Here is a 56,928-nt window from a genome sequence, read left to right as displayed (position 1 = left end):
GTGATGACGATCCGGCGCACCTGCCGGGCCTGGTCCCGGAGATTGGAGGCGCGCGCCATGCGGGTCAGGGCCTCCACGGCAGCCGCGGCGGCTTCCGCCACCAGGGTTTCGGAACCGGGCGAGATTTCCTCGGCCTCGAAGATCACCAGATGCCCGACAGCCCGGCTGGCCACCTCGCTCTGGCGCACCATGAAATTGACCAGCTGGATGGGCGACAGGGGCGGTCGGCGCAAACTGGTCCCGGGCCCGGCCTGGGACGCAGGCTCGCCCATAGGCGCGCGGGGGGTATATAGCGTCAGCCCGCCCGAGGACGTGGACCGGAGGACCACGTCGCCCTGGTCATTGCGATAGAGGATGTCGCCCCGGGGCGCTGGCGTGGCGCGCAACACCCAGACTTCGGCGGCGTCGTCGAAGCGCAGCAGGGGCCGTGCGCTGGAGTGGTCGAGGATGAACGCCTCGCCGCTCTCGGTGACATACCGGCCCGGCGCGACCAGGGCGTGAGCCGGCCGGTCGCGCAGGCCCTGGCTCTGCTCGGCCTGGACGTTGCTGCGGGGCTGGGCGCGCGCGTCGGACGCAGCCCCCCCCCACACGCCCATGCTGACCGCGACGCACGCCAGGGCGAGCATCGTCTGCGGCAGCACAGCGCTGATCCGGGTTTCCGCGAACATTCTCAATCAGATGACTCGCCGCGAAGGCGGATTTTGGGCGCGGCCGTGTCAGCCCACCAGATACTGACCACCGTTCAGGGAAAGGGTGCAGCCTGTGACATATCCGGCACGTTCCCCTGCCAGCCACGCCACCATGTCGGCAATTTCCTCACCTTTTCCGAGCCTTCCGACCGGAATCTGGGCCACGATGCTCTCCAGCACCTTGGGATCCATGGCGCCCACCATCTCGGTGTCGATATAGCCCGGCGCGATGCAGTTCACGGTCACGCCCTTGCGCGCATTCTCCAGCGCCAGGGCCTTGGTGAAGCCGATCATGCCCGCCTTGGCGGCGGAATAGTTGGTCTGACCGACCTGGCCCTTCTGGCCGTTGATCGAGGAAATATTGACGATCCGGCCGAAACCACGGTCGCGCATGCCGCCGATCACCTGGCGGGTCATGTTGAACACGCTGTCCATGTTGACCCGGATCACGTCGGACCACTGCTCGGGGCTCATCTTGTGGAAGAAGCCGTCGCGGGTGATGCCGGCGTTGTTGATCAGCACGTCGATGGGGCCCAGTTCGGCCTCCACCTCCTGCACCGCCCGCGCACAGTCGTCGTACGAGCCGACGTTGCCCTTGACCACCATGACGCCCAGCTCGGACGCCGTGGCTTCGGCCGCGGCCATGTTGCCGGAATAGCCGGCCGCGACCTTGAAGCCGTCCTCGTTCAGGCGCTGAACGATCGCCCTGCCAATGCCCCGGGTGCCCCCGGTGACCATCGCCACTCGCGTCATATGCGTTTCCCTATGTCCCTCGGCGGCCCTGTATCCGGGCCGTTCATAACCGTTCTACCGCAGCCGGCCCCGCGGGTGAAGGCGATCAGTCCGCCCGGCGCAGGCGAACCAGACGACCGTTCGCATCATCGGTGACCACATAGACCGCGCCGTCCGCCCCGACCGCCACGTCGCGGATACGGGCGTTCAGCCCGGTCAGCAGCCGCTCCTCGCCCACAACCCGCTCGCCATCCAGCACCAGTCGCGCCAGATGTTGACCGGCCAGACCCGACACCAGCAGGTTGCCGTTCCAGTCGGGGAACATGTCGCCGCGATAGAAAACCGCGCCGCCCGGCGCGATCACCGGATCCCAGTAATAGATGGGCTGGACCGTATCCGGGGCGGTGGTGCTGCCCTCGCCGATGGCGCCGCCGCGATACTCGATGCCATAGGCCGCGATGGGCCAGCCATAGTTCTCCCCGGCTCGCGCGATGTTGATCTCGTCCCCACCCCGCGCGCCATGCTCGATGCCCCACAGCTCGCCGGTCTCAGGGTGCAGGGCCGCGCCCTGGACGTTGCGGTGTCCCCACGACCAGATCTCCGGCAGGGCGCCGTCCTGGTTCACGAAGGGGTTGTCCGAAGGGATCGAGCCGTCGGCGTTGATGCGCACGATCTTGCCGAAGTGCGAGCCCAGATCCTGCGCCTGGGCCCGGGTTTCGATGTCCGACCGCTCGCCCAGCGTCACATAGATCCGCCCCTGACGATCGAACACGATGCGCGAGCCGTAGTGCATGAAGTTGTCGTAGGTGGGCATGGCGCTGAAGATCGTCTGAACATTCTCCAGTCGGGTCCCGTCCTCGCTCAGGCGGCCCCGCGCCACGGCCGTGCCGTTGCCGCCCTGCCGGGGCTCGGAAAAACTCAGATAGACCAGCCGGTCACTGGCGAAGCCGGGGCTCAGTTCCACGTCCAGCAGCCCCGCCTGACGATCCGACACCACCGCGGGCACGCCGGTGATCGGGGCGCCGATCTCGCCCCCGGCGCTGATCAGGCGCAGACGACCCGGCTTCTCGGTGACCAGAAATCCGCCGTCCGGCAAGGCGACCACGCCCCATGGGCTCTGCAGCCCCTCGGCGACCGTCTCGCTGGTCATCTGAACCGCGGTCTGCACACCCGGCGCCCGGGTCTGGCCCTCGAAAGCCGCTCGCTGGTCCGGGGCGTTGGCGTCGTTCGTCTCGACCGGAGCGCCGCCCGCCTGCGTCGTGGCGGCCGTCTCTCCACTGCCGCCGCACGCGGCGATCAGGGCGAAGACGGATACGGCGGCGGTCAGGGTGGACAAGCGCATGGTGAACTCCAGAATTTGGTGTCTTCAGGCAACGCAGGGAAAGCGCCACCGTTCCGGTGACAGAACCGCGCATGGCGGGTCGATGCAAGGGCCGGGGGCCTCAGCCGGCCGGATATCGCGCCCGCATGGTCGCCACGGACCATTCGCACAGTGCGCGCAGCGCGCCCATGTCCACGTCTTCCAGCCGGTTGATGTAGAGACACGCCGCGCTGGTCTTCACCTTGCCCAGCCGAGCCAGCAGATCGGGTCGCTCACTGGCCCCCGCCATGGCGTAGACTACCAGATTGGCCTTGCGCGGCGAGAAGGCGATGAGTGGCCAGTCGGCGGATTTCTTCGCGGCGTTCACCTGGGTGTAGCGGCCAAAACCGACGATGGACGCCCCCCACATAACCGGCGCCTCTCCCATGATCTCAGCCAGCATGTCGCAGACGGCGCGGGCGTCCTCGCGGCGGCGCGCGGGCTCCACGGCGTCGATGAAGTCCGCCACCGACGCGTCGGTAGGCTGTGTCTTTGGCTCAGACATGACCGCAGGATGCTGCAGGACAAGCCTTTCGGCAATGGTCGCGCGCTCGCCCCCTCAGGCGCCTCGGCGGGCGATCACAGCCCCTTCACGATCCCTTCGACCATCTTCTTGGCATCGGCGAACAGCATCATGGTGTTGTCGCGGAAGAACAGTTCGTTCTCGACCCCGGCGTAGCCCGCCGCCATGCCGCGCTTGACGAACAGCACCGTGCCCGCCTTCTCCACGTCCAGGATGGGCATGCCGAAGATGGGCGACTGGGGATCGGTCTTGGCGGCCGGGTTGGTGACGTCATTGGCGCCGATGACGAAGGCCACGTCGGCGCTGGAGAACTCCGAGTTGATGTCCTCCAGTTCGAACACCTCGTCATAGGGCACGTTCGCTTCCGCCAGCAGCACGTTCATGTGCCCCGGCATGCGGCCGGCCACGGGGTGGATGGCGTATTTCACCTCCACGCCCTCCTCCTTCAGCTTGTCGGCCATCTCGCGCAGCGCGTGCTGGGCCTGGGCCACCGCCATTCCGTAGCCCGGCACGATGATGACCTTGGAGGCGTTCTTCATGATGAAGGCCGCGTCGTCGGCCGAACCCTGCTTGACCGGGCGTGTCTCTACGTGGCCGGCGCCCGCCGCCGCCGCGTCGCCGCCGAAGCCGCCCAGGATGACGCTGATGAAGCTGCGGTTCATGCCCTTGCACATGATGTAGCTGAGGATCGCGCCGGACGAGCCCACCAGGGCGCCGGTGATGATCAGGGCGATATTCTCCAGCGTGAAGCCCAGCGCCGCCGCCGCCCAGCCGGAGTAGCTGTTCAGCATGGACACCACGACGGGCATGTCCGCCCCGCCGATGGGGATGATCAGGGTCGCGCCCAGGATCAGGGCGATGACGAATACGCCCCAGAAGGCCCACACCGCCGTCCCGCCCGTAGCGATCAGAATGCCGATCAGAACCACCAGCCCCGCCGCCAGACCGATGTTGATCAGGTGCCGCGCCGGCAGCAGGATCGGCGTGCCGCTCATGTTGCCGTTCAGCTTGGCGAAGGCGATCACTGATCCGGTGAAGGTGATCGCGCCGATGGCCAGACCCAGACCCAGCTCGATGATCGACAGGGTCTTGATGCCCCCCGCCCCGTCGTCGATGCCGAAGGCCACGGGCGCATAGACCGCCCCCACCGCCACCAGACACGCCGCCATGCCCACCAGACTGTGGAATGCAGCCACCAGCTGCGGCATGGACGTCATGGGCACGCGCCGCGCGATCACCGCGCCGACGCCGCCGCCCACCACAACCCCGCCCGCGATCAACGCCAGCGTCAGCCCGTCCAGCGCCTGTGTCCCCCACAGGGTCAGCAGGGTCACGCCGATGGCCAGCCCCATGCCCACCATGCCGAAGGTGTTGCCCCGGCGGCTGGTCTCCGGGCTCGACAGCCCGCGCAGGGACAGGATGAACAGGACGCCGGCCGCCAGATAGGCCAGGGCTGCGATGGATGCGTTCACGACGGCGTCCCCCTCATTCGTCTCAGTAGATTTCGACCCGCGCCGGTTCGGCGGGATCGTTGGTGCCGGCGGCGGTCGGCGTTCCGTCCTTGACCAGGGCGAAGCCTACCGGCCCCTCCCCGCCCGTCTTGGTCAGGGTGCACCAGGCGCGGTACGTGGGCAGGCGCCCGGCCGCGCGGCCCTGACCGTCCAGATCGAAGCGGTTGACCGTGCCGGACCCTGCCATCTGGTGCGGCGGGAACCCGCAGTTCAGCGTCCAGCTGGCGCCCCCCGGGGCCGCCACCGCGAAGTGGGCGCCCTGATAGCCATCGCCGGTCTGGCGCGTGGCCTGGGCCTGGGCGCCGCCCGCAAAGGCCAGCACCGCAATCATCAACGCAACTCTCATCGGTCCTCCGAACCTGTCAGGCCGCTGGTCCGCTTCAGCCGCCACAGGGCGGCGGCGATGAACAGCGGCGCAATCACCACCAGGATCCAGTCGAACCAGGTCATCACCCGGTCCTGGATCAGCACCCGCACGATGATGGACGAGAACACCAGCACCATGCCCGCATCGTGAAACCGCATCTTGGCGATGGGGTTCTTCTCGCCCAGCCAGCCATAGACCCACAGGCCCATGCCCAGGCCCGTGGCCACCCACGAGCCTGTCGCGGCCATCTGGGCCGCATCGACGGTCAAGCCTTCTTTTCCTTCTTGCGGTACATGGCCAGCATGCGCCGGGTGACCATGAAGCCGCCGAAGATGTTGACGCTGGCCAGGGTCACGGCCGCCACGCCGGCGCCCTTGGCGATCCAGCCGTTGACGCCGGAGGCCTCAGACACGGCCGCCGCCGCGATCAACCCGCCGACGATGATGACCGAGGAAATGGCGTTGGTGACCGCCATCAGCGGCGTATGCAGCGCCGGCGTCACGCTCCAGACCACATAGTAGCCGACGAAGATCGCCAGCACGAAGATGGCCAGGCGGAAAACGGTGGGGTCGACATGTTCCATCAGGAGGCTCCCTTTATGCCCTCATGCACCACGGTCCCGCCGTGGGTGACGACGGCGGCCTTGAGGATCTCGTCCTCCAGATCGAGGGTCAGCGCCTCGTCCTTCACCAGCAGGCCCACGAACGCCAGCAGGTTCCTGGCGTACAGGGCCGAGGCGTCCGCCGCGATGCGGCCGGGCAGGTTGGACCAGCCGACGATGCTGGCGCCGTTGGCCGTCCTGACCACCTCGCCCGGCTTCGAGCCCTCCACATTACCGCCCGCCTCGACCGCCAGATCCACCAGCACCGAACCGGGCTTCATGGAGGCCACATGGGCGGCCGAGATCAGCCGGGGCGCCGGGCGGCCCGGGATCAGGGCGGTGGTGATCACCACATCCTGTTTGGTGATGTGGGTGGCGGTCAGTTCGGCCTGCTTGGCCTGATACTCGGCGGACATCTGCTTGGCGTAGCCGCCGGCGGTCTCGGCGGCCTTGAACTCCTCGTCCTCCACCGCGACGAATTTGGCGCCCAGGCTCTCCACCTGCTCCTTGGCGGCGGGGCGCACGTCGGTGGCGCTGACCACCGCACCCAGACGCCGCGCCGTGGCGATGGCCTGCAGCCCCGCCACGCCCGCGCCCATGACAAACACCTTGGCCGGGGCGACGGTGCCCGCCGCCGTCATCATCATGGGAAACGCGCGACCATAGGCGTGGGCCGCCTCGATCACCGCCCTGTAGCCGGCCAGATTGGCCTGGGACGACAGGGCGTCCATCACCTGGGCCCGGCTGATGCGGGGCACGAACTCCATGGCGAAGGCGGTGACGTTGGCCTTGGCCATCGCCTGCACCGTGTCCCTCTCGCGGTAGGCGTCCAGCAGGGCCACCACAATGGCCCCCGGCTTCAGGGCGCTGATCTCCTGCGCCGTGGGGCCGCGCACCTTCAGAAGGATATCGGCCTTGGACAGCACCGCGCTGGAGTCCTTGGCCACCCTGGCGCCCGCAGCCTCATAGTCGGCGTCGGGAATGGACGAGCCCAGCCCGGCGCCGGCCTCGACCAGCACCGAGGCGCCGAGCGCAGTCAGCTTCTTCACCGTATCGGGTGTTGCGGCGGTGCGCGGTTCGCCTTCTCGGCGTTCGCGCGTCACGGCTATGGCGACGGCCAAGCGAATCCCCCTGCCTGTTGTTTCAGAGCAGTGGAACGTTAGGACGTTTCAGAAAGGCCCGTAAAGGCCGGGCCCGCCAGAATAACTGTTAGTGATCAGCAGGCTTGCTGCGCAGGAACCACCAGCCGGCGACCGCCACCACCACCGCGGAAATCAGCGCGGGGAAGAACCCGCCGTTCGGCATGAACATCACGGTGAACAGCAGCACCGCCACCACGACGGACAGCGAGCCCCACTTGGTCAGGAAGTTGAACAGATGCCAGGTGGAGACCTGTTCCGTGATTTCCTGGGAGCCGCGCAGATAGGCTTCGGCGTCGTGATCGGCTTCGTGGGTGTCGGCGGCCATGCGATGATCTTTCGAAGGCAAACGAGAATCTGACCGCCCTTATACCGAGGCGGGCGCGCGGCTCAAGCCGACTTGCGCTGCGCGGTCATATAGTCGCGGAGAATGCGGTTCACGGCGGTCTGGTATTTCGGCTCGCGATCCTTGAGCCAGGCCACCACATCGGCGTCCAGCCGAATGGTTACCGTCTGCTTGGTCGGCCGATAGAACTTGCCGCGCACCGCGCCGGTCCAGTCGGTGATTTCCGGGGCGTCGCTGGTGTCGATCTCTTCGTCAGTCATCGCGTCGATGACCGCGAGTTCAGCGGAGATATCCCTCGTCGCCGGTTTCATATCCTTGCACTTCATGTGGGGTTGCCTTTCGCGCACTGATCACCCTGACGAAAACCTCGCCACTCTCGTCCAGCCAAGTGTGGGCGACGAACAGGATCGTCGTCAGACCCACACGCCCAACGGTCCGCCATCGCTCTTCACCATCGACGACCCGATCCAGAACGCTGACCGCCGAGACGTCCTCGAACACCTTGATGGCCACATCGAAAGCGACCTTGTGCCTGGCCAGATTCCGCCGCGCTTTCTCTTCATCCCATTCAAACCGCAAACTCGCCCCCGTATTTACGATTTTGTATTTACAATGGCAAGATCACGCCACCGCCTCGAACTCATCGATCAACCGCTCCAGCCGCTGGCAGCCGGTGGCCCAGAAGGCCGGGTCGCGCGGGTTCAGGCCGAAGGGCTTCAGCGCCTCCACATAGGTCCGCGTCCCGCCGCCGGCCAGCAGCTCGCGGTACAGGGGCGCGAAACCTTCCGGGTTCTCCCGCCGCTTCTCCATCAGGGCGGCGACCAGCAGGTCCCCGAAGGCATAGGCGTAGACATAGAAGGGCGAGTGCACGAAGTGGCCGACATAGGCCCACCAGTGTTCGTATCCATCGTTGAGCTTGACCGCAGGCCCGAGGCTCGCGCCCATCTCCTCCATCCAGATCTCGCCGATGCGGGCGACCGACACCTCGCCCTGCGCCCGCTCGTCGTGGAAGCGCGTCTCGAACCGGTGGAAGGCGATCTGGCGCACCACGGTGTTCAGCCCGTCCTCGATGCGCCCGGCCAGCAGGCCGCGCTTTTCCTGTTCCGGGGCGGTCGCCAGCAGCCGGTCAAAGGTCAGCCCCTCGGCGAAGATGGACGCCGTCTCGGCCAGGGTCAGGGGCGTGTCGGCCAGCAGGGTGCCCTGATCCGCCGCCAGGGTCTGGTGCACCCCGTGGCCCAGTTCGTGGGCCAGGGTCAGCACGTCGCGCCGCTCGCCCATCCAGTTCATGAATACATAGGGGTGGCGGTCCGCCGTCACCGGGTGCGCATAGGCGCCGGACTGCTTGCCCGCCCGCGCCCGCCCGTCGATCCACGGGTTGTCGAAGAAGGCCCGCGCCCGGTCGCCGAACTCGGCCCCCAGATCATTGAAGCTGTCCAGCACCATCGCCCGCCCCTGACCCCAGTCGAAGCCGCGCGGCGCGGTGGTCTCGATGGGCGCGTTGCGATCCCACTGGTTCAGTTGCTTCAAGCCCATGGCCCTGGCCTTGAGCGCATAATAGCGGTGGGTCAGGCGCGGATAGGCCTCGGCCACCGCCGCCGCCATGGCGTCCACCGCCTGGCCGTCCACCTCGTTCATCAGGTGCTTGGACTGGGCCGGATAGGTAAATTTGCGCCAGCGGTCTTCCAGCGCCTTTTCCTGGGCCACGGTGTTCAGCACCAGCGCCATGGTGGTGGCCCGCGACGCCAGCGCTGCGTCCAGTCCCTCGGCCGCCGCCTTGCGCCGGTCCGCCCTGGGGTCCGACAGACGGTTCAGCGCCTCGGCCAGGGTCAGTTCATCCCTGCCCGCCTTCACCCGCAGGGCGGCCAGGGTCTCGTCGAACAGGCGCGGCCACTGCATGGCGGCGGGCATGCGCTCGGCGATGAACCGCTCCAGCTCGGGCGACAGCTCGTGGGGCTTGCTGGCCCGCACCCGGCGCAGCCAGGGCCGCCAGCGCGCGGCGGGTTCATGGGCGGTCAGCGCCGCCTCGATCTCGGTCTCCTCCAGCCGGTTGATCTCCAGCGTCAGCCACAGGGTCTCGGCGGCGATGGTGGTGACCTTCTGGCGAATGTCCGCCTCGAAGCCCTGCGCGGCGCCGTCCTCGCGATTGGTGGACGCCGCCAGGAAGGCATAGGCCCCCAGCGCCCCCAGATGGTTGGACGCCTGCTCATACAGGGTGATCGCCCGGTCCAGCCGCTGACCCAGCGTCGCCGCATCGCCCCGCGCCGCCTCCAGCTGGCCTTCCAGCCCGTTCAGTTCGGCCGTCGCCTTGCGCCCCGACTCCAGATCCGCCGCCACCCGGTCGTCCGTCGGCGAGGCGTAGAGGTCGGACAGGTCCCAGAGGGGTGCTTCGGTCGGGGCCGCATCGGGCTTGAAAGGGGCGTTCATGGCTCAGGTGTGGGGTCGCGGACGGCGCGGCGCAACCGCGCCGGCACAAATCCCCTTCCGCCCGTCCCGCATTTGGGTCCAGATGGGCGCCAGGGAGACAACGCCATGACCATCTTCGGCGCCAACGAGATCGCGGACCGGGAGCCGGACGGCCGGCGTCTGGGCTGGACCCGGCTGATCATCGGCCTGATCCAGGGGCTGGCGCTCTATCTGCTCTATCTCAGCGCCGAGGCGAAGACCTGGCCTGCGACGGTGGAGATGCTGTTCGTCCCGGTTGTGCTGGTCATGCTGCTGCTGCCGGTCACGGCGCTGGGCGGGGTCGGGCGCTTTCGCCCCCGCACCCTGGCGATATGGCTGGCGGTCGCCACGGCGATCATCGCCCTCATGGGGTGGTGGGCGGCCCGGGGCGAACTGGCCGACGGCGCAGCCATGTCCACCTGGTTCGGCGCGCTGATCTTCCCGGCGGGCGTCGCCATCCTGTTCATCCTGCACCATCTGTTGCTGCCCGCCGATCTGACCCGGCGGCGCATCGCGCCCTATCCCGTCTATTTCGACACTGCCTGGAAGGCCGGGGTGCAGCTGGCCCTGTCGGTCGCCTTCACCGGCGCCTTCTGGCTGCTGCTTCTGCTGGGCGCCGGGCTGTTCAACATGATCGGGCTGGATTTCCTGCGCCGGCTGATCGAGCAGCCTTGGTTCTCCATCCCCGTCACCACCCTGGCCTTCGCCGCCGCCATCCACCTGACGGACGTCAAGGATGGTCTGATCCGGGGCGTGCGCACCGTGGTGCTGATGCTGCTGTCGTGGCTGCTGCCGGTCATGGCCGTGCTGACCGCCGGGTTCATTCTCGCCCTGCCCTTCGCGGGCGTGGGGCGTCTGTGGGATGAAGGCTATGGGACCAGCCTGATGCTGGCCGCGGCCGCTGCCCTCATCATCCTGATCAACGCCGCCTATCAGGACGGCGAGCCGGACGGACGGCCCCACGTGGCCCTGCAGTGGACGGCGCGGCTGGGCGGCGTGCTGCTCGCGCCGCTCATGGGGCTGGCCTTGTGGGGCATGGGCCTGCGCATCGGCCAGCACGGCCTGACGCCCGAACGGATCATCGCCCTGACCTGCGTGCTGCTGGGCGTCGTGTATGCGGCGGGCTACGCCTTCGCCGCCGTGCGGCCGGGGCCATGGATGCGCCCGCTGGAACGCACCAACGTCATCGCCGCCGTCGCCACTGTCTTCGCCATCCTGGCCCTGTTCACCCCCATCGCCGACCCGACCCGCCTGTCCGTCGCCGACCAGATGCGCCGGCTCGAGACCGGCCGGGTGTCGGCCGAGGATTTCGACTACGCCTTCCTGCGCTTCGACGCGGGCCGTTCCGGCTTGCAGGCGCTGGACCGCCTCGCCGCCGCCGATGACCCCGAGATCGCCCGCAGGGCCGGAGAGGCGCGCGACGTCGCGGACCGCTACACCCTCGATCAGATCGCGCCTCGCGTCGACATCGAGGTGCTGCCGGGCTCGCCCGCCTTGCCCGAGGACTTCTTCGACGATCAGGCGCCGGGCGACCAACGCGCGAACTGCCGGAGCGAAGGCGACTGTCTCGCCGCCGCCCGCGATCTGGACGGCGACGGGGCGACGGAATGGCTCGTGGCCAACGCCTACCGTCTGGCCGTTTATCAGCAGATCGAAGACAGCTGGCGCGAGATCGGGGCCTATGAGGTCAACGCCTGCAGGCCACGACAACAGGACGCCCGCGACCTGCTGCGCGGCGGCCTGGCCCTCGCCCCGTCGCCTCTGCCCGACCTGACGGTGGACGGCGTCAACATTCCTCTGACCCGTCGGGCCGACTGCGGCGCTTAAACCCGATCTTCACCCCCTTGGGCCTAAAACCGTCCCGAAACGAGCCAGTCCCGATCAACGAGGACCGGCCGTACGGTTGATGATGAAGGGTGGCTCCCATGGCCAAGACGGTGCTGGTCGTCGATGACGACCCGACCCAGCGCAGGCTGGTTCAGGCGGTTCTCGACCGCGAAGGCTACAACGTCGTCCACGCCGAAAACGGCGGCGAGGCCATCGACCGCATGACGCGCGGCGGCGGCGCCGACGTGGTCCTGCTGGACATGGTCATGCCCGGCCTGTCGGGCATGGAGACCCTCGCCGAGATGCGCACCGCGGGCGTGCGCGCCCCGGTCATCATCCTGACCGCGTCCGGCGGCATCGACACCGTGGTCAAGGCCATGCAGGCCGGGGCCCAGGACTTCTTCATCAAGCCCGCCAGCCCCGAGCGCATCCTCATCTCGATCCGCAACGCCCTGCAGATGGGCGAGCTGGTGGCCGAGGTGGGCCGCGTCCGCCGTCAGGTCTCGGGCCGCACCTCCTTCGACGATCTGGTGGGCGACAGCGCCCCCATGCGCATGGTCAAGGCGCTGGGCGCCCGCGCGGCCAGTTCCAACATTCCCGTCCTGATCACGGGCGAGAGCGGCGTCGGCAAGGAAGTCATCGCCCGCGCCCTGCACGGCGCCTCGTCGCGCGCCGGCAAGCCCTTCGTGGCGGTCAACTGCGGCGCCCTGCCCGCGAACCTGATTGAATCCATCCTGTTCGGCCACGAGAAGGGCGCCTTCACGGGCGCGGTCGACAAGACCCTGGGCAAGTTCCGCGAGGCCGATGGCGGCACCCTGTTCCTGGACGAGATCGGCGAGCTGCCGCTGGACATGCAGGTCAAGCTGCTGCGCGCCCTGCAGGAAAACGAGATCGACCCGGTCGGCGCCAAGCGCCCGGTCAAGGTGGACGTGCGCATCGTCTCGGCCACCAACCGCGACCCCGAGGCCCAGGTGAAGGCCGGGGCCTTCCGCGAGGACCTGTTCTACCGCCTCAACGTCTTCCCCATCGAGGCCCCCGCCCTGCGCGCGCGGCGCGAGGACATCCCGGCCCTGATCGACCACTTCATCGCCCGCTTCAACGCCGAGGAAGGCAAGCGGGTGTCCGGCGCCGCGCCGGACACCCTGGCCCTGCTGACCGCCTTCGAATGGCCCGGCAATGTGCGCCAGCTGGAGAACGCGGTCTATCGCGCCATCGTCCTGGCCGACGGCCCCTGGCTGCAGCCCCACGACTTCCCCGCCATCTCCGGCGTGGCCGCGCCCATGCCTGAGGCGGAGGCCCGGCCCGAAGCGCGCCGCGCCGACCACGCCTTGTCCGATCTGGCCCTGCCCGACGCCCCGGTGCGCATCCTCGACGACAAGGGCCATGTCCGCACGCTCGAGGACATCGAGCGCGACCTGATCCAGCATGCCATCGAGGTCTATGCGGGCCACATGTCCGAGATCGCGCGGCGCCTCGGCATCGGCCGCTCCACCCTGTATCGCAAGGTGCGCGAACAGGGTCTGGAAGGCGTTCTCCGGGAAGCGGGCTGAGGCGTCGTCCGCCAAATTAGGCCGTTGCAATCCTGCAGCGACGGAATCGCCGCAATTGACGCGTTAGACGGTCATTGAACCGGGGGGTCGGCAAGGTTCGCGGCCCAGACGAACCCCCCCGGCCCCTCCCCAGACCGGATACGCACCTATGCTTCTCTCGACCACGGCCCTGACCGGGCTGGCCGCGCTGCTCGTTCAAACCGGGATTTCCCAGGACGCCGGCCAGGACCCGATTCTTGATGACGACGGCGTCACCTCCGTCTCCGAGCTCATCATCGTCGCCCCCCGCCGTCGCGGCGACGTGCAGACCGACATCGCGCCCGAGCTGGAACTGAACGCCGCCGACATCCAGGCCTACGGCGCCTCGGACATCGCCCAGTTGCTGGAGTTCCTGTCCCCGGTCACCACCAGCTCGCGCGGCGGCTCACCCGTGTTCCTGGTCAACGGACGGCGCATATCCGGCTTCCGGGAAATCCGCGGCCTGCCGTCCGAGGCCATCGAGCGGGTCCAGATCCTGCCTGAGGAAGTGGCGCTGCAGTTCGGCTACCGCGCCGACCAGCGGGTGGTGAACTTCATCCTCAAGGACCCCTTCCGCTCCACCACGACGGAACTCGAGTTGCGCGCCCCGACCGCCGGCGGCCGCTCGGGCTATGAGGTCGACGCCAACATCCTGCGCATCGACGGCGACAACCGCTGGTCCATCGACATCGAACACGAGCGCGACACCGCCCTGTTCGAGACCGAGCGCAACATCGTCCGCGACCCCGGGTCCACCCCCTACGACCTGATCGGCAACATCTCCGCGCCCAGGTTCGGCGACGAGATCGACCCGGCTTTCTCCGGCCTCGTCGGCCAGACCGCCGTCGTCGCGCCTGTGCCCCTGGGCGGAACCAGTCTCGCGGACTTCGCCGGCGCCTATGGCCCGCCGGGCCGGGGCAACCTCAGCGACTGGCGCACCCTGCAGCCCGAAACCGAGCAGAATTCCATCTCCGCCACGCTCAAGCGCGGCCTGCCGGGCGACATCCAGGCCACGGTCAGCGCCAGCCTTGAGGATCAGACCACCGAGCGGTTCAACGGCCTCCCGGGTCTGACCCTGTCCGTGCCCACGGGCGTGGGCGGCTCGCCCTTCAGCCAGAACGTGACCCTTTACCGCTTCCTCGACACGCCCGAGGCCCTCAGCACCCGCACCGACAGCCTGCAGGCCGAACTGGGCGTGCTGCTGGACGGCTTTATCGGCGACGACTGGCGCTGGAGCTTCAACGGCGAATATACCCGCAACGAAAGGGACACCGTCACGGGCCAGGGCTTTGACGTCGCCACCTATCAGGACCGGCTGGACGCGGGCGATCCGACTGTCAGCCCGTTCGGCCCCTTGACCGCGGCCCAGTTCACCCGCCGGCCCGACGATCTGGCGAATTCGGTGACCAGCCGGTACAGCGCCGAGGGGGTGTTCACCGGCCCGCTGATGGAGCTGCCCGCCGGCGACCTGCGCTCCACCTTCACCCTTGGCGCCGACCGGCAGACCCTGGAGTCCTGGTCCCTGCGCGGCGATGACGAGACCGAGCGTGAGCTGTCCCGCGACCGCTTGAACGCCCAGACCAGCTTCGACATCCCCCTCTTCGAGCGTGACGACGAGAACCCCTCCCTGCTGGGTGCGCTCTCCCTCAATCTGAACGCGGGATATGAGGACGTGTCGGACTTCGGGGGGCTGAACACCCTCGGGGTGAACCTGAACTGGAGCCCGGCGAACCGCCTGTCGTTCCTGACCGGCTATACGCGCCAGGATCAGGCCCCCGGCATCGCCCAACTGAACGATCCGGTCATCGCCACGCCCAACACCGCCGTGTTCGACTTCTCCACCGGCGACACGGTGCTGGTCACCCGCACCACCGGCGGCAACGCCGATCTGGACGCCGCGACCCGCTCGGTCTGGCGCGCCGGGGTCAACTGGCAACCGCTGGCGGATGAACAGCTTCGCATCACCTCGACCTGGACCCGGACCTCCATCGAGAACGAGGTCAACGGTTTCCCGGCCGTCACTGCCGCCCTGGAAGCCGCCCTGCCGGACCGGTTCACCCGCGACGACGACGGGACCCTGCTGGCCGTGGACGCCCGACCCGTCAATTTCGCGCAAGTGGATCGCCAGGACCTGCGCACCGGCTTCACCTTCTCGCGCACCTTCGGCCAGCCGACCCAGGCCGCGACCCCGGCCGCCGGCGCTCGCGGACAGGGCGAACGCGGCCCGGGCCAACGGGGCCAGGGCGAACGAGGACCGGGTGAACGAGGGCCGGGTGAGCGGGGCCAGGGACGCCCCGTGCCGCCCCAGGACGGGGCGGCTCCCGCTGAGGGACCAGGCGGCGCCCCGGGCGTCGTCCGTGAGGGAGTCGAAGGTCCGCCCCCCGGCGGCGGCATGCGCATGGGTGGCGGCGGTCAGGGCGGCCCCGGCGGGATGGGCGGCGGCGGACGTATGGGAGGCGGCGGCGGCGGCATGCAGCCGGGTCAGGGCCGGTACAACATCTCCGTGTTCCACACCTGGCGCATCCAGGACGAGATCCTGATCGCCCCGGGTCTGCCCATTCTGGACCTGCTGGACGGCGACGCCACCGACGCGGGCGGCGGTAGCCCGCGCCACCAGATCCAGGCCCAGGGCGGCGTCTTCAAGAACGGCATGGGCCTGTTCGCCAACGCCACCTGGAGCCAGGGAACCCGCGTCGACGGCGGGACCGGGCCGGACCTGTTCTTCAACGACCGCACCACGGTGGGGATCAACGCCTTCGTGGACCTGGGCGCCCAGGAACGCCTGGTGGCTCGCTGGTCCTGGCTGGAAGGCTCGCGGATCAATCTGCGGGTCCAGAACCTGTTCGATTCCAGACCCGACGTCGTCTCCAGCGACGGAACCACGCCGGTCAACTACCAGCCCGACTTCCTCGATCCCGAAGGCCGCACGGTCAGCCTCACCTTCAGGAAGATCCTGTTCTGATCGCCTTCCTTCTCCCCTTGCGGGAGAAGGTGTCATGCGGAGCCTGACGGATGAGGGGTGAGACTCGATTTCTCGGGTCTGTGCTGAGTGGGTTGGTCTGTTGCGCGGAAACCGGATGAGGCGGTGTTTCACCCCTCATCCGACCGCCCCCGGCGGCCACCTTTTCCCTCAGGGGGAGAAGGATTTCGGCTCTCCCCCTTCGCCTTCTTCGCGATCTCTTTCAGCTTGCGGGCCTGCATCGCCGACAGCGACTGGCCCGGCGCGCCCTTTTCGGGATCGGCGAAGGCGCGGCCGTAGGTCTTCACCCGGTCCGACACCGAGCCGAGAAACTCGTCCTCCCAGTCAGACAGTTGCACCCCCGCCTTGTCGGCGGCGCGGCGTGCGCGCTTCAGGGCGTTCAGCGCCGAGCGCTGGGCAGCCTTCTTCGCAGCCTCATAGGGGGAGTCCTTTGGCGCCCTGTCGTCCTTCGGGCTGCTTGAGCCGCTCTTTAGCGCGCTACCGCCCTTCGGGCTGCTTGAGCGCAGGCCGCCGTCCTTGCGTCCGAAACCGGACCGCTTCAGCTCAGATCTCGCCGAGGGCGGCCAGATAGAGGTCCAGGATCGCCTCTTCTTCCTGGCGCTTGGCCTTGTCCAGCTTGCGGATGCGGATGACCTTGCGCAGGGTCTTCACGTCATAGCCCTCGCCCTTGGCCTCGGCGAAGACCTCCTTCATGTCGGCCATGATCGCCTGCTTGTCCTCTTCCAGACGCTCCAGGCGCTCGATGATGGTGCGCAGGCGGCCCTGGGCCGAGGCGTTCAGGACGTCGGGATTGGCGAAGGTGGCGTCGTCGGCCATGGGAAGTCCTTACTAGTGCGCTATCGCTCGGGACGCGGTCCCTCGCTGCTTGAGCGCGGCATGAATGGTTGGATTTTGGTTAGCGCCGTCTCCGCCAGGGCTCAACGCCACACGCGAAAAAGGCCACGGACAACCGTCCATGGCCTGTGGATCATTCCGCCGCTCTGCGGACCCACGCCGCGCCCTCAAGCAGAGAGCGCGCGCGTCCCAAGCGATAGGGCGCGAAAAAGTCTTAGCCTTGTTTGGCCTTGAAGCGCGGGTCGGTCTTGTTGATCACATAGACCACGCCCTTGCGGCGCACGATCTTGCAGTCACGGTGGCGCGACTTCAGCGACTTCAGAGAACTACGGACCTTCATGGCCTCATTCCTTCGTGGCCCCTGAGGCGTGAACCTGTCGGGCGCGATACAAAATGAAACGCCGCAAGCGGACCTGCGGCGGGGAGACGGGCCTATAGGTCAGCCGCGCCTGCCCTGTCAACGGGAAACGGCGCCGAACCCGACCGCGTTCCGCCCTGTTTGGCCCCCCTCACCTCACCCGCCCCTATAATGCCCGTCATCAACGATGCCCGAGGAGGGCGATTCCAACAATTCGGACAATTCAGACACTGTTTTTTCGAGCGCCAGCGTCCGAAATCCATCTTCACAAGCTGAGCAGTAGGGAGCGCCCCTCCCCCTCAGGCAGCGCGCGCCCGCCGCGCGAGCGGTAGGGCTGCCTCCATGCCCTCAAGCAGCGAGGCCCCGCGGGCCGAGCGTTAGGGCAAAAAAAGATGGAGGCCTGGCCTCCGAGTCGAACGGAGGGTCTGCGGATTTGCGATCCGCCGCGTCGCCCCTCCGCCACCAGGCCGCGTCAAGGAGAGGGATCGCTACCACGGCCCGGTTAACGGACGGCGAGCATTCACGGTTAGCGCCTGGTGACAGGCATGGCTTCGCCGTGGCCAAAAGGCGGCGAAACCACGCTCTCCTTTCGCGCGCTTGTGATTGTGGTGGCCGCACGCAACGCGGTAGGCTCACACGATGAAAATTCGCCTTGTTCTCATCGGCCTGACCGCAGCCTGCGCGCCCATGATCCCCGAACCGCCGGCGGGGACGGCACAGTCGGCGCAGCCTGCGGCTGCTGCTGCGACCGCCACGGCGGCGGTCCAGCCGGTCCCCTATGAGGATCAGTCCTTCGAAGGCTGGAAACAGGGCTTCCTGGATCGCCACAGCGGGGCCAACCGCGCCGCCTTTGAGCGCGAGCTTGCAGGGCTGTCTCCTGATCCCAGCGTCATTCGTCTGGACGGCAACCAGCCCGAGTTCAGTCGCCCGGTCGGGGCCTATGTCCAGAACGCCGTCAGCGCCCAGCGCATCGCCCAGGGTCGGGACCGCCTGATGTCCGCCCCCCTGGCCGCCGAGCAACGCTACGGCGTGCCGCGCGAGATCCTCGTCGCCATCTGGGCCCAGGAAAGCGCCTTCGGCCAGGTCCAGGGCGACCACGACGTGATCCGCTCCCTGGCCACCTTGGCCCACGACGGCCGCCGTCGCGACTGGGCCGAGGGCCAGCTCAAGGAAGCCCTGACCATCATCGTCGAGGGCCGCGCCCCCCGCTCGCGCCTCAAGGGCTCGTGGGCCGGCGCCATGGGCCAGAGCCAGTTCATGCCCGACAACTACCGCCGCCTGGCCGTGGACGGCGACGGCGACGGCGTCGTGGACATCTGGAACTCCCCCGCCGACGCGCTGACGTCCGCCGCCAACCTGCTGGACAACGCGGGCTGGAAGCGTGGCCAGGGCTGGCACTATGAAGTCACCCTGCCCCCGGGGTTCGATTACGCCCTCGCCGAGGGGGAGCCCCAACCGTGGTCGTACTGGGCCCAGCGCGGCGTGGTTCTGTCGCGCGGCGGCGCGCCCACCACGGCGGAACAGGCCGAGGGCGCGACTATCCTGCTGCCCCAGGGCGCTGCCGGCCCGGCCTTCCTGGCCCTGCCCAACCACTACATCATCCGCCGCTACAACAACTCTGTGGCCTACGCCCTGGCCATCGGCATGACCGCCGACGGCATCGCGGGCCGCCCGGGTCTGGTGGCCGCCTGGCCCGACGAGGCGCCCCTGTCGCGCGACCAGCGTCTGGGCGCCCAGCGCGCCCTTGCCGCCGCCGGATTCGACCCGGGCGGCATCGACGGCGTCGTCGGCTCCGGCACCCGCCGCGCCCTGCGCGGATGGCAGCAGGCCAACGGCCTGACCCCCGACGGCCACCTCACCGCCGCCATCGCCGACCGCCTGATCGCCGAACAGCGATAAGTCGGCTTGCCGGACCGGTCGAATACCGGCACGACCAGCGGCCATGAGCGACCGTTCGATCCGAAATCTGGCCAACCTGCAGGCGTTTGGCTCCACCTCGCGGGTGCTGAACCTGCTCGCGGTCTGGCGCCGTCACGGGGGGACGGACGAATGGCGTGACAAGCCCATGTTCCAGACCCCGGCCCTGAACCGGGGCCTGATCATCAAGCACCGTCTGCGCCGCGACGAGGTGGACCTGTTCCACGGCTATCGGCAGTCGGCCACCAAGATCATCCTGCCCATCGACCTGGACGACCTGCGTCTGGGCGGCCGCTTCATCTTCATCGGCCAGCGAAAGTTCGACCAGGCCCTGCGCGAGTACTTCGGCCTGTCCGTTGACGAACGCGACCTTGAGACCCTGCGCCTGATCGATCAGCTGCCGTCGCTGGACCCGTTCCTTTTGCGCGAACAGATCAAGCGCGGCGGCCTTGATGTGGCGCGCTGCTACTTCGAGCTGACCGAGGGCGACATGAAACGCATGTTCGGCTTCGTGGAAGCCCAGATCGCCCCGCTGGTGGCCATGAGCATGGCGACGGAAACCTCCCCCGGCCAGGCCCGCGCCACCGCCAATCTGGTGTCGAAGATCCTGTCCAACACCGACGGCGCGGCCATGCAGCCCCTGGGCGACACGCTCCAGCTGGCGCCCGAGCAGTACGCCGAGGGCGTGTTCTGCTGGAAAGGTTTCCTCTATTACAAATGGTCCGCCGCCACGGTCCTGAAAGAGGCCCGCGCGGTGGCCGACGCCATAGCCGCAATGCAGCCCGTCGGCCCTCTCGACGCCGAGTCCCGCCTCTACGTCGAACGCGGCCGTCAGGTTCTCCGGCGCAAAATTCTCAAAACCTGCGAGACGGCGATCGAGACCCTGAAGGTCTACGATCGCGCCTACGCCAGCCTGACCCATGACGGCCGCCCCACGGCCTTTCGCGAATTCCTTCTGGACGCGCCCCGCATGTTCACACGCCTGGGCGAACAGGTCGGGGCTGTGCGGCACATCGTCAGCTTCTGGAACTTCCGCTTCGCCCCCGGCGCCCCGCGCGTCTCGGTGGAGGAGTTGATCGACATCTTCATGGATTTCGAGACCAGCCTGGCCACCCGCGAAAGCGCCCCCTGACCCGCTCAAACAGCGAGGCGTTGCGAACAGCGCGTCAGAACTGGGCGTTACGCCCTCAAGCAGCGCGGCGCCGCGCGCCGCGCGTTAGGGCAAGAATAACGAAGCCCCCGCCGGTGGCTCAGGGAACCGGCGAGGGCTTCACCTCACGCATCGGCATTGGGGGCGTCGATGCGCAAGGTTTCCGCGTTCCCGTGGGGCGGGGCGCGAAACCCGAATGGGATCAGGCCCAGTGCATCTGGACCCGGTGGGCGGCGGCCCAGTGGATGGCGCGGATGGCGTCGCAGATGGCTGCGCCCGCAGCGCGGCAGCCCAGCTCCCCGCCCAGATCCGCCGTGACGGCGCCTGCGGCCAGCACCGCCGCCACCGCCGCCTCGATGGCGTCGGCCTCGTCCTCCAGCTTCAGCGAGTGGCGCAACATCAGGGCGGCGGACAGGACCATGCCCACCGGATTGGCCAGATCCTGCCCGGCGATGTCCGGCGCCGAGCCGTGGATGGGCTCGAACAGCCCCGGCCCCTCGGTCCCCAGCGACGCCGACGGCAGCAGGCCGATGGACCCGCCCAGCACCGAGATCTCGTCGGACAGGATGTCGCCGAACATGTTGTCGGTCAGGATCACGTCATACTCGCGCGGCTTCCTGATCAGGTGCATGGCCATGGAGTCCACCAGGGCGTGCTCGAGGGTGATCTCGGGGTACTCCTCGGCGTGGATGCGGGTGACCACCTCGCGCCACAGGCGGCTGGTCTCCATCACGTTGGCCTTGTCCACCGAGGTGACCTTGCCGCGCCGCTGGCGGGCGGTCTGGAAGGCGGCGCGGGCCACCCGTTCGATCTCCTCCACCGAATAGACGCACAGGTCCGAGGCCGAGGTCTCGGTCCGGGTCTTTTCGCCGAAATAGATGCCGCCGGTCAGTTCTCGGAAGACGATCAGATCCACGCCCTCCACGATCTCCTTCTTCAGCGGCGAGCGGTGGGCCATCACCGGCGAGACCTGCAGCGGGCGCAGGTTGGCGTACAGGCCCATGGCCTTGCGGATGGCCAGCAGGCCCTCCTCCGGTCGCCGCTTGCCGCCATCCCATTTGGGGCCGCCCACGGCCCCCAGCAGGACCGCATCGGCGGCGATGCAGGCGTCGCGGGTCGCGTCCGGCAGCGGCTCGCCCGTGGCGTCGATGGCCGCGCCGCCGATCAGGTGCTCCTGATAGTTGAACCGGTGTCCGTAGAAGTCGCCGACGCAGTCGAGCACATCGCGGGCGACGGCGGCGACCTCGGGGCCGACCCCGTCTCCGGGCAGAACGACGATGGTATGGTCCTGAAAGGGGGGCATCACGCGGTTTCCTGTTGTCGGCGTTCAAAGGCTTCGATGTCGGGCAGTCGGGCGGCCAGCCAGCCCATGGCGTCCACCCCGTCCAGAAGGCACTGGCGCGCGAAGGCCTCCACCCGGAAGTGCGTCGGCTCGGCATTGCCCCGGCGGATGGTTTCAGCCTCGAGGTCGATGGTCACCGGCTGGTCCGGATGGGCGGCCAGATCGTCCCACACCGCCTGGCTGACCACGACGGGCAGCAGCCCGTTCTTCAGGGCGTTGGAGGTGAAGATGTCCGCGATCGAGGTCGAGACCACCGCCCGGAAGCCATAGTCCAGCAGGGCCCACGGCGCATGCTCGCGCGACGAGCCGCAGGCGAAATTGTCCCCCGCGATCAGGATGCGGTGTTGTGCCGGATCAATGCGGTTCAGCACCGCCTCCGGCTTGACCGATCCGTCGGATTCATAGCGCCAGTCGTGGAAGGCGTGCGCCCCCAACCCCTCACGCGTCGTGGTGGTCAGGAAGCGGCCGGGAATGATCTGGTCCGTGTCGATGTTGGACTGGCTGAACACGACCGTGCCCGAGGTCAGGGTCTTGAGAGGTTCAGGCATCATGCTTCCCCTACCGGCTCGCGCGCGGCGCTCGTCTGCTTGAGGGGCTCCTCCCCCATGAACACCCGCGGATCGGTCAGCACGCCCATCACAGCGCTGGCAGCGGCCGTCGCCGGACTGGCCAGGATGGTGCGCGCGCCCGGTCCCTGACGGCCCTCGAAATTGCGGTTGGAGGTGGACACCGCCAGCTGGCCCGGCCCCACCATGTCGCCGTTCATGGCCAGACACATGGAGCAGCCCGGGATGCGCCATTCGGCGCCCGCCTCGGTGAACACCGTGTGCAGACCCTCCGCCTCGGCGTCGCGCCGCACCGCCTCGGAGCCCGGCACCACCAGCACCCGCAGCCCCGGCTTGACCCGGCGGCCCTTCAGGACGGCGGCGGCGGCGCGCAGGTCGGGCAGGCGCCCATTGGTGCAGCTGCCGATGAAGACCACGTCCACCGGATATTCGGTGGTCGCCCGCCCGGCCTCGAAGCCCATGTAGGCCAGGGCCTTGCGGTCATTGTCCGATCTCGGCTCCGGCGGGGCCGCCCCGATGGCGACGCCCGCGTCGGGCGTGGTGCCCCAGGTGGCCATGGGCCGGATGGCGTTCCCGTCCAGCCGGACCTCCTTGTCGAACACCGCGCCGGGGTCCGACGCCAGGCCCAGCCAGTCCGTCGCCGCCTGCTCGAACGCCTCGCCCTGCGGGGCATGACGGCGGCCGCGCAGCCAGTCCACCGCCACCTGATCCGGGGCGATCATGCCCGCCCGGGCGCCCGCCTCGATGGACATGTTGCACAGGGTCATGCGCCCTTCCATGTCCAGCGTACGGATCACCTCGCCCGCATATTCGATGACGTAGCCGGTGCCCCCGCCGAACCCCAGGGCGGCGATCACCGCCAAGGCCACGTCCTTGCCCGACACGCCCGGCGTCAGGGTCCCGTCCACGGTCACGCGCAGGGTCTTCGCCTTGCGCTGCAGCAGGCACTGGGTCGCCAGCACATGGCCCACCTCGGAGGTGCCGATGCCGAAGGCCAGCGCCCCGAAGGCGCCGTGGGTGGCGGTGTGGCTGTCGCCGCAGACCACGGTCATGCCCGGCTGTGTCAGGCCCAGCTCGGGCCCCATGACATGCACCACGCCACGCTGGTCAGAATCCCATCCGGCCAGCGACACGCCATGCCGGGCGCAGTTGCGCTCCAGCGTCTCCACCTGCGCCTTGCTGGCGGGGGTGTAGTAGGGCCGCTCTCCGTCCGGCCCCGCCGGCAGGGTCGGGGTCGAGTGGTCAAGGGTGGCGAAGGTGCGGTCGGGGCGACGCACCGTCAGGCCGCGCCGCTCGATCTCGGCGAAGGCCTGCGGGCTGGTCACCTCGTGCACCAGATGCAGGTCCACATACAGCACCGCGGGCGTCTCCGCCGTTTCCGGCGAGACCACGTGCCGGTCCCAGACCTTTTCGTACAGAGTGCGGGGAGCGCTCATGTCTCCTCCCCTGCGCAAGCGGGGGAGGGGGACCACGCGCAGCGTGGTGGAGGGGGCAAGTCCCAAGTGCGGTGGATGCGGGGGGGCCCCCTCCACCGCCGCGGTCCCCCCCCCCATTCCGCTGCGCTTCATGGGGGAGGAGACAGGTTTCAGGTCACGCATACGCCGCCTCCCGCGCTGACGCGGGCGCGCCCTCATAGATGGGCTCCAGCCAGCCGTGGCGGTCCGGCGTGTCGCCGGTGAACAGGCCCCGGAAGGCCGCGTTCAGCGCCCTGGTCACCGGCCCTGGTCCGTTCGAGCGGGTGGCGATCCCGTCCACCGAGCGCACCGGAGTGATCTCGGCCGCCGTGCCGGTCATGAAGATCTCGTCGGCCAGGTACAGCATCTCGCGCGGCAGGCTCTGCTCCACCACCTCCACCCCCTGGTCCCGGGCCAGTTCCAGGACCGTGTCGCGGGTGATGCCCATCAGGATCGAGGACGCCGCCGAGGGCGTCAGGATGCGCCCCTCCCGCACGATGAACAGGTTCTCGCCGGCGCCCTCGGACAGCCGTCCGTCCACGCCCAGCCCGATGCCTTCGCCGAAACCGCCGACCCGCGCCTCGCGCCCGATCAGATAGGACGACAGATAGTTGCCCCCCGCCTTGGCCCCGGTCGGGATGGTGTTGGGCGCCGCCCGCTGCCAGGACGAGACGCAGGCGTCCACGCCCTTCTCCAGCGCCTCGTCGCCCAGATAGGCGCCCCACGGAAAGGCGGCGATGGTCACGTCCACCTGCGGCTTGGCCGGGGTCACCCCCATGCCGCACTCGCCCAGAAAGGCGATGGGCCGCAGATAGGCGCCCTTCAGCCCGTTGGCGCGCACGATGGCCTTGCAGGCGTCGAGCAACTCGTCCTCGGTGTACGGCAGGGCGAAGTGATAGATGCGCGCGCTGTCGAACAGCCGGCGCACATGGTCGGTCAGGCGGAACCCGCGCGGCCCGTCCGGCGTGTCATAGACGCGGATGCCCTCGAACACCGAGGTGCCGTAGTGCAGGGCGTGGCTCATGACATGGACCTTCGCGTCGGCCCAGGGCGTCATCTCGCCGTTCATCCAGATGTAGTCAGCCAGCGGCGGCATAGGCGGGTCTTTCCTGTCGTTCGGCGGCGGCGGCGATGATGGCCGTCAGCTCCGTGTCGTTGATCTCGCCGATCTCGTCGGCGCGGCGCTTGAAGCCGGCGAACACCTCGGCCAGCACGTCCCCGGCCAGGGCGTGGCCCAGCACCTCGGCGCGCTTGGCCACCGCGTGGCGGCCCGAATGCTTGCCCAGCACGAAGGACGAAGCGTCGAAGCCCACGTCCTGGGGCCGCATGATCTCGTAGGTGCGGCTGTCCGCCAGCATGCCGTGCTGGTGGATGCCCGCCTCGTGGGCGAAGGCGTTGACGCCCACCACCGCCTTGTTGCGGGCGATGGCCGTCTCGGTGATCTCGCACAGGATCTTGGAGGCCCGGACCAGATGCGGCGTGTTCGCCCCGGTGGTGACGCCATAACGATCGCCGCGCACCTTCAGGGCCATCACCACCTCCTCGATGGAGGCGTTGCCCGCGCGCTCGCCGATGCCGTTGATCGCACCCTCCACCTGCCGGGCGCCGCCCTCCACCGCCGCCAGCGAGTTGGCCACCGCCATGCCCAGATCGTCGTGGCAGTGGGCCGAAAAGATCACGTCCGGATGGTGCGGCCGGATGCGCGCGTTCAGAAAGCGGTAGCGCTCGCGCACCTCTTCCGGCGTGGCGTAGCCGACGGTGTCGGGCACGTTCAGGGTCTGGGCCCCGGCCCCGGCGGCGGCCTCCATGATCTCGGCCAGGAAAGCCGGCTCGGTGCGGAAGGCGTCCTCGGCCGAGAACTCCACATCGTCGAACAGGCTGGCCGCATAGGCCACCGAACGCACCGCGGCGGCCATCACCTGATCCGTGGTCATCCGCAGCTTGGCGGAGCGGTGGATCGGGCTGGTGCCGATGAACACGTGGCATCGCCGGTGCGCCCTGGGCGCCGTGGACAGGGCGCGGTGGGCCGCATCGATGTCGTTCTCGCTGGCCCGCGCCAGGGAGCAGAACACCGGCCCCTCGATCTCGCCGGCCACGCGGCGCACGGCCTCCTCGTCGCCCGGCGAGGCGGCGGCGAACCCGGCCTCGATCACGTCGACGCCCAGATCGCGCAGCACCCCCGCCATCTTCAGCTTGGCGGCCGACGACATGGAGAAGCCCGGCGCCTGTTCCCCGTCGCGCATGGTAGTGTCGAAGATCAGGACGCGGTTCGGGTCCGTCGCCGCGATCTGGGCCGTGCGCGATACTCGGGAGGGCGTGGGTACAGCCATCACGCGGCCTCCGACTGGATGACGGCAGGCTCGATGCGGCTGACGCCGATCAGGCGGTCGATCTGGCGGCCCAGGATCTGGGTGCAGCGGCCCGCGTCACGGCCCCGCACGGTGATGGCCGCGCGGCGCATGTCGCCCTCGTCGGTCAGGCTGAAGCCGTCGATATGAAAGCCCCGGCGCTCCACCAGGCCGATGAGCCGCTGAAGCGAGCCGTCGGCCCGGTCGATATGGATGTGAATGGTGTCGCTCATTGCGCGCCCTCCATCATTTCAGCGTTTGACTTGCCCGGCGGCACCAGCGGCCAGACGTTTTCCTGGGGATCGATCACCACGTGCATCAGGCACGGTCCGGGCGCGGCCAGCAGGCGCGCGATGCCGTCCGAGACCTCGTCGCGGCGCTCGACCCGGAACGCCTCGACGCCGAAGGCCTGGGACACCGCGACGAAGTCCGGATTGTCGGACAGGTCGATCTCGGAATAGTTCTCGTTGAAGAACAGCGACTGCCACTGGCGCACCAGCCCCAGCGAGGCGTTGTCCAGCAGGACGATCTTCAGATTGATCCCGTAGCGACGCAGGGTCGCCAGTTCCTGGATGTTCATCATGAAGCCGCCGTCCCCGGCGATGGTCACCACCTGGGCGTCCGGGCGCGCCAGCTTGGCGCCCAGCCCGGCGGGCAGGCCGAAGCCCATGGCCCCCAGACCGCCCGAGGTCAGGTGCGCCTCCGGTCGCGAGAAGCGGCAGTGCTGGGCCGCCCACATCTGGTGCTGGCCCACGTCACAGGCGGCGACGAAATCGTCTCCGGCGCGCTCGGACAGCTCCTTCAGCAGGGCCGGCGCATAGACCCCTTCGCCGGGTGCATCATAGCGGGCGGCGTGGCGCTGGGCCCGGGCCATGCAGCGCATGATCCACGGATCGATGGCCAGCGGCCCCGGATCGGTGGCCGCCACCGTCGTCTTCAGGTCGCCGACCACCGCCACGGTCGCCTCGCGCAGCTTGGAGATTTCCGCCGGATCGATGTCGTAGTGGACGATGCGGGCGTGGGGGGCGAACTCGGCCAGCTTGCCTGTGGCGCGGTCGTCGAAGCGGGCGCCCAGAACCACCAGCAGATCGGATTCCTGCACCGCCTCGTTGGCGGCCCGCGTGCCGTGCATGCCGATCATGCCCAGGAAGCCGTGGGCGCCCGTGGGGATCGTGCCCAGGGCGTTCAGGGTGGCCACTGCGGGAATGCCCGTGCGCTCGAAGAAGGCGCGCAGTTCGTCGACCGCCCCGGCGATCTTGACGCCGCCGCCCACGTACAGGACGGGGCGTTCGGCGGCGCGGATGGCGGCCTCGGCTTCGCGGATGGCGGCGTGGTCCGCCGCCTCCACCGGGTCGTTGAAGATCGGCGCGGCAAAGGGCTGGGCGACCTCGGCGAACTGGATGTCCTTGGGCAGGTCGATCAGGACCGGACCCGGCCGGCCCTCCTTCGCCACCCGGAACGCCTCGGCCACCACCGACGGAATGTCGGCGGCGTCGCGCACGATCCAGCTGTGCTTCACGATGGGCAGGGTGCAGCCCAGGATGTCGATCTCCTGGAACGAGTCCGTGCCCATCAGGCCGGTGGCCACATTGCCCGTGATGCAGACCATCGGCACCGAATCCATCATGGCGTTGGCGATGCCGGTGATCAGATTGGTGGCGCCGGGGCCCGAGGTGGCCATGCACACCCCGACCTTGCCCGAAGAGCGGGCATAGGCGTCGGCGGCGAAGGCCGCGCCCTGCTCGTGGCGCACCAGGATGTGGCGCAGGGACGAGCCGGTCAGGGCGTCATAGACCGGCATGATCGCCCCGCCCGGATAGCCGAACAGCACATCCACGCCCATCGCCTCCAGGCTGGAGACGAGCAGGCGCGCGCCCGTCTGCCCAGTGGTCTGGGTCGCGGCGGCGGCGTCGGGCTGTTTCAGGGCGGCGGCGGTCATGGCGATGCTTTCAGCGATCCTCTGGCTTCAGGCCGCTTCGGACTTGGCGGCGTGCAGCCAGGCCATGCGTTCGCGCAGACGGGCGCCGGTCTGTTCGATGGGATGATCGTAGTCGGCCTTCAGCCAGGCCTCGTACTGGCCCTTGCCGGCCTCGTTCTCGGCGATCCACTGGCGGGCGAACTGGCCAGACTGGATGTCCTCCAGGATCTCCTTCATGCGCGCGCGGGTCTCGTCGTTGATCACCCGCGGACCCGAGGCGACCGCGCCGTATTTGGCGGTCTCGGAGATGAACTCGTGCATCTTGGTGACGCCGCCCTCGTAGAACAGGTCCACGATCAGCTTCAGCTCGTGCAGGCATTCGAAATAGGCGATCTCGGGCTGGTAGCCGGCCTCCACCAGGGTGTTGAACCCGGACATGACCAGCTCCTTGGCGCCGCCGCACAGCACGGCCTGTTCGCCGAACAGGTCGGTCTCGGTCTCCTCGCGGAAGCTGGTCTCCAGCAGGCCGCCGGTGGCGCCGCCGATGCCCTTGGCGTAGCCCATGGCCCGGTCCCGCGCCTTGCCCGTGGCGTCCCGCTCGATGGCGAACAGGCTGGGCACGCCGCGGCCGCGCGCATATTCACGCCGGACCAGATCGCCGGGCCCCTTGGGCGCCACCAGGATGACGTCCATGTCCTCGCGCGGCGTGACCCGGTCGTAGATGATCGAGAAGCCGTGGGCGAACAGGATGGCGGCGCCGGGCTTGGCGTTCGGTTCGATGATGTCGCGATAGACCTCGCCCTGGATCATGTCCGGGGTCAGGATGGCGATGATGTCGGCGCCCTTGACCGCCTCGGCAGGCTCGGCGGTCGGCACGCCGTCCGTGGTCGCGTTCTTCCAGCCCTTGCCGCCTTCACGGACGCCGACGATCACGTCGTGGCCGGAGTCCTTCAGGTTCTGGGCATGGGCGCGGCCCTGGCTGCCATAGCCGATGATGGCGATGCGCTGGCCGGCGATGGCGCCGGGCCGGATGTCGTCGTTGGTGTAGATGGTGATAGGCATCAGGCGTCCTCGTGAGCGGTCTGGGTGCTGGCGGCGCGAGGCCGGCCCTGGAAGGAATCGGCGGTGCGCGCCGGCGGCGGATTGGGAATGGTGACCGCGCCCTGCGAGGCGGAGGCCGCCAGCACGGCGTATTTGGCGAACACGCCCACCGGCGCCTCGCGCTCGGGCGTCGAGGGCGGGCGAGCGCTCAGGTCCGCGTCCACGTCGATGCGGCGGTTGGCGACGTCGATGGTGATGCGGTCGCCGTCCCGGACCCGCGCGATGGGTCCGCCCACGGCGGCTTCCGGCGACACATGCCCGGCCACGAAGCCGTAGGACGCGCCCGAGAACCGGCCGTCGGTGATCAGGGCCACGTTCTCGATCTTGCGGCCCTTCAGGGCGGCGGTGACCTGCAGCATCTCGCGCATGCCCGGCCCGCCGCGCGGCCCCTCGTGGCGGATGATGATGACGTCGCCCTCGCCCGCCGCGCCGGACTGGACCGCCTCGAAGGCGTCCTCCTCGCGGTCGAACACCCTGGCGGGTCCCTCGAAGCGATCGACCTTGTGGCCGGTCAGCTTGATGACCGCGCCCTCGGGGGCCAGGTCGCCGTAGATGACCGCATAGCTGCCGCGCGCCATGACCGGACGGTCAAAATCGGTGATGACCTTCTGGCCCGGCGCTTCCTCGGCCTCGGCGGCCTCCTCGAACAGCGAGCGGCCCGAGACGGTCGGCGCGTCGGCGATCTTGCCCGCCCATGCCAGCCGCTGGGCCACCAGCCGCGTGCCGCCGGCCACGAACAGGTGGTGGGCCAGGAACTGCCCACCCGGCTTCAGGTCGCAGATGACCGGGGTGGTCTCACAGGCGAAGTGGCAGTCCTCGACCCCGAACGGCACGCCCGCCTCCGCCGCGATGGCGGTCAGATGCAGCACCGCATTGGTGGATCCGCCCGAGGCCGAGACCGCCACCGCCGCGTTCATCAGCGACCGGGGCGTAATGAACTCCCGCGCGCTGATCCCCTTGACGGTCAGCTCCACCGCCAGACGGCCGCAGCGTTCACCTTGCTCGCCCTTGTCGGGATGGACCGCCGGGACGTCGTTGGCGCCCATGGGCGACAGGCCCATGACGCTCAGGGCCATGGCCATGGTGTTGGCGGTGAACTGGCCGCCACAGGCCCCGGCGCCGGGGCAGGCCGCGACCTCGACCGCCTTCAGCCCGGCGTCGTCCAGCGCACCGGCGCCGTGGGCGCCGATGGCCTCGAAGATTTCCTGGACCGAGATTTCCTTCTCCCCGATCCGGCCCGGCATGATGGTGCCGCCGTAGTAGACCAGGCCGGGAATATCCATGCGCGCCAGGGCCATGGCCGCAGCCGGGATGGTCTTGTCGCAGCCGACGATGCAGACGACCCCGTCCAGCTGATGCCCCTGCACCGCCAGTTCGATGGAGTCGGCCACAACCTCGCGGCTGATCAGCGACGCCTTCATGCCCGGCGTGCCCATGCTGATGCCGTCGGTGACGACGATGGTGTTGAAATCCACCGGCCAGCCGCCCGCCTCGCGGATGCCGCGACGCACGTCGTCGGCCAGCCGGTCCAGATGCATGTTGCACGGCGTCACCGACGACCAGGTGTTGACCACCGCGATCATCGGCCGCTCGAAATCGGCGTCGTCCATGCCGGCGGCCCGCAGATAGCTGCGCGCCGCCGCCCGGTTCGGGCCGCGCGTCACCGCCGCGCTACGGCGGTTGGGCGGGGACGAAGGTGGGGAAGAATTTTGCGTCATCGGTTCCGGTTGATCCGGACCGCCCAAACACGAAAAACCCCGCTTCCGGTGGGAAGCGGGGCTGTGCGAGCGGTCCTGAGGTTTGAGTTCAGGTCGCGTGCAGCCCCGCGCTTCCAAGAAGCACAAGCACCAGTACGGTAATCAGGATAAGGGTTTGCAGGCCGTCAACGGGCGCAGGCGGACGCACGGCGGCGATGGCCGTCTTGGTCTGTCCAGCGATGGGCGCGCGGTTATTCACGTCGTCAGCCTTGGTCTGCGATGACGGCAAGAGACATCAATTCCCTGTGCGGCGCAACAGGCCACAGGCACAATTTTCCAATTAACGCGACGCGATCGCCTTCTGTGGCATTTTTTCACCGCCCCCGACCGGTCAAGCCTCACGCCGGGATCAGCGCCACCCGCGTCAGGCGATCATCGGCCGTCATGAACAGGCTCGCCCCGTCGGGCCCGAAGGCGCAATTGGCTGTCGCCCGCCCCGTCTCGATGACCCCCAGCAGGTCACCCTCGGGCGTCAGCACCAGCACCCCGCCCGGCCCGGTGGTGAAGATGCGTCCCCGGGCGTCCACCTTCAGTCCATCCGGCAGGCCCGGCGCATCCGGTCCCATCAGCGGCGCGGCGTCGAACAGCACGCGCGACGCATGCGCCCCGCCGGCCTCGTCCAGATCGTACGCCATCACCACGGGTCCCTCGGGATCGGACACGGCCACATAGAGCGTGCGGTGGTCCGGGGACAGCGCGACCCCGTTGGGAAAGGTCAGGGCGTCCTCGATCAGGGTCACCGCGCCGCCGGGGGCCAGACGATAGACGCCGTTATGGGCCAGTTCCTTGACAGGGGACTCGTTCATCCCCTCCAGCCCATAGGGCGGATCGGTGAAATAGACCGCGCCGGACCGGTGGATCACCAGATCGTTGGGGCTGTTGAAGCGCCGCCCCTCGAACCGGTCCACGACGATGGTCTTCCGACGCGTGGCCAGATCGACCCGCGACAGAGACCGGTTGCCGTGATCGCACATCAGCAGCGCGCCCGAAGGCTCGATGACCAGGCCGTTGGCGCCGGGTTCGCGCAGGTGCGAACTGTCCTCTCCGTCGAACCCGGAGGGCCGCATGAATTCCGACAGCCCGTCTGTCTCCGACCAGCGCCAGATCACGTTCTGCGGCACGTCGGTGAACAGCAGATAGCCGCCCGCCTCGACCCATACCGGCCCCTCGGCCCAGTCGAACCCCTCGGCCAGCACCTCCACCCGGGCGCCCGGCGCGATGATGGAGTCCATCTCCGGCGACAGACGGCGCACGCCCCCGACCGTCTGGCGTTCAACGTTGGTCATCCGACCGCCTCCACATCCCATGAGGCCGAGAGCGGCGGCCCCCGCCCCGCCCGCGAGAACACCGCGCCGCCCGATCCTCGCGAGACCATCTCGCGGCCCGATCACAGCGCCACCGGCCGGCGCTCGCGGGCGGCCTGATACATGGCGTCAATGATGCGCATGTCCCGCAGGCCCTCCTCGCCCGGCACGATGGGCTCGGCCCCGGTCAGCACGCATTGCGACAGGTGATCCAGCTGGCCCGAGAACTGATTGACCGGCAAGGCCGGGGGCTCATGCTCGCGGGTTTGCCCCTCCAGATGGACGCGCATCCGATGCCCGCCGTAGCCCGTGGCCGGCTCCATATCCAGCCAGCCCGCCGCGCCCACCGCCCGTGATCGCCCGTGGTTCGAACTGTAGGACGACACCCCGTCGGCCACGGCGCCGGACGGAAAGCGCAGCTGGAACAGCAGGGTGTCCTCCACCGCGCGAAACCGCGGGTCTGTCCGATCGGTCTGCTCGAAGGCGGCGACCTCCACCGGCTCCTCGCCCGTCAGGTAGCGGACCGACTGCAGGCTGTAGATGCCGATATCCATCATCGAGCCGCCGCCCGACAGGGCCGGATCCAGCCGCCACTGGGCCGGATCGCCGATGTTGAAGCCGTGCTGTGAGGTCACCAGCCGCAGCGGCCCGAGCTCGCCCGCGCCCGTCATGCGCATGGCTTCGCGGTTATGACTCTCGAACCACGAGCGATAGCCGATCATCAGTTTCACGTTCGCCGCCTGGCAGGCCGCGATCATCTCCGCGGCCTCACCGGCGTTCATGGCCATGGGTTTTTCGCACAGCACATGCTTGCCCGCCGCCGCCGCCCGCAGGGTGTACTCATGATGCAGGGCCACAGGCAGGATCACATAGACGATGTCCACGTCCGGATTGTCGCGGATGCGATCGAAATTGGCGTAGTTATAAATGTTGCGCTCGGGCACGCCGTATTCCGCCGCAATGCGCCGCGCCTTGGCCGGATCGCCGCTGACCAGCGCCGTCAGGCGCGAGTGCCGGCACTCGGCGAAGCGCGGCATGATGACATTGGCGTATCCGCCCAGACCCACGATGGCGTAGCCCAGCTTGCGGGGCTCCTGACCCAACGCGCGGCCGCCCGTCAGCAGGCCGCTGGTCAGGGCGCCCGCCCCGGCAAGGACGGATCGACGGTTCGTGGGCAGGGTCATGGGTTTCTCCTCAACTGGGCAGGTCAGGCCGCATCGGCGCGGGCGTCAGGGTCGGACGATGTCAGGGCGGTCATGGCGTCCACCAGGGCGCCGATCTGCAGGGGCTTGGCCACACACCGGTCCATGCCCGCGCCGAGATACTCCGCCACCTGGTGGGTCATGACATTGGCGGTCAGGGCGATGATGGGCGTGCGCGCCCGGCCCGTCGAGGCCTCGGCGGCCCGGATGGCGCGCGCGGCGCCGGGGCCGTCCATGCGGGGCATCTGCACATCCATCAGGATCAGATCCCAAGGCTCGCGACCCCAGGCCTCCACCGCTTCCAGTCCGTCTTCCACCACGGTCAGATCCACGCCCAGTTGGTGCAGCAGGGTCTTGAGCACCAGCTGGTTGACGGTGTTGTCCTCGGCCGCCAGCACCTTCAGTCCGCGCTCGGTGGTCAGGGGCGCCGGCGCGGGGGCCTCGCCGGGCATCACCACGGCCTCGCCGCGCGGCAGGATCAGGCGCACGGTGAAGACCGTTCCCGTCCCTTCCTCGCTCGACACCACGATGCCGCCGCCCATCAGCTCCGCCAGCTGGCGAGTGATGGCCAGGCCCAGACCCGTGCCGCCATAGCGCCGGGTGGTGGAGGCGTCGGCCTGGACGAATTTGTCGAACAGACCCTTCAGACAAGGATCAGGAATGCCGATGCCGGTGTCTGTCACCGTCAGGGTCAGGGCATCCCCGTCACACGCCGCAGCCACTCGCACCTCGCCCTGTTCGGTGAACTTCAGGGCGTTGGAGATCAGGTTGTAAAGGATCTGGCGCACCCGCGTCGGGTCGCCCCTCCATATACCCAGGGCCTCGGGCGCCACCGTCAGATCGAACGACAGCCCCTTCTTGTTGGCCAGGGCCGTGAAGGTGGACCGGGCGCCCAGCAGCAGCGCTTCCAGATCGAAGTCGGTCTCCTCAAGCTCCAGCTTGCCCGCCTCGATCTTCGACAGATCGAGGATGTCGTTGAGGATGGCCAGCAGGCACTCGCCCGACTGCCGGATCACCCCCAGGCGCTCCGCCTGCACCGGCGACAGGTCGTCCTGCGACATGGCCTGGGTCATCCCCAGCACCCCGTTCAGGGGCGTTCTGATCTCGTGGCTCATGGTGGCGAGGAAGGCCGACTTGGCCTCATTGGCGGCCTCGGCGTCCCTCTTGGCGTCGCGCAGGTCGGCCGCCAGACCCTGAAGTTCCCGAGCCCGCCGCGCCACCACCGTCACGTCCTCTGCCGTGATGATCCACCCGCCGGACGATATGGGCAGGGCCTCGTCCCGCGTGACGCGCCCGCCGAAGCCCTGACGCTCGATGACGAACGGCTCGGCGCTGCGCAGACGGCCCAACGCCGTCTCCACGTCCTCTGCGCGCCATTCGCCCAGCTCAGCCAACGCCCGCAAGCAAGGTTCGATGGAAGCTCCGGGCCGCCTCAAGGCTTCCGGCGCCGCAGACCCGGCCCAGAATCGCTCGTTGGAGGCCACGATGTTCAGATCCGAATCCACCACCAGCAGCCCGCTGGCCACCGCATCCAGCAACGGCTGGCCCAGCCGGCGCACCAGTTTCCGGTCCGTGGGCCGCGAGGGTGGCGGGGGGGCGCCCCGGGGCGGCGACGGCGGGATCAGCATCGGCGCCTCGGCCCGCGCCCGGTCGGTGCTCAGCTTGCGCGCCGCTCCGATCAGCACCGCGCCCGGATTGACCACGGCCCACACCGGCAGACGCGCCACCACGCCGCTCAGGCGGCCCTTGGCCTCGAACCGCTCTCGGAACCGGCTGGCGGCGATCTGGTCCTGCATCTCCACCATGGCGCGGCCGGTCAGGAACACGCCCTGATTGGCTCCAAGCGCCAGCGCCGCAGCCCCGGCGAAATCGCCGAGCACAGCCAGGTACCGGTCCAGCGCCTCGCGGCAACGGGGGTCAGCGCCCGTGCGCGCGTAAAGCGCCACCTCCAGCGGATCCAGCGGCTCGCCCGGCCGGGCGCCTGGCGCGCGCGCCAGCGCCTCATGCAGATTGGCCAGTCCGGGCCACGAGATCAGCCGCTCATAGGATACCCGTCCGAACACCTCGCCCAGCCGGGCCAGCAGTTCGAACTCCTCCGCATTGTCCGGGGCGAAGGCCAGGTGGCCGGCCTCGGTGTCGATCACCCGGCAGCCGTCCGGCCCGATCTCCACCGCCGAAACCCCAAGGCCGAAATCGGCGCTGACCACCGCATAGCGCCCCTCGGCCAACCCACCCACCGGCGCATCCGCCGCTCCGATGGCCAGGGTGTCCCCGGCCTCCAGCCACTGCAGCGACAGCGCCGCCGCCGCCGCATCATTGATCAGCGACAGGGTCTCGAAGCCGAACGCCTCGCAAAGCTCCTGGCGCGTGAAGGACCAGCCCGACTGGGTCACGGTGATCCGCTCGTCGTTCACCGGAGCCGCCACTGCCAGACCCAGACGCGACGGCAGCGGACGGCCCAGCGCCAGCGCATAGGCCCCCAGCAGGCCGCACAGGCTGTCGCCGGGTCTGACGGGAACCTCCCGGTACTGGGACAGGCGGGGGCGATCCCCGGTCGGCTCCATCAGGGCGAACCGGCAGGCTTCAGGACCGACGAAGGCCAGCAGGGCGTGATTGTCCAAGGCGCTCTCCCCAGAGCCTTTTCAGGAATGAGAGCGCTAACAAAGTTAAGGAAGGCCTTTCACCAAACGGCGAAATTCCCCATTTTCTATGCGTCCCGCTTCAGCACCCGCCCCAGGCTTTTCCAGTCCAGCTTGATCCCGGACAGGGCGCCGGCGCGGAAGGCGCGCCCGGCCAGCCAGGTGATCACCACCACCGTCGCCAGCATGCCGGCGATGGTGCCGAGGATCTCGAACAGCGGCGGCCCGGACGGCGCGCGCGCGCTCATCAGGAAGGGGGTGAAGAACGGGATCCAGGACATCACCTTGACCACCGTGGCGTCCGGATTGCGCATGGCGATCTGCATCACCAGCAGCGGAGCGATCAGGATCATCATGATCGGCCCGATCAGGGTCTGGGCCTCGCGGGGCGTCTCGCAGAACGCGCCGATGGCGGCGAAGATGACCGCGTACATGAGATAGCCGCCCGCCAGATAGGCGAACAGATACAGCAGCAGCCCGTCCTTCAGCAGCACCGCCGCCACGTCTCCGCCGATCTGTGGGATCAGGGCCGCGAACCCGGCGACCCCAAGCGCGCCCCAGGCCAGCAGCACCGTGCCGGTCAGGGCCGCGACCCCCAGCACCTTGCCCGCCAGGATTTCGGTGGACGAGGCGGAGGACAGCAGGACCTCCAGCACCTTGTTAGCCTTCTCCTCCATGACGCTGTTCATCAGCATGGAGGCCCCGGTCACCACCAGCGACCAGAGCAGGAACCCCAGGGCGAAGCCGATGATGCCGGGCAGGCTGTCGCGCATGGAGACCTGTCCGCCGCTGGCGCTGGCCGACGAGAACATCTGCACGTCCGGCCGGAAACGGTCGACGTCGCGGATCAGGCCGGGATCGACCCCCGCCGCGGCCAGCGCCTCACGCCGGTTCAACTCGGTCAGCGCTTGGCGTACGGCGTGCTCAACCGTCCGGTCGGTGGCCCGTGCGGCCCAGACCACGGCCGACGGCGCGCCGCCATCCTGACGGCTCAGGATCACCACCGCGTCCAGTTGCTCGCCGTCGTCCAGCAGCCGATCGCCGTTGAACCAGGGCTGCACGCGCTCCCGTGCATCATCAGGTCCGGCCAGTTCCTGCAGATCGCCCGGCGTATCCACCAGCAAGAGGGTTTCACGCGGCGGGCTGTATCCGGCCCCGGCGCGGGGCGCGACCCGGCGCAGTTCGGCCAGACCGGCGTCGGCTCCCTCATCCGCCGCAATGCGCCGCACGGCCTCGGCGCCCTCCAGCCCTGCTTCGCTGACGGCCAGGTTGCGCAGGGCCTCGGCTGTCCGACGCGCGCGCGCCTCGTCCAGGGCCCGGCGCACGCCTTCGCTCAGCGCGCCCGCATCGTCGGAGGGCGCCTCCACCATGGCGACCACGTGCACCGGCTCGGCCCGCTGCATCAGGATCGGGATCGCCCCGCCGAGCACGGCGAAGAACGGCAGCGCCAGCAGCGACAGCCAGAATCCGACGGTGCGCGCATAGGCCAGATACTCGCGGCGGGCGATCAGCAGGGCGCGGGTCATCGGGCCGTCTCCCCGTCCCGGGCCTCGACCCGGTCCGGGTCGGCCCCCGTCAGACTGATGAAGGCGTCGTGCAGGCTGGGTTCGCGCATGCGGAATGTCCTGACGTCCAGCCCCTGAACGAAGGCGGCCTTCAGGGCGTCATGGCCCGAGGCGCCGGGCTTCAGCGCCGCGCGGATGCGCTCGCCATCGATGTCCACCGAAGCCACGCCCGGCAGGGCCGCCACGGCGGCCGCCGCGATGCCGCCTTCCAGCTCCAGAAACCGGGGCGTCGTGGCGCGCGCCTCGTCCACCGTCCCCTCGAACGCCTTGTGCCCGCCGGCGATCAGCACGACCTTGTCGCAAAGCCGCTCGGCGTGCTGCATCACATGGGTCGAGAACAGCACCGTGGCGCCGTTGGACGCGATGTCGCGGATCACCACCTCCAGCCCCTGCTGGTTCACCGGATCAAGGCCCGAAAACGGTTCGTCCAGGATCACAAATTCCGGCTCGTGGGCCAGGGCGGCGATCAACTGGACCTTCTGGGCCATGCCCTTGGACAGGTCCTTCATCTTCTTGTCGGCGGCGGCCCCCAGCCCTTGCGCCTCCAGCATGACCCGCGCGCGTCTGCGGCCCTCGCCCAGCGGCACGCCCTTCAGCCCGGCGAAAAAGGCGATGGCGTCCACCGGCGTCATCTTGCGGTACAGGCCGCGCTCTTCCGGCAAAAAGCCCAGTTGGTCGCGCACCTTGCGGCCGTCATTGGCGCCCAGGATGGTGATGCGTCCTGCCGAGACCGGCGCCAGGCCCAGAATCATGCGGATGGTGGAGGTCTTGCCCGCCCCGTTCGGCCCCAGAAATCCGCAGATTGACCCCTTCTGCACCTCGAAGCTCAGGTCCTGGACAGCCTGAAAGGCGCCGTACCGCTTGCTGACGTTCTCAAGTGCGAGCGCCGGACCCATGCCGCCTCCCCTGTTCGCGAGCCCCATCCCTAGCCCGCTTCCCCTGCGCCCGCCAACCGTGGCCGTTGACGGGACTCTCCCGGCGGCGGATGGTCGTTGGGGGCTTTCAGGGAGACGGGCCGTGCTGCGACGAATTCTGGGGACGCTGGCGGGGGTCGTGCTGGCCATCGTCATCACCAGCCTGTGGGAGATGACGGCCCACTATCTGATGCCACCGCCGCCCATGCGGGCGGCCGTGGCGCCCGGCGCGCCGACCCTGGCTGCGGTCATCCTGGGCTATGGCGTCGCCACCTTCCTCGGCGCCCTGACGGCGGCGCGGCTGGCGCGCGTCGACTGGGCCGCCCTGATCGTGGGCGGGCTCATGGCGCTGTCCGTGATCGCCCTGGTGGTCATGATGCCCCACCCGATCTGGTTCCCGGCGCTGTCGCTGGCCGTGATGGCGGTGGCCACCTTCGGGGCGCGACACCTGAGCGTGGAGACGGGCGTACACGGAGGAACCGCCGCCGCCTAACCCTGCGCGCGGTCGCCCGGGATGCGCACCGCGAACTCGCGGCCCAGATAGTTGGCGGGGTTCAGACGCGCGCCGCCCCGGCGGATTTCGAAATGCAGGTGGGGTCCGGTGGAATAGCCGGTGGAGCCGACCTTGCCGACCACCTGGCCCGCCGCCACCTCGGCCCCGGTCTGCACGTCCACCGCGCTCATGTGGGCGTAGAAGCTGCGCAGGCCATTGGGGTGACGCACCTCCACATAGCGGCCATAGCCCGCGCGGTCATAGCCCACGGCCGTGACCACGCCCTCGGCTGTGGCCAGGATCGGCGTGCCCATAGGAGCGGCGATGTCGACCCCGGCGTGCTGTCGCGCCGTCGGCTCACCGGCCAGACGGCGGGTTCCAAAGCGCGAATTGATGGGATGGGTCTTGATGGGCAGGTCGAAGGCGATGATCCGCACCGGAGGGCCCATGTCCCGGGCCTCGGCGATCACGGGCGGCGCCATGGGGCGCTCCGCCACGGGCTTGTCCACCGCCACGGCCACATGCATGGCCTGGGGCGCGGCCGCCATGGCCATCACGGCGACGGCCGCCAGACCCAGGGTCTGGCCGGAATGGGTGAGGAAAGACCTCGCAGTCGGCAATAGTCGTCGCAAGCGGCGGCTCCGTCGGCAGCGTGACAAGCTTGTCAAAGCTCGATGGGAAGATCGCCGCGACCACGTCCACAAAGGACGCGAACCCCCGGTCAGGGGGTCGGCGACCTGATCGAGGCGGCGTTGTGCGGCGCCGATGGGGCCATTTATGGGCGCCGGGTGCGACAGACCGCCGCAGCGCGGCAACCTTTTGAGATAACGCACAAAAAAGCGGCGGAGAGCGTGAGCCCTCCGCCGCCATGTTGGTCGGTCTCCAATCAGAACGGCAGGCGCAGGGTCACCGCACCCACATGGCTGTCCGCCGCCTCGGCGAAGCGGCCCTGATAGCCGATGTCCAGATTCAGTCGCGCACCCAGTCGGGCATTGACCCCCAGATTGACCATGGCCTGCTCCGACAACGGGTTGTCGATCAGCGTCGACAGCGGCTGGGCCGTGTTGTTGGCCAAAGCCACGGTCACCGGATCGGCGCTGTCGTCCAGCAGGTCACGATAGCCGCCCTCGGCGTAGAAGCCGAAGGCCGGGCCGCCGCCTTCCAGGCGCAGGGCCACCTCGGCGGTGACGCCCTCCACCGTGCGGTCGGCAATGGCGTGGCGGGCGGCAGGGCCCTGCTCCAGATAGCCGTCCACATCCGCGCTGACCCAGGCCAGGGCCGCGCGGGGAGACAGGGCCAACCCGCCCATCTCCAGCCAGGTCCCGGCCTGCACCCGGGCCCCGGTGGTCACCGCCCTCGTCTTGCCCGCGTGGATCACCGGGGTCAGGGCGGTCAAACGCGCGATGTCGTCGAAGCGGGTGCTGGACACCCCGGCCACGCCGTTGACGAACCACGCGTCCGAGCGCCAGCCGGCCCACAGGTCACCGCCCACCGTCTCGATGTCGGCGGCCAGACGCCCGGCGGTCAGATCGCCCTGGTCGATGCCCAGGCCGATGCCGAAGCGCCAGTTGGCCGAGGCCATGTGCTCCAACTGGAAGCGTGCCCCCCAGGTCTCCGTCTCGGCGGCGGCGACTGCGCCGCGGGCGTCGAATTCGGTGCTGTCATAGACCACGCCGCCCGACACCACATTACCCATGGACCAGGCCTCCCGCGACGACAGCCGCGCCGAGCCGTCCTCCATGGCCCGCTCGCGCTGGCGGAAGGCGGTCTCGCCAAACACGGTCGTCTGGGCCCCCGCATCGCCGTAATACATGTAATCCAGCGCCAGATTGGCCAGCGCCCGGTGGCCCGTCGAGGTCGGGTGAACCCCGTCAAAATAGAAATAGCTCTCCGGATTGGCGCACAGGGTCATGGCCGCCTCGTCGAAGCAGGGGTCGGTGGCGTTGGAGACGCCGAACAGGCCCGGATTGGCGGCGAAGTAGTCGGTGGCCGTGAACAGGTCCACCTGGATGATGTTGGCGTTGGGGTTAGCCGCCGCCACCGTCCGAAGCCCCTGCGCCAGCGCCGCATTGAAGGTGTTGGAGCCGATGTCGCCCAGGGTCGAGGCCGGGGCGGTGGAGAAGGCCGGGGTCAGCGACAGGCGCGGCAGGTTGGTGACGAGGATTGTCCCGGCTCCCGCCCCGGCGATGGCGTTCGTCAGGCCTGCCACATCCGTCGCCGCGCCCGTCGCAACGCCGGTCATGTAGGACAGCGGGTTCAGCGCGGGATTGGTCGAGATGGCTTCCGCAGCCTGGAAAATGTTGTTGGCGCCGCCCAGGACGCTAACCAGATCGTTTGACCCGAAAGTCCCGCCGCTCGCCAGATAGGCCTGCAGTTGCACCTGCATGCCCGGCGGGCTCATCGCCGCATCGGTGCGCGCGCCGCCGAAGGCGTAGTTGACGCTGCCCGTGACCGTGCCGAAGCCCGTCGTGTCGAAGCCCAGCAGCTCGGTGAACACGCGCCCGTTCGAGAACCTGCCTTGCCAGTAGATCGGCGCGGGCGGCTGGGTTCCACTGGTGAAGGCGAACAGGTTGCCGTTGTCGCTCAGGCTGTCGCCGAACACCACGAGACGATCATAGGACTGGGCCTGCGCCTGCGACGGCGACAGCATCACGGCGCCCAGGACAACGGCGAGCGCCGCCGCCGAAACGGTTTGACGAGACATGATCTTCCTCCCTTCGACCGTCAGTATGCGGTCGTTTCCGGGAGTGTGCGCCGCTCAGCGGCTGACGCAAGATGCCGCTAGGGAAGGTTCAGTGCAGAATCCGGAACCGAAGGGTGCCCGGAATGGCTTTCAGGTCATCCAGAAGGGCGCGGTCGTAGTCCCGATCCACGTCGGCGATCACATAGCCGGTGCGCTCGTCGGTCTTCAGATGCTGGGCCAGGATGTTCAGCCCCGCGTCCGCCAGCACCCGGTTGATCGCCGCCAGCACGCCCGCCTGATTGCGGTGGATGTGGAGCAGCCGGTGCCCGCCCGTCACCTCGGCCAGCTGGACGTTGGGCAGGTTGACGCTGAACGTCGTGTCGCCCCGGTTCAGATAGCCCAGCACCCGCTCGGCGGCGAAGTCGGCGATGGCCTCCTGCGCCTCCTCGGTCGAGCCGCCGATGTGGGGCGTCAGGATAACGTTCTTCAGGCCTATCAGGGGGCTGTCGAACGGATCGTCATTGGTGCGCGGCTCCTCGGGGAACACGTCCACCGCCGCGCCGGCCACCCGGCCCGAGCCCAGCGCCTGGGCCAGGGCCCCGATGTCCACCACATGGCCCCGCGAAAGGTTCAGCAGCAGGGCGCCCGGCTTCATGCGCGCGAACTGCTGCGGCCCCATCAGATTGGTGTTGGTCAGGCGCCCGTCCACGTGCAGACTGACCACGTCCGCCTCGGCCAGCAGCGCGTCCAGCGACCGCAGCCGTCGCGCATTGCCCAGCGCCAGCCGTTCGACCACGTCAAAGAACACCACCCGCATGCCCAGCGCCTCGGCCAGCACCGACAGCTGCGAGCCGATGGCGCCGTAGCCCACGATGCCCAGGGTCTTTCCGCGCATCTCCCGCGAGCCGGTCGCCGACTTGTTCCACTCGCCCCGGTGCATGGCGGCGGACTTGTCCGCCACGTCGCGCATCAGGGTGACCGTCAGCCCGATGGCCAGCTCCACCACCGAACGGGTGTTGGAATAGGGCGCATTGAACGCCGCCACGCCCCGGTCGGCCGCGGCCTCAAGATCGATCTGGTTGGTGCCGATGCAGAAGGCCGCCACGGCCATCAGCTTGTCCGCCGCCTCCAGCACCCGGGCCGACACATTGGTCTTGGAGCGCACGCCCAGCACGTGGACCCCCTTTATCCGCGCGATCAGCGCATCCTCGTCCAGCGCCCCCTTCAGGGTCTCGACCGAGTATCCCTCCTCCCGGAACCGCTGCACGGCCAGGGGGTGAATGTTCTCCAGCAGCAGGATCTTCATGCGGCTGCGCGGAAACGACCAGCGCCCGCTCAGCCCCTCGGCGTGCAGCACCTCGTCCAGCGAGCGCGCCTCGGCGTCCGCCGCCGCCACCACCGGCTCGCGCCGCACGATTTCCGTGAAGGCGTAGAAGCGGTCCACGACGCCAGCCTGTTTCATCACCGCGTCGTTCCAGCCGTCGCCGATCAGGATCACCGGGCCGGGCAGGTTCAGCCCCTTCAGCGCCTCGGCCTTGCCGCCCTCGCGCGACAGGGGATTGGCCTCGTCCACGCCGGTGACCCGGCCCTCGTCGTCATAGATCAGGTCGTTGGCCAGCACCCGCTCGGGCGCGATGCCCAGTTCCGCAGCCACCGGGGCGATGACCTCGCGGAACCCGCCCGAGACGATGATGATGCGCTCGGCGTTTTCGGCGAAGAAACGCGCGTTGCGCCGCACCGACGGGGTCAGCTCGCCCAGAATACGGTCGGCCAGCGCCTCCACATGACTGCGGCTCAGTTGCAGCAGCTCCAGCCGCCGCTTCAGCGCCTCGCCGAAATCAATGTCCCCGGCCATGGCCTGATCGGTCAGACGCGCCACGCGGGTGCGGATGGCGTCCGCCTCGGCCGACTCGCTCAGCACCATGTCGGCCAGCGCATCCAGCGTCTCCACCTTGACCAGGGTGGAGTCGAAATCCAGCACGACGAAAGGGGCGGCTGCGGAAGCGGAAGACGGCGAAGCGTTCATTCCGTTTCTTTAGCCGCCCCTTCGCGGGTGCAGCAATGCACGGACCGCCCTATCTCAGGCGAATCCGGGGCATTTTTTCTCTAACGGGCGCTCAGCTGTCCTTGGAGCGGTGATGCTCCAGCGCCGCGGCGCCCACAGCGGCGGCGATGGTGGCGAGCGCCAGCAGCGCCCCGCCCTCGCGGGCGTGATCCTTGGCGAAGCGGCCGGTGCGCACCGCGCCGTCACGGGCCATGCGCCCGGTCTTGCGGGCTCCGGCTTCGATCTCTTCGGACGGGAAGGCGTCAGCGGCGCGGTCGAACCAGCGGCGGGCGTCCTTGGCGGCGCGGCCGCTCCAGTCCTCGGCGTCATCGCGCACCCGGTCGCTCCAGCGGCCCAGACGGTCGGTCATGCTGGGCTGGCGGCGCCAGTTGCGGGGATCGACCCGTGAGCGCAGGCGCTCGTAACGGGTCGGGCCGCTGCGCTGGGTCAGAAGCACAGCCGCGACCCCGGCCAGGGCGATCAGCGCCAGACCGCCTCCGGTGATGCCGGGGTGCATGCGGGCCTGGGCCAGAAGGCTGGACTGTCGAACCATGGGATAATGAACCTCTTCATAGAGACCGTCCTCCGTCGGGTCATAGAGCCCGTCGTCATAGGTCTGATAATCGGCGCGCCGATCACGCATCATCGAGGGGCCGAAGCGCGCGAGCAGCGGTTCCGCCACACCGGGGAACATGGAGTAGAACGCAGCCAGCACCGATGCGCTCCCGCCCACCGTGATTTCCCGCGTCGAATGGGTCGCGCAGTGCAGGATGGCGTCGGCCACCACATGGGCCGCATAGACCGGCTGGGGGTTGCGCACCGCCTCGCCGGTCAGGTTGCGGGCGTGGCGGGGATAGGGCGTATCCACCGCCGCGGGCTTGACCAGCGACACCTTCACCGGCGCGCCCTCGCGCAGCATCTCGATGCGCAGCGAGTTGGTGAAGCCCTTCACCGCGTGCTTGGACGCCGCATACAGCCCCTGCACCGGGAACGGCGCATCGGACAGGGTCGAGCCCACATTGATGATGGCCCCGCCGCCGGGCCGGGATCGCAGATGCTCCACCGCGATGATCGAGCCGTTCACCACGCCCCAGTAGTTGGTGTCGAACAGGCGGCGGTGATCCTCCAGCGTCGTCTCGCGGATGGGGCCGTAGATTGAGACTCCTGCGTTGTTCACCCACGTGTCGAAGCCGCCGAACATCCGGGTGCAATTCTCCGCCGCCTCGGCTAGGGCGTCGTGATCCGCCACGTCCGCCACCGCATAGGCGCAGCGCCCGCCCTCGGCCTGGATTTCCTCGCACAGGGCCTTCAGGTCGTTTTCGCCCCGCGCAATCAGGAACACGCAGGCCCCCGCCCTGGCCGCCCGCCGCGCGGTGGACAGGCCGATGCCGGAGGTGGCGCCGGTGATGACGATGGCCTGTTTCGAGAGGGGCTTCAGCTTGGGTCTGCGGGACATGGATGGCCTTGCTGCACGGGTCGAAATCGGAACGGCCCGCCCAACCGGCGGGTTCCGCCCTCTTACCATGAGGGCGTGAACACACTATCTGACGCCGTCCGTCGACAACCAGAGGATTTGACGCCGTGAGCGCCGCCGCGCCCCTTTCCGCCCATCCAGACGACCTGGCCGCCGCCTTCCAGATCGAGGGCTGGCCCGTGCGCGGCCGTCTGGTCCGCATGGGCCCGGCCGTGGACGCCATCCTGTCGGCCCATGATTATCCCGAGCCGGTCGCAGCCCTGCTGGGCGAAGCCTGCGCCCTGGCCGCCCTGGTGGGCTCCGCCCTGAAGTTCGAGGGCCGCCTGATCGTCCAGGCCCAGGGCGACGGCCCTGTTCGCTATGTGGTGGCGGACTACGACACCGCCGGGACCCTGCGCGGCTACTGCCGCTTCGACCCCGACGAGGTAGTCGAAGCGTCGAAGGGCTTCGCCCGGCCCGGCGCCAAGTCCCTGCTGGGCGACGGCGTCTTCATCATGACCCTGGACCAGGGGGAACACATGGCGCGCCACCAGGGCGTCACCCCCATCGAGGGCGAGACCCTGGCCCTGTGCGCCGAGACCTATTTCGCCCAGTCCGAACAGGTCCCGACCCGCGTCAACCTCGGCGTCGGCCGGGTCATCACCGCGGACGGCGAAAGCTGGCGCGCGGGCGGCGCCATGATTCAGCTGATCGCCGGCGATGACGCCCGGGGCTCCACCGAAGAGGTCTGGGACCGCACCCGCGCCCTGTTCGCCACCTTGGGCGACGACGAACTGGTCGACCCGACCATCAGCGCGGAGACCCTGCTGTTCCGCCTGTTCCACGAGGACGGCGTGCGGCTGGAAGATCCCCTGCCGCTGGCCGCCGTGTGCCGCTGCACGCCCGAGCGCGTCACCGGCATGCTGCGCTCTTTTCCCGAGGACCAGCGCGCCGAAATGGTCGAGGACGACGGCAAGATTCGCGTCACCTGCGAATACTGCTCCACCACGTACGAGATCGAACCCGCAAGCGTGTGACCTCAGCCGCTCCCCGCGCCTTGCGCCGGGAGGGGTGTCTGCCCCGGAATACAGCGAGGGATTACTGAGCAGCAGGCAGCGAAAAGCTGTAGGCGTGTTGATCCAGCGGCTCGGGCTGGCCGGTCTGATAGGTGTCCACGCGAACCTCGCCGCCTTCCGAGATCGTGAAGACCCGGTACATGGGCGTGTGGCGCGTCTCGTCGGGAATCTTGGTCCGCTCCAGCGCGGGGATGTGCAGATAGTGCACATGGTCGATCTGGCGGGAGTGAACCACCCGGTCCATGTCCATGTGCAGGTCGCCTGAGATCACCGCCGACAGGTTCGGCTGGGCGATCACCTCGGCGAAGCGCGGGTTCTCCACGCCCTTGTCAGCGATCTCCGGATAGACGCCGACCTGGGCTCCGTGGACCACCAGAAACACCGGCGTCGGCGCCGCGGCGCGCACCTGTTCCACAATCCAGGCGACCCCCTCGTCGTTGAAGTCACGCCCGTAGTCCGGCGAGGCATAGACCATCACCACCGGTCCGCGATCCTGCACATAGCGCGGGCTCGTGACCTCCGGGTTCCAGCGACCGGCGTAGTCCAGATACCGCTCCACGGTGGACTCATGCTCTTCGTTGCCCATGATCGGATAGAACGGGCGGGTCAGGCCTTGCAGGATCGGCGTGACGTTGTCGTACTGGATCAGGGTGCCCCTGTGGGCGATGTCACCGATGCCGACCACGAAGTCGATCCGCTCGCGTTCGGCCAGGGCGTTGACGTCCCGAACGGCGGCCTCGACGCCCGGAAAGGCAGGTTCGGGCTTGGGCTCGGCGTCGCCGAGAACCGCGAAGCGCAGGACCGTCGCGCCGTCATCGGCGCCCTGGGCCTGGGCGCCGCCGGCCACGAGGGCCGAGGCGGCCAGCGCCGCCACGAAAGCCTGTCTGATCGTCGTTATCATCGCTGTGTCTCTCTTGATCTGATGCGCGGGCCCGGGGTCACGACCCGATCACGCCGCCGTCGTTCTTCGTGACCACCACCGTGGCCGAGCGCGGCACGGCCCCGTTGTAGTCGGGGAAGCCGGACCCGAATTCGCCCGCAGCGAACTGCTCGGCCGTGGCGTGGGCGCCGGGGTGCTGGAAGTTCACGAACATGGTCTTTCCATCGGGCGTGGTGACCACGCCGGTGCATTCCTGCCCCCAGGGACCGGTCATGAAACGCTTGATCTCGCCGGTGGCCGGGTCCGCCGCCAGCAGCATGTTCATTCCGAACGGCTTCAGCGGACCGTCGTAATCCGGGCCCATGTCGCCCATATCGGTCTGGATCCACAGCCGGGACTGGCTGTCGCACCACAGCCCGTCCGGGCAGGCGAAGATGTTGTCGTCGTCCAGCGCGCCGCCCGGGGCCACGGCCGAGGTCCTGGCGTCGCCGGCGATCACGAACAGGTCCCAGTCGAAGCGGGTCCGGGTGTGGTCGCCGCCCTGATAGTTCCAGCGCACGATCTGGCCGAAATTGTTGACCGCCCGTGGGTTGACCGCGTCCACCTGCGCCTGCGTCCGGCGCGTATTGTTGGTCAGGGAGAAGTAGGCCGCCCCGGTGTTCGGATCGACCGTGCCCCACTCCGGGCGGTCCATCTTGGTCGCGCCTGCGTGGTCGGCGGCGAGGCGGGTGTTGACCAGAATGTCGGCCAGATCAGCAAAGCCGTTGGCGGGCGTCAGGCCGTTCTGGCCCGGCGCCAGCGCCAGCCACTCGCCGGTGCCGTCGTCATTGAACCGCGCCACATACAACGTGCCGCTGTCGAGGATCGAGCCGTCGGTCCGGCCGGGAATCCAGACCCCGTCGGAGACGAATTTGTAGACGTACTCGAACCGCGCATCGTCGCCCGAGTAGCAAACCACCGGTTCGCCCTCCACGGCGGGCGCGAACACCACGCCCTCATGGGCGAACCGGCCCAGATGAGTGCGCTTGACCGGCGCAGCGGCGGGGTCGAACGGGTCGATCTCGACCATCCAGCCACAGGTGTTGGGCTCGTTGCGATAGTCCTCGGCCGCCGACGCGCCCTTCGTAGACGCGTCGAAACGCACGTGCTCGTCCGCGCCCGACCTGGCCAGATGCCAGCCATAGCGGGCGCCACGGGGGTCGCTCGGAACGCCATACCGGGCGTGCGTGCGCGGCATCTCTGCGTCGGTGTTCGCGAAGTAGCTCGCCCAGTTCTCTTCGGCCGCCAGATAGGTGTTCCACGGCGTCGCGCCGTGGGCGCAGTTGTTCAGGGTGCCGCGCGCCCTCGTCCCGTCCGGGCTGAAGCGGGTGCGCACATGAGCCGTACCGCGAACCGGTCCGCCGATCTCCACCGGGGTGCCGGCGGTGATCCGGCGATTGCGGGGATCCGCGACCACGGCCCACAGGCCGTCGGCCTGCCGGGTGGTGCGATAGACGGAGACGCCATGGGCGGCGATCTCCATGCGCACCTCGTCGTCGTCCCGCCTGCCGTCGGCGCCGACGGCCACGCCGTGGTTGTTGAAGGGCTGGCCCTTGTAGGCAGGCTTCTCGGCATGGAGAAAGCGCGGCTCGATGTACTCGTGGTTCACCGCGATGAGGCCGTCCCCGGACGAACCGTCGATCGGGAAGAAATGGATGCCGTCGTGATGCTGGCCGATCTGGTGTTCCTGCTCGGCGCCGGTGTTGGCGCCCGGGCGATAGGCCGGCATGTCCCCGGAAATCGGCGCGCCCATCGGGCCCAGCACCTGGATGCTGTAACCTTCCGGCACGACTACGGTGTCCTCAAAGCTGACCGGGACCGCCGGGAAGCCGATCAGGCTGGACACACCCTGCGCCCGTGCGGGCTTGATCGGGAGCGATGCCCCGATGAAGCCCGTAGTGATCGCCGCCAGCCCGCCGGTCAGGAACCCGCGACGGGCGACGCGCGCCTCCATCACCTCATAGAAATTGCGGTTGGCCGAGGCGTTGCACGGGGGCTCGTCGCCGTGCTCGTGGCCCATGGCCTGGGTGTGGTCGGGGTAGTCACGCTCGAAGTCTTTGATCACTGGCTCGCGGTTCTGGACTGAAGGAACGGTTTTTTCCGGATATTTTTCAGACAGGTTAGACGCGCAGTATCACAGGGGTATGACCCGCCGCGCAAAACGGCCCAGACGCCCCGCCTGCGCGCCGCTTGCCCTTTCAGCGCCGCCCCTGTAGGGGTCGCGTCCAAATTTCGCGCCCGCGCGCCACACCAAACCCAGCGACATTCCATGAAGATCAACGGCAACACCATCAAGCCCGGCATGGTCCTGCAAGTGAACGGCGGCCTGTGGGTCGTGACCAAGGCCAGCCACGTCAAGCCCGGCAAGGGCGGCGCCTTCGCCAACGTCGAGGCCAAGAACCTCGAGACAGGCAACAAGCTGAACGAACGCTTCCGCTCCGAGGACAAGGTCGAGCGCGTCACGCTGGAACAGCGCGACTACTCCTACCTGTTCGACAACGGCGACTCGCTGGTCTTCATGGACGACGAGAACTACGAGCAGATCGAACTGCAGAAGGACTGGGTCGGCGAGGATCGCATCGCCTATCTGCAGGAAGGCATGAAGGTGGTCATCGAATCCCACGAGGAACGCCCCATCGGCCTGTCGCTGCCCGATCACGTGGTTCTCGAGGTCGCCGAGACCGAGCCCACCGTGAAGGGCCAGACCGCCTCATCCTCCTACAAGCCCGCCCTGGCCAACAACGGCGTGCGCATCATGATCCCGCCCTACATGTCCGCCGGCGAGCGCATCGTGGTGGACACCACCACCGGCGAATACGTCCGCCGGGCCGACTGATGGCCCTCGCTTCCGCCCTCGTCTCCGTCATCATCGACGCGGTCCGCAAGACCGCGCGGCCCATGCTGCGCGACTTCGGCGAGGTGGCCGAGCTGCAGGTGTCCCGCAAGGGTCCCGCCGACTTCGTCACCGCCGCCGACACCAAGGCCGAACAGACCCTGCGCGAACTGCTCAACAAGGCGCGGCCCGGCTACGGCTTCCTGGGCGAGGAAGGCGGCCTGATCGAGGGCACCGACAAGACCCACACCTGGATCGTCGACCCCATCGACGGCACCACCAACTTCACCCACTCGATCCCCCACTTCGCCATCAGCGTCGGTCTGGAGCGCAAGGCGCCGGACGGCTCGGCCGAGATCGTCGCGGGCGTCACCTACAATCCGGTGATGAACGACCTGTTCTGGGCCGAAAAGGGCAAGGGCGCCTACCTGAACGACAAGCGGATCCGCGTCTCGGGCCGCAAGGACCTGAGCGCCTGCCTGTTCTCCACCGGCCTGCCGTTCATGGGCAAGTCCGGCCACGGCCAGTCCATCAAGGACATCCACGCTGTGGGCCAGCGCACCGCCGGCATCCGCCGCCTGGGCGCCGCCACCCTCGACCTGGCCTGGGTCGCCACGGGCCGCTACGACGGCTTCTGGGAACGGGGCCTCCAGCCCTGGGACGTGGCCGTGGGCATGCTGCTGGTCACCGAGGCTGGCGGCACGGTCACCGCCGTGGATGACGATGTCGATCCCCGCTCCGGCAAGCAGATCATCGCAGCCAACGGGGAAATCCACGGCCAGCTGCGCAAGATCCTGCAGGACGCCTGACGGCCTGAAACAGGCCCGTCATGAACGGGGTCTAGCCTCGGGCCATGATCCGCTTCATCCTGATCGCCGCCCTCTTGCTCGCCGGAGGCCCGGCCCTGCCTCAGTCCGCCTTCCCCGAACCCCTCGTCATCGCCCATCGCGGCGCGTCGGGCGAGCGGCCTGAGCACACCCGCGCGGCCTATGAGCTGGCCATCGAACAGGGCGCCGACTTCATCGAGCCCGATCTGGTGATGACCGGCGATGGCCATCTGGTCGCCCGCCACGAGAACGAGATCGGCGGCACCACCGACGTGGCTGACCGCCCCGAGTTCGCCGACCGCCGCACCACAAAGACCTTCGACGGCGTCTCGGTCACGGGCTGGTTCACCGAGGACTTCACCCTCGCCGAGCTCAAGACCCTGCGCGCCCGCGAGCGGCTGCCTGAGCTGCGGCCCGCCAATACCGCCTTCGACGGCGCCGAGCCGATCCTGACCTTCGCCGAGGTCATCGCCATCGCCCGTGAGGCCACAGCCCGCACCGGCCGCCCGATCGGCGTGATCCCGGAGCTGAAGCACCCGTCGTACTTCGCCGCCATCGGCCTGCCCATGGAGGACGCCTTCGTCGCGGTGCTGGAGGCCGAGGGCTGGGCCGGGCCGGACGCCCCGCTGGTGGTCCAGTGCTTCGAGGTGGAGCCCCTGCGCCGCCTCAACGCCCGCATCGACGCGCCGCTGGTGCAGTTGATCGCCGCCGGTTCAGGCCCCTGGGATCGCCCCGACCTGACGCCCGCAGCGTTGCTCAGCCCCGAAGGACTGGCCGAGATCGCCGCCTACGCCGACATTGTGGGACTGGAGAGCGGACTGGTCATCGCCCACGACAGCGGCACGCCCACCGGCGTGGTGGAAAACGCCCACGCCGCCGGCCTGCAGGTTCACGTCTGGACCCTGCGCGCCGAGAACTATTTCCTGCCGCCCATGCACCGGCGCGGCGACGACCCCATCGCCCATGGCGACCTGCACGCCTGGGCCCGCGCGCTCTATGAGGCGGGCGTGGACGGGGTGTTCAGCGACTTTCCCGGCGTCGCCGTTGAGGCGCGAAAGCCTTAAAGCGTCAGGCCCTTGGCCTTCGCCAGATCGACCAGGCTGGTCATGGGGCGCGGGCCCCAGTGGGCGATGACTTCGGCGGCGGCCAGAGACCCCAGCCTGGCGCAGTCTTCCAGCGACAGCCCCCGCGCCAGACCCAGCAGGAAGCCCGCAGCGTACTGGTCGCCGGCGCCGGTGGTGTCCACCACCTTGTCCACGGGGAAGGCGTCGACCGCCACCCGCTGGTCGCCCTTGATCACCACCGAGCCCTTGGCCCCGCGCGTCACGGCGGCCACCTCGACCATGCCGGCCAGCTGGTCGCAGGCGGCGTCGAAGTCCTCGGTCTCGTACAGCGCGCCCAGCTCGGCCTCGTTGGCCAGCACGATGTCCGTGGATTGCGCGATGAATTCCAGCAGTTCAGTCCGCCAGCGGGAAACCACAAAGGTGTCCGAAAGCGTGATGGCCACCTTGCGTCCGGCCCGGTGGGCGATGTCGGCGGCGCGCTCGAAGGCGGCGCGGGCCGGCGCCGGGTCGAACAGATAGCCCTCCAGATAGACGATGGCGCTCTCGCCGATCATCTCCGGGTCGATGTCGTCGGCGGTCAGCTGATTGGCCGCGCCCAGGAAGGTGCACATGGTGCGCTGGCCGTCGGCGGTGACGTTGATCAGGCAGCGGCCGGTGGAGGGCCCCTCGCTCAGGCGCGGGGTGTCGAAGGCCACGCCCGCGGCGCGGATGTCGTGGGCGAACACGTCGCCCAGCACATCCTCGGACACCTTGCCGATATAGGCCGCGCGCCCGCCGTAGGAGCCGACGCCCGCCACGGTGTTGCCCGCCGAACCGCCGGACGCTTCCACGCCCGCAGCCATGTCGTCATACAGGGCGGCGCTCTGGGTGTCGTCCACCAGCTGCATGGAGCCGGGCTGGAGCCCGCGCGCGGACAGGAATTCGGGATCACACGGGGCGAGCACGTCCACAATGGCGTTGCCCACGGCGCAGACGTCGTATCGGATCGGGGGATTGGTCATGCCCGCTCCTTAGCGGGGCGGGCCGACCGTTTCCAGCGACGTAACGCCTATTCCGCCGGTTTCGCCGCGCCGGACTCCACCAGCCATTCCATGATCTTCTGCTTGGGCATGGCGCCCACCTTCATGGAGGCCATGTGGCCGTCCTTGAACAGCATCAGGGTGGGAATGCCCTTCACGCCCAGCTTGGACGGGGTCATGGGGCTGTCCTCGATGTTGATCTTGGCCACGGTCAGCTGCTCGGCGTAGTCGTCGGCGATCTGCTCCAGCGCAGGGCCGATCTGCTTGCACGGGCCGCACCATTCCGCCCAGAAATCGACCAGCACGGGCTTGGAGGCTTTCAGGACGTCGGCTTCGAAGCTGTCGTCGGTGACCTTGAGGGTGGGCATGAACAATCTCCTGAGCGGCCGGTCAGTTTAAGGCGATTCCGGCGCGGGTCACGATGTGGGGACGCGGGAGCCCCGGGTCAACCGCGCGCCTCGCCCAGCGCCTGTCGCATCAGGCTTTCGGGAACCGGCGTCAGGCGCGGCCCGTCGGTCCATACCAGCGCCGCCCCCACGGTCCGGTCGGGGTACAGCCGCCGCAGCACGGCCCAGTAGACCGCCAGCTGGCGCACATAGGCCGGATCCGCTTCCTCGATGCGGTCGGGCGCCGGGCGGTTGGTCTTGAAGTCGATCACCAGCACCCGGTCGGGCGTGACAACCAGTCTGTCGAGCCGCGCCGACACAACGACTCCCGGGGGCAGCTCCGGCGCCGATCCCGACAGCGCCACCTCCGCCCGCGAGGCCGGGCCGAACACCTCGGCGAAGCGCGCGTCGTCCAGCACCCCCAGCGCCGCCCCCGCCATCTCGGCCTTCTGCGCCGCGTCCAAATCCGGCTCCCGCGCCAGCAGGGCCACAGCCGCCGCCTCCCGCCGCTCGGGCGCCAGCTCGGGCAACCGCTCCAGCAGCCGGTGGATCAGCTCCCCGCGCCGCCAGCGGCCCAGCCCCCCGCCGACCCGCGACAGGGGCGACGGCGCCGGCGTGCGCGCCGCGTCCTCCATCCGTCCCGGGGCCATGCGCCGCTCGGAAGCCTCGGCGCGCGGTGCAGTGGTCAGCCAGGCGGGCGGCGGGGCGGCGGTGACCGCCGGGGCGGCGGTCCGCGCCATGGTGACCGGATCGGCCCCGTACCGCCGGGCCTCGCCCGTGGCCGTCTCCACGTCGCGCACCCCCTCCAGCCGTTCGAAGGCGGCCAGGATCGGCGCCCACCACGCCTTCAGGTTCTCCAGCTTGCGGTTGGAGGCGTAGCGCCCCGTCACGATGAGCCGGTCCCGCGCCCGGGTCAGTCCCACGTACAGCAGCCGCAGCGACTCCTCCTCGCCCCGTCGCTTGCGCGCGTCCCGCGCCGTCTGGGAGGCGGCGCAGTCCTCGCCGGTCGAGCCGCACCACAGGAAGGCGCCCGCTTCCGTCTCCAGCAGGGCGTCGCCCCGGGGCTCCTCGAAGATCACGTCGGGCAGGATCACCACCGGCGCCTCCAGCCCCTTGGACGAGTGGGCCGTCATCACCCGCACCTCGCCGCGCGGCTCGTCCATCTCGCGCTTGATGGTCTGGTCCAGCGACGCCAGCAGGTGGCAGAACCGCTCCAGATCCGCCGGGCCCCGGCCCTCGGCCGCGCGGGCCTGATCGAGGAAGGCGTCCATGGCGTCCGCCGCCTCGGACCCCAGTCGGGTCAGGAACCGCTGGCGCACGCTCAGGCCCCGCCCGTCCAGCCGGTTCAGCAGGCGGCCGTACAGGTCGAACGGCGTCAGGCTGCGCGCCGCCTCGCGGAAATCGGCGATCAGGTCCCGCGCCGCCGCCAGCGCCGGATCAAGCGCGGCGCGCGCGTTGAGCATGCTCCACAGCGAGCCCTCGCGGCCGTGGGCCAGGTCGAACAGAGCCTCTTCCGACAGGTCGCTCAGGGGCGAGCGCAGCACCCCCGCCAGGGTCAGATCGTCGGCCGGATGCAGGGCGACCCGTCCCAGCGCCAGCAGATCCTGAAACACCGGATGGGCCGACAGGGTCAGGCGGTCGGCTCCCGCCACCGGCACGCCCCGCTGCTTCAGCGCCCGCAGCACCTCCTCGAACATGGGCCCGCGCTTGCGCACCAGAATCAGCACATCGCCCCAGTCCATGGGGCGCAGCCCGGCCTTCTTGTCGTGCACCGCGTGCCCGGCCTCCACCGAGGCCTTGATCTCGTCGGCGATGCGCTCGGCCACCCGCCGGCGGGCGCCCCGCGCGGTTGCGGCGTCCAGCGGCTCGTCCCAGGCGCGGCGCTCCTCGTCGGTCTCGTCCTGCAGCGGCGGCCACAGGTCGATGGTCCCCGCCAGCCCGTCGGCGCGGGCGGCCTGATGCCGGATCAGGGCGGCGGCGTCCTCCCCCCCCTCGCCCCGGCCGGGGCTGAGCGCGCGAGCCAGATCGGGTTCTGAGAACACCGCGTCCACGGCGGCCAGCACCTCGGCGGTGGAGCGCCAGGACTGCAGCAGCTCCACCCCCTGGAACACCCCCCCCACCCCGGTGATGGCCCGGTCATAGTCCTGGGCCTCGGCCGCCAGCCGCTCGGGCGCGGCGCCCTGGAACGAGAAGATCGACTGCTTTTCGTCGCCCACCACGAAGACGGTGCGCGCGGCCCCGTCGTGCGATCCGGCGCCGGTGAAGAACTCGGCGGTCAGGGCCCGCACGATGGTCCACTGCTCGGGCGAGGTGTCCTGGGCCTCGTCCACCAGAACGTGGTCGACGCCGCCGTCCAGCTTGTAGAGCACCCAGGCCGCGCCCGGCCCGTCGGTCAGCAGGTGGCGCGCGCGCTGGATCAGGTCGGCGAAGTCCAGCGCCCCGGTCACAGCCTTGGCCGCCTCATAGGCCCGGCCATAGGCGTAGGCCAGAACCAGCGCCGACACCGTATCCAGCGCCACCCGCGCCGCCCGCGCCCGCTCGAAATGCTCCATCAGCCGCGCCTGCTCACGCGCCAGCCAGTCGAGGGTCGCGGGATCCACCGCCTTGGTGCCCAGACGCTTGCGGGGCTCGCCCGCGCCGGTGAAGAAGATCTCGCGCGCCCCGTCCACCGGCGCCTCACCCTTCAGCACCGCCTCGGCCACCGCCTGAAGCTTCAGCCCCATGGGCTGGTCGCCCTTCTCGCCGCCCCGGGCGCAGGCCGCCGCCGCGTCCAGCCACGCCGCCGCGTCGAAGTCCGGCGCCGTCACCGCCGCCCGCTCGGCCGCCTCGGGCTCGGTCCATTGGTCCAGCCCCACAGACGCCGCCACCCGGTCCTGCAGCGTAGCCGCCCCGCCGTCCTGCGCCACATAGTCGGTCAGTTCGGCCCGCTTGGCTTCGAAGCGGTCGAACATGGCCTCGAAGTCCGGCTGGGACAGCTTGCCCGCCATGTGCAGATAGGCGCCCGCCAGCCCCGGAATGTCGTCGGCCAGCGCCACCCGGTCGCGCGCGCGGCGGCGGATGTCGGCGGCCTCGGCCTCGTCGATGACCCGGAACAGGGGCGAGACCTCCGCCTCCACCGGAAAGCGCCGCAGCAGCTGTTCGCAGAAGGCGTGGATGGTCTGGATCTTCAGCCCGCCCGGCGTCTCCAGCGCCCGGGCGAACAGGGCGCGGGCCCGGGACAGGTCATGGGCGTCAAAGCTGTCGGCCGCGCGCTCCTCCAGCGCGGCCAGCTGGTCCCGCAACCGCGCGTCGCCCGCAACGGCCCAGTCGCCCAGCCGCTCGTACAGCCGCCGCTGCATCTCCGCCGCGGCCGCCTTGGTGAAGGTCAGGCACAGGATCGCGCCCGGCGCCGACCCGGCCAGCAGCAGCCGCGCCACCCGGTTGACCAGGGTCGTGGTTTTGCCCGACCCGGCGTTGGCCATGACGAAGGCGTTGACCGCCGGATCGGCGGCGATGGCCTGGGGGGAGCGCATCTAATCCTCCCCCGAAGCGAAGCGCATGGGGGAGGGGGACCGCCGCAGGCGGTGGAGGGGGCAAACCCCGGACCCGGTGGATGGAGTGGGGGGGGGGGGGGGGGGGGGGGGGGGGGGGGGGGGGGGCGCGGGGGGGGGGGGGGGGGGGGGGGGGGGGGGGGGGGG

49 protein-coding genes and 1 tRNA gene (1 of these 50 only partly in view) are annotated in these 56,928 nt (G+C 69.3%); 10 read left to right on the top strand and 40 right to left on the bottom strand.

Features of this window, described 5'->3' with window-relative positions; translation table 11 throughout:
* The 13 genes from ACK4SE_RS00250 to ACK4SE_RS00190 all read right to left on the bottom strand — a co-directional run.
* Positions 1 to 668, bottom strand: partial view of a DUF4908 domain-containing protein gene (locus ACK4SE_RS00250; RefSeq protein ID WP_409687022.1) — the 5' portion only. The gene continues 124 nt to the left of window position 1, outside the view; the window shows 668 of its 792 coding nt (coding positions 1-668); its start codon is at positions 666 to 668; the stop codon falls past the left edge of the window.
* A gap of 48 nt (positions 669 to 716) precedes the next feature.
* Entirely contained in the window at positions 717 to 1,442 is a 726-nt protein-coding gene (gene phbB, locus ACK4SE_RS00245; RefSeq protein WP_409687020.1) for an acetoacetyl-CoA reductase, read from the bottom strand.
* 85 nt (positions 1,443 to 1,527) lie between these two features.
* Positions 1,528 to 2,763, bottom strand: a complete 1,236-nt coding sequence (locus tag ACK4SE_RS00240; protein WP_409687017.1) for a PQQ-dependent sugar dehydrogenase — start codon at positions 2,761 to 2,763, stop codon at positions 1,528 to 1,530.
* A 100-nt stretch (positions 2,764 to 2,863) separates the two neighbouring features.
* Entirely contained in the window at positions 2,864 to 3,286 is a 423-nt protein-coding gene (locus tag ACK4SE_RS00235; protein ID WP_409687014.1) for a DUF1801 domain-containing protein, read from the bottom strand.
* Positions 3,287 to 3,360: 74 nt separating this feature from the next.
* Complete coding sequence (locus tag ACK4SE_RS00230) at positions 3,361 to 4,776, bottom strand: NAD(P)(+) transhydrogenase (Re/Si-specific) subunit beta (protein ID WP_409687012.1); 1,416 nt, start codon at positions 4,774 to 4,776, stop codon at positions 3,361 to 3,363.
* A 22-nt stretch (positions 4,777 to 4,798) separates the two neighbouring features.
* Positions 4,799 to 5,161: a hypothetical protein gene (locus ACK4SE_RS00225; RefSeq protein WP_409687009.1), complete on the bottom strand. Its 363-nt coding sequence runs from the start codon at positions 5,159 to 5,161 to the stop codon at positions 4,799 to 4,801.
* Positions 5,158 to 5,451: a hypothetical protein gene (locus tag ACK4SE_RS00220; protein ID WP_409687006.1), complete on the bottom strand. Its 294-nt coding sequence runs from the start codon at positions 5,449 to 5,451 to the stop codon at positions 5,158 to 5,160. Before ACK4SE_RS00220 ends, ACK4SE_RS00225 begins: the two co-directional genes overlap by 4 nt.
* On the bottom strand, positions 5,448 to 5,765 hold the full coding sequence (locus ACK4SE_RS00215; protein ID WP_021698104.1) for an NAD(P) transhydrogenase subunit alpha: 318 nt from the start codon (positions 5,763 to 5,765) through the stop codon (positions 5,448 to 5,450). Before ACK4SE_RS00215 ends, ACK4SE_RS00220 begins: the two co-directional genes overlap by 4 nt.
* Positions 5,765 to 6,904 (bottom strand): Re/Si-specific NAD(P)(+) transhydrogenase subunit alpha, encoded by a 1,140-nt coding sequence (locus tag ACK4SE_RS00210; protein WP_409687003.1) that lies wholly within the window; start codon positions 6,902 to 6,904, stop codon positions 5,765 to 5,767. Before ACK4SE_RS00210 ends, ACK4SE_RS00215 begins: the two co-directional genes overlap by 1 nt.
* Positions 6,905 to 6,992: 88 nt before the next feature.
* Positions 6,993 to 7,250 (bottom strand): aa3-type cytochrome c oxidase subunit IV, encoded by a 258-nt coding sequence (locus ACK4SE_RS00205; protein ID WP_409687000.1) that lies wholly within the window; start codon positions 7,248 to 7,250, stop codon positions 6,993 to 6,995.
* Between the two features lie 62 nt (positions 7,251 to 7,312).
* Positions 7,313 to 7,528: a BrnA antitoxin family protein gene (locus tag ACK4SE_RS00200; protein ID WP_409686997.1), complete on the bottom strand. Its 216-nt coding sequence runs from the start codon at positions 7,526 to 7,528 to the stop codon at positions 7,313 to 7,315.
* A gap of 19 nt (positions 7,529 to 7,547) precedes the next feature.
* Positions 7,548 to 7,847, bottom strand: coding sequence for a BrnT family toxin (locus ACK4SE_RS00195; protein ID WP_409686995.1), 300 nt, complete (start codon positions 7,845 to 7,847; stop codon positions 7,548 to 7,550).
* 42 nt (positions 7,848 to 7,889) lie between these two features.
* Positions 7,890 to 9,692, bottom strand: coding sequence for a M3 family oligoendopeptidase (locus ACK4SE_RS00190; RefSeq protein ID WP_409686992.1), 1,803 nt, complete (start codon positions 9,690 to 9,692; stop codon positions 7,890 to 7,892).
* A gap of 105 nt (positions 9,693 to 9,797) precedes the next feature.
* On the opposite strand from ACK4SE_RS00190, the gene ACK4SE_RS00185 reads away from it, so the two are divergent.
* From ACK4SE_RS00185 to ACK4SE_RS00175, 3 genes are all read left to right on the top strand, one after another.
* Positions 9,798 to 11,537, top strand: coding sequence for a DUF4153 domain-containing protein (locus tag ACK4SE_RS00185; protein ID WP_409686989.1), 1,740 nt, complete (start codon positions 9,798 to 9,800; stop codon positions 11,535 to 11,537).
* Between the two features lie 98 nt (positions 11,538 to 11,635).
* Complete coding sequence (locus ACK4SE_RS00180) at positions 11,636 to 13,087, top strand: sigma-54-dependent transcriptional regulator (RefSeq protein WP_409686986.1); 1,452 nt, start codon at positions 11,636 to 11,638, stop codon at positions 13,085 to 13,087.
* Between the two features lie 148 nt (positions 13,088 to 13,235).
* Positions 13,236 to 16,067 carry a TonB-dependent receptor gene (locus tag ACK4SE_RS00175; protein WP_409686983.1) on the top strand — a complete coding sequence of 944 codons (2,832 nt, stop codon included), beginning with the start codon at positions 13,236 to 13,238 and terminating at the stop codon, positions 16,065 to 16,067.
* Positions 16,068 to 16,195: 128 nt separating this feature from the next.
* Here ACK4SE_RS00175 and ACK4SE_RS00170 read toward each other — a convergent pair whose 3' ends face one another.
* From ACK4SE_RS00170 to ACK4SE_RS00155, 4 genes are all read right to left on the bottom strand, one after another.
* A complete protein-coding gene (locus ACK4SE_RS00170) occupies positions 16,196 to 16,468 on the bottom strand; it encodes a hypothetical protein (RefSeq protein ID WP_409687856.1) in 273 nt (90 codons plus the stop codon).
* 160 nt (positions 16,469 to 16,628) lie between these two features.
* Positions 16,629 to 16,901 (bottom strand): DUF2312 domain-containing protein, encoded by a 273-nt coding sequence (locus tag ACK4SE_RS00165; protein WP_409686981.1) that lies wholly within the window; start codon positions 16,899 to 16,901, stop codon positions 16,629 to 16,631.
* Between the two features lie 232 nt (positions 16,902 to 17,133).
* Positions 17,134 to 17,259, bottom strand: a complete 126-nt coding sequence (gene ykgO, locus ACK4SE_RS00160; RefSeq protein ID WP_292103933.1) for a type B 50S ribosomal protein L36 — start codon at positions 17,257 to 17,259, stop codon at positions 17,134 to 17,136.
* Between the two features lie 411 nt (positions 17,260 to 17,670).
* Positions 17,671 to 17,746, bottom strand: a tRNA-Cys gene (locus ACK4SE_RS00155).
* Positions 17,747 to 17,916: 170 nt separating this feature from the next.
* Here ACK4SE_RS00155 and ACK4SE_RS00150 point away from each other — a divergent pair.
* Both ACK4SE_RS00150 and ACK4SE_RS00145 read left to right on the top strand, forming a co-directional pair.
* Positions 17,917 to 19,176, top strand: a complete 1,260-nt coding sequence (locus ACK4SE_RS00150; RefSeq protein ID WP_409686978.1) for a lytic murein transglycosylase — start codon at positions 17,917 to 17,919, stop codon at positions 19,174 to 19,176.
* 43 nt (positions 19,177 to 19,219) lie between these two features.
* Complete coding sequence (locus ACK4SE_RS00145) at positions 19,220 to 20,326, top strand: hypothetical protein (protein WP_409686975.1); 1,107 nt, start codon at positions 19,220 to 19,222, stop codon at positions 20,324 to 20,326.
* A gap of 220 nt (positions 20,327 to 20,546) precedes the next feature.
* Here ACK4SE_RS00145 and leuB read toward each other — a convergent pair whose 3' ends face one another.
* The 14 genes from leuB to ACK4SE_RS00075 form a co-directional block, all read right to left on the bottom strand.
* A complete protein-coding gene (gene leuB, locus ACK4SE_RS00140) occupies positions 20,547 to 21,647 on the bottom strand; it encodes a 3-isopropylmalate dehydrogenase (protein WP_409686972.1) in 1,101 nt (366 codons plus the stop codon).
* Positions 21,647 to 22,234, bottom strand: coding sequence for a 3-isopropylmalate dehydratase small subunit (gene leuD / locus ACK4SE_RS00135; protein WP_409687853.1), 588 nt, complete (start codon positions 22,232 to 22,234; stop codon positions 21,647 to 21,649). The genes leuB and leuD overlap by 1 nt, the downstream gene beginning before the upstream one ends.
* Positions 22,234 to 23,688 (bottom strand): 3-isopropylmalate dehydratase large subunit, encoded by a 1,455-nt coding sequence (leuC, locus tag ACK4SE_RS00130; protein ID WP_409686969.1) that lies wholly within the window; start codon positions 23,686 to 23,688, stop codon positions 22,234 to 22,236. Before leuC ends, leuD begins: the two co-directional genes overlap by 1 nt.
* 154 nt (positions 23,689 to 23,842) lie before the next feature.
* Positions 23,843 to 24,802: a branched-chain amino acid transaminase gene (locus ACK4SE_RS00125; protein WP_409686966.1), complete on the bottom strand. Its 960-nt coding sequence runs from the start codon at positions 24,800 to 24,802 to the stop codon at positions 23,843 to 23,845.
* Complete coding sequence (locus tag ACK4SE_RS00120) at positions 24,786 to 26,036, bottom strand: 2-isopropylmalate synthase (protein ID WP_409686963.1); 1,251 nt, start codon at positions 26,034 to 26,036, stop codon at positions 24,786 to 24,788. The genes ACK4SE_RS00125 and ACK4SE_RS00120 overlap by 17 nt, the downstream gene beginning before the upstream one ends.
* A complete protein-coding gene (locus ACK4SE_RS00115; RefSeq protein ID WP_409686960.1) occupies positions 26,036 to 26,287 on the bottom strand; it encodes an ACT domain-containing protein in 252 nt (83 codons plus the stop codon). Before ACK4SE_RS00115 ends, ACK4SE_RS00120 begins: the two co-directional genes overlap by 1 nt.
* Positions 26,284 to 27,993 (bottom strand): acetolactate synthase 2 catalytic subunit, encoded by a 1,710-nt coding sequence (gene ilvG, locus ACK4SE_RS00110; RefSeq protein WP_409686958.1) that lies wholly within the window; start codon positions 27,991 to 27,993, stop codon positions 26,284 to 26,286. Before ilvG ends, ACK4SE_RS00115 begins: the two co-directional genes overlap by 4 nt.
* A 27-nt stretch (positions 27,994 to 28,020) precedes the next feature.
* Positions 28,021 to 29,034 carry a ketol-acid reductoisomerase gene (gene ilvC / locus ACK4SE_RS00105; protein ID WP_409686955.1) on the bottom strand — a complete coding sequence of 338 codons (1,014 nt, stop codon included), beginning with the start codon at positions 29,032 to 29,034 and terminating at the stop codon, positions 28,021 to 28,023.
* Entirely contained in the window at positions 29,034 to 30,791 is a 1,758-nt protein-coding gene (locus tag ACK4SE_RS00100; protein WP_409686952.1) for a dihydroxy-acid dehydratase, read from the bottom strand. The genes ilvC and ACK4SE_RS00100 overlap by 1 nt, the downstream gene beginning before the upstream one ends.
* 377 nt (positions 30,792 to 31,168) lie before the next feature.
* Entirely contained in the window at positions 31,169 to 32,116 is a 948-nt protein-coding gene (locus ACK4SE_RS00095) for an SMP-30/gluconolactonase/LRE family protein (protein ID WP_409686949.1), read from the bottom strand.
* A 101-nt stretch (positions 32,117 to 32,217) separates the two neighbouring features.
* Entirely contained in the window at positions 32,218 to 33,318 is a 1,101-nt protein-coding gene (locus ACK4SE_RS00090) for a Gfo/Idh/MocA family protein (RefSeq protein ID WP_409686946.1), read from the bottom strand.
* 23 nt (positions 33,319 to 33,341) lie between these two features.
* The gene (locus ACK4SE_RS00085) at positions 33,342 to 35,957 is read right to left on the bottom strand and encodes a glucokinase (RefSeq protein WP_409686943.1); all 2,616 of its coding nucleotides are present in this window, start codon (positions 35,955 to 35,957) and stop codon (positions 33,342 to 33,344) included.
* An 86-nt stretch (positions 35,958 to 36,043) separates the two neighbouring features.
* Entirely contained in the window at positions 36,044 to 37,501 is a 1,458-nt protein-coding gene (locus ACK4SE_RS00080; RefSeq protein WP_409686940.1) for an ABC transporter permease, read from the bottom strand.
* On the bottom strand, positions 37,498 to 38,436 hold the full coding sequence (locus ACK4SE_RS00075) for an ABC transporter ATP-binding protein (RefSeq protein ID WP_409686937.1): 939 nt from the start codon (positions 38,434 to 38,436) through the stop codon (positions 37,498 to 37,500). The genes ACK4SE_RS00080 and ACK4SE_RS00075 overlap by 4 nt, the downstream gene beginning before the upstream one ends.
* Before the next feature lie 121 nt (positions 38,437 to 38,557).
* On the opposite strand from ACK4SE_RS00075, the gene ACK4SE_RS00070 reads away from it, so the two are divergent.
* Positions 38,558 to 38,947 (top strand): hypothetical protein, encoded by a 390-nt coding sequence (locus ACK4SE_RS00070; RefSeq protein ID WP_409686934.1) that lies wholly within the window; start codon positions 38,558 to 38,560, stop codon positions 38,945 to 38,947.
* Here the strand turns inward: ACK4SE_RS00070 and ACK4SE_RS00065 are convergent.
* From ACK4SE_RS00065 to ACK4SE_RS00050, 4 genes are all read right to left on the bottom strand, one after another.
* The gene (locus ACK4SE_RS00065; protein ID WP_409686931.1) at positions 38,944 to 39,579 is read right to left on the bottom strand and encodes a M23 family metallopeptidase; all 636 of its coding nucleotides are present in this window, start codon (positions 39,577 to 39,579) and stop codon (positions 38,944 to 38,946) included. The genes ACK4SE_RS00070 and ACK4SE_RS00065 overlap by 4 nt on opposite strands.
* 254 nt (positions 39,580 to 39,833) lie before the next feature.
* Positions 39,834 to 41,651 carry an autotransporter domain-containing protein gene (locus tag ACK4SE_RS00060; RefSeq protein WP_409686928.1) on the bottom strand — a complete coding sequence of 606 codons (1,818 nt, stop codon included), beginning with the start codon at positions 41,649 to 41,651 and terminating at the stop codon, positions 39,834 to 39,836.
* A gap of 88 nt (positions 41,652 to 41,739) precedes the next feature.
* Positions 41,740 to 43,656: a phosphoglycerate dehydrogenase gene (serA, locus tag ACK4SE_RS00055; protein ID WP_409686925.1), complete on the bottom strand. Its 1,917-nt coding sequence runs from the start codon at positions 43,654 to 43,656 to the stop codon at positions 41,740 to 41,742.
* 91 nt (positions 43,657 to 43,747) lie between these two features.
* A complete protein-coding gene (locus tag ACK4SE_RS00050) occupies positions 43,748 to 45,130 on the bottom strand; it encodes an SDR family oxidoreductase (protein WP_409686922.1) in 1,383 nt (460 codons plus the stop codon).
* 125 nt (positions 45,131 to 45,255) lie between these two features.
* Here ACK4SE_RS00050 and ACK4SE_RS00045 point away from each other — a divergent pair, with 125 nt between their 5' ends.
* Positions 45,256 to 46,164, top strand: a complete 909-nt coding sequence (locus tag ACK4SE_RS00045) for an Hsp33 family molecular chaperone (protein ID WP_409686919.1) — start codon at positions 45,256 to 45,258, stop codon at positions 46,162 to 46,164.
* Positions 46,165 to 46,225: 61 nt separating this feature from the next.
* On the opposite strand, the gene ACK4SE_RS00040 is transcribed toward ACK4SE_RS00045, so the two are convergent.
* Together ACK4SE_RS00040 and ACK4SE_RS00035 are read right to left on the bottom strand one after the other, a co-directional pair.
* The gene (locus ACK4SE_RS00040) at positions 46,226 to 47,104 is read right to left on the bottom strand and encodes a metallophosphoesterase family protein (RefSeq protein ID WP_409686916.1); all 879 of its coding nucleotides are present in this window, start codon (positions 47,102 to 47,104) and stop codon (positions 46,226 to 46,228) included.
* Positions 47,105 to 47,141: 37 nt separating this feature from the next.
* Positions 47,142 to 49,187, bottom strand: coding sequence for a PhoX family protein (locus tag ACK4SE_RS00035; protein ID WP_409686913.1), 2,046 nt, complete (start codon positions 49,185 to 49,187; stop codon positions 47,142 to 47,144).
* A 204-nt stretch (positions 49,188 to 49,391) separates the two neighbouring features.
* Here ACK4SE_RS00035 and efp point away from each other — a divergent pair, with 204 nt between their 5' ends.
* From efp to ACK4SE_RS00020, 3 genes are read left to right on the top strand one after another with little or no spacing between them, the layout of a single operon-like run.
* The gene (gene efp / locus ACK4SE_RS00030) at positions 49,392 to 49,958 is read left to right on the top strand and encodes an elongation factor P (RefSeq protein ID WP_409686910.1); all 567 of its coding nucleotides are present in this window, start codon (positions 49,392 to 49,394) and stop codon (positions 49,956 to 49,958) included.
* Positions 49,958 to 50,764, top strand: coding sequence for an inositol monophosphatase family protein (locus ACK4SE_RS00025; RefSeq protein ID WP_409686907.1), 807 nt, complete (start codon positions 49,958 to 49,960; stop codon positions 50,762 to 50,764). Before efp ends, ACK4SE_RS00025 begins: the two co-directional genes overlap by 1 nt.
* A gap of 44 nt (positions 50,765 to 50,808) precedes the next feature.
* The gene (locus ACK4SE_RS00020) at positions 50,809 to 51,846 is read left to right on the top strand and encodes a glycerophosphodiester phosphodiesterase (protein WP_409686905.1); all 1,038 of its coding nucleotides are present in this window, start codon (positions 50,809 to 50,811) and stop codon (positions 51,844 to 51,846) included.
* Here the strand turns inward: ACK4SE_RS00020 and ACK4SE_RS00015 are convergent.
* The 3 genes from ACK4SE_RS00015 to addA form a co-directional block, all read right to left on the bottom strand.
* Positions 51,843 to 52,847 (bottom strand): adenosine kinase, encoded by a 1,005-nt coding sequence (locus ACK4SE_RS00015; RefSeq protein WP_409686902.1) that lies wholly within the window; start codon positions 52,845 to 52,847, stop codon positions 51,843 to 51,845. The genes ACK4SE_RS00020 and ACK4SE_RS00015 overlap by 4 nt on opposite strands.
* Positions 52,848 to 52,894: 47 nt before the next feature.
* The gene (trxA, locus tag ACK4SE_RS00010) at positions 52,895 to 53,233 is read right to left on the bottom strand and encodes a thioredoxin (RefSeq protein ID WP_409686900.1); all 339 of its coding nucleotides are present in this window, start codon (positions 53,231 to 53,233) and stop codon (positions 52,895 to 52,897) included.
* 77 nt (positions 53,234 to 53,310) lie between these two features.
* The gene (addA, locus tag ACK4SE_RS00005; RefSeq protein WP_409686897.1) at positions 53,311 to 56,763 is read right to left on the bottom strand and encodes a double-strand break repair helicase AddA; all 3,453 of its coding nucleotides are present in this window, start codon (positions 56,761 to 56,763) and stop codon (positions 53,311 to 53,313) included.
* Between the last annotated feature and the right edge of the window lie 165 nt (positions 56,764 to 56,928).

Source organism: Brevundimonas sp. (assembly GCF_046293315.1).
GTDB lineage: Bacteria > Pseudomonadota > Alphaproteobacteria > Caulobacterales > Caulobacteraceae > Brevundimonas.
The sequence above is the reverse complement of the archived record's forward strand: the minus strand, read 5'-3'. Positions and strand labels throughout refer to the sequence as shown.

Bases quoted from the DNA above. Each gene is read 5' to 3' on its own strand.
- trxA (WP_409686900.1), bottom strand. From the start codon at position 53,233: ATGCCCACCCTCAAGGTCACCGACGACAGCTTCGAAGCCGACGTCCTG.
- ACK4SE_RS00200 (WP_409686997.1), bottom strand. From the start codon at position 7,528: ATGACTGACGAAGAGATCGACACCAGCGACGCCCCGGAAATCACCGAC.
- ACK4SE_RS00020 (WP_409686905.1), top strand. From the start codon at position 50,809: ATGATCCGCTTCATCCTGATCGCCGCCCTCTTGCTCGCCGGAGGCCCG.
- ACK4SE_RS00225 (WP_409687009.1), bottom strand. From the start codon at position 5,161: ATGAGAGTTGCGTTGATGATTGCGGTGCTGGCCTTTGCGGGCGGCGCC.
- leuC (WP_409686969.1), bottom strand. From the start codon at position 23,688: ATGAGCGCTCCCCGCACTCTGTACGAAAAGGTCTGGGACCGGCACGTG.
- leuD (WP_409687853.1), bottom strand. From the start codon at position 22,234: ATGCCTGAACCTCTCAAGACCCTGACCTCGGGCACGGTCGTGTTCAGC.
- ACK4SE_RS00185 (WP_409686989.1), top strand. From the start codon at position 9,798: ATGACCATCTTCGGCGCCAACGAGATCGCGGACCGGGAGCCGGACGGC.
- ACK4SE_RS00040 (WP_409686916.1), bottom strand. From the start codon at position 47,104: ATGATAACGACGATCAGACAGGCTTTCGTGGCGGCGCTGGCCGCCTCG.
- ACK4SE_RS00165 (WP_409686981.1), bottom strand. From the start codon at position 16,901: ATGGCCGACGACGCCACCTTCGCCAATCCCGACGTCCTGAACGCCTCG.
- ACK4SE_RS00175 (WP_409686983.1), top strand. From the start codon at position 13,236: ATGCTTCTCTCGACCACGGCCCTGACCGGGCTGGCCGCGCTGCTCGTT.
- ykgO (WP_292103933.1), bottom strand. From the start codon at position 17,259: ATGAAGGTCCGTAGTTCTCTGAAGTCGCTGAAGTCGCGCCACCGTGAC.
- ACK4SE_RS00115 (WP_409686960.1), bottom strand. From the start codon at position 26,287: ATGAGCGACACCATTCACATCCATATCGACCGGGCCGACGGCTCGCTT.
- ACK4SE_RS00125 (WP_409686966.1), bottom strand. From the start codon at position 24,802: ATGCCGCCGCTGGCTGACTACATCTGGATGAACGGCGAGATGACGCCC.
- ACK4SE_RS00090 (WP_409686946.1), bottom strand. From the start codon at position 33,318: ATGACCCTGCCCACGAACCGTCGATCCGTCCTTGCCGGGGCGGGCGCC.
- serA (WP_409686925.1), bottom strand. From the start codon at position 43,656: ATGAACGCTTCGCCGTCTTCCGCTTCCGCAGCCGCCCCTTTCGTCGTG.
- ACK4SE_RS00050 (WP_409686922.1), bottom strand. From the start codon at position 45,130: ATGTCCCGCAGACCCAAGCTGAAGCCCCTCTCGAAACAGGCCATCGTC.
- ACK4SE_RS00025 (WP_409686907.1), top strand. From the start codon at position 49,958: ATGGCCCTCGCTTCCGCCCTCGTCTCCGTCATCATCGACGCGGTCCGC.
- ACK4SE_RS00205 (WP_409687000.1), bottom strand. From the start codon at position 7,250: ATGGCCGCCGACACCCACGAAGCCGATCACGACGCCGAAGCCTATCTG.
- efp (WP_409686910.1), top strand. From the start codon at position 49,392: ATGAAGATCAACGGCAACACCATCAAGCCCGGCATGGTCCTGCAAGTG.
- ACK4SE_RS00150 (WP_409686978.1), top strand. From the start codon at position 17,917: ATGAAAATTCGCCTTGTTCTCATCGGCCTGACCGCAGCCTGCGCGCCC.
- ACK4SE_RS00080 (WP_409686940.1), bottom strand. From the start codon at position 37,501: ATGACCCGCGCCCTGCTGATCGCCCGCCGCGAGTATCTGGCCTATGCG.
- ACK4SE_RS00095 (WP_409686949.1), bottom strand. From the start codon at position 32,116: ATGACCAACGTTGAACGCCAGACGGTCGGGGGCGTGCGCCGTCTGTCG.
- ACK4SE_RS00015 (WP_409686902.1), bottom strand. From the start codon at position 52,847: ATGACCAATCCCCCGATCCGATACGACGTCTGCGCCGTGGGCAACGCC.
- ilvG (WP_409686958.1), bottom strand. From the start codon at position 27,993: ATGACCGCCGCCGCCCTGAAACAGCCCGACGCCGCCGCCGCGACCCAG.
- phbB (WP_409687020.1), bottom strand. From the start codon at position 1,442: ATGACGCGAGTGGCGATGGTCACCGGGGGCACCCGGGGCATTGGCAGG.
- ilvC (WP_409686955.1), bottom strand. From the start codon at position 29,034: ATGCCTATCACCATCTACACCAACGACGACATCCGGCCCGGCGCCATC.
- leuB (WP_409686972.1), bottom strand. From the start codon at position 21,647: ATGCCCCCCTTTCAGGACCATACCATCGTCGTTCTGCCCGGAGACGGG.
- ACK4SE_RS00240 (WP_409687017.1), bottom strand. From the start codon at position 2,763: ATGCGCTTGTCCACCCTGACCGCCGCCGTATCCGTCTTCGCCCTGATC.
- addA (WP_409686897.1), bottom strand. From the start codon at position 56,763: ATGCGCTCCCCCCAGGCCATCGCCGCCGATCCGGCGGTCAACGCCTTC.
- ACK4SE_RS00120 (WP_409686963.1), bottom strand. From the start codon at position 26,036: ATGGCTGTACCCACGCCCTCCCGAGTATCGCGCACGGCCCAGATCGCG.
- ACK4SE_RS00075 (WP_409686937.1), bottom strand. From the start codon at position 38,436: ATGGGTCCGGCGCTCGCACTTGAGAACGTCAGCAAGCGGTACGGCGCC.
- ACK4SE_RS00060 (WP_409686928.1), bottom strand. From the start codon at position 41,651: ATGTCTCGTCAAACCGTTTCGGCGGCGGCGCTCGCCGTTGTCCTGGGC.
- ACK4SE_RS00190 (WP_409686992.1), bottom strand. From the start codon at position 9,692: ATGAACGCCCCTTTCAAGCCCGATGCGGCCCCGACCGAAGCACCCCTC.
- ACK4SE_RS00235 (WP_409687014.1), bottom strand. From the start codon at position 3,286: ATGTCTGAGCCAAAGACACAGCCTACCGACGCGTCGGTGGCGGACTTC.
- ACK4SE_RS00100 (WP_409686952.1), bottom strand. From the start codon at position 30,791: ATGACGCAAAATTCTTCCCCACCTTCGTCCCCGCCCAACCGCCGTAGC.
- ACK4SE_RS00215 (WP_021698104.1), bottom strand. From the start codon at position 5,765: ATGGAACATGTCGACCCCACCGTTTTCCGCCTGGCCATCTTCGTGCTG.
- ACK4SE_RS00180 (WP_409686986.1), top strand. From the start codon at position 11,636: ATGGCCAAGACGGTGCTGGTCGTCGATGACGACCCGACCCAGCGCAGG.
- ACK4SE_RS00145 (WP_409686975.1), top strand. From the start codon at position 19,220: ATGAGCGACCGTTCGATCCGAAATCTGGCCAACCTGCAGGCGTTTGGC.